60 protein-coding genes (1 of these 60 running past the window's edge) are annotated in these 55,961 nt (G+C 63.7%); 25 read left to right on the forward strand and 35 right to left on the reverse strand.

The features are described 5' to 3' along the window. Nucleotides 1-245: 245 nt before the first annotated feature. On the reverse strand, nt 246-620 hold the full coding sequence (locus tag XH88_RS34360; RefSeq protein ID WP_271672633.1) for a CsbD family protein: 375 nt from the start codon (nt 618-620) through the stop codon (nt 246-248). A gap of 77 nt (nt 621-697) precedes the next feature. Then, on the reverse strand, nt 698-1,435 hold the full coding sequence (locus tag XH88_RS34365) for an SDR family NAD(P)-dependent oxidoreductase (protein ID WP_271672634.1): 738 nt from the start codon (nt 1,433-1,435) through the stop codon (nt 698-700). 98 nt (nt 1,436-1,533) lie between these two features. On the opposite strand from XH88_RS34365, the gene XH88_RS34370 reads away from it, so the two are divergent. Continuing rightward, a complete protein-coding gene (locus tag XH88_RS34370; protein WP_271672635.1) occupies nt 1,534-2,313 on the forward strand; it encodes an SDR family NAD(P)-dependent oxidoreductase in 780 nt (259 codons plus the stop codon). A gap of 95 nt (nt 2,314-2,408) precedes the next feature. Further along, the gene (locus XH88_RS34375; protein WP_271672636.1) at nt 2,409-3,296 is read left to right on the forward strand and encodes a TauD/TfdA dioxygenase family protein; all 888 of its coding nucleotides are present in this window, start codon (nt 2,409-2,411) and stop codon (nt 3,294-3,296) included. A gap of 158 nt (nt 3,297-3,454) precedes the next feature. Here XH88_RS34375 and XH88_RS34380 read toward each other — a convergent pair whose 3' ends face one another. Continuing rightward, nucleotides 3,455-4,096, reverse strand: a complete 642-nt coding sequence (locus XH88_RS34380) for a YqgE/AlgH family protein (protein WP_271672637.1) — start codon at nt 4,094-4,096, stop codon at nt 3,455-3,457. A gap of 142 nt (nt 4,097-4,238) precedes the next feature. Here XH88_RS34380 and XH88_RS34385 point away from each other — a divergent pair, with 142 nt between their 5' ends. The 3 genes from XH88_RS34385 (at nt 4,239) to XH88_RS34395 (ending at nt 7,570) form a co-directional block, all read left to right on the forward strand. Further along, nucleotides 4,239-5,078, forward strand: a complete 840-nt coding sequence (locus XH88_RS34385; RefSeq protein ID WP_271672638.1) for a protein-disulfide reductase DsbD domain-containing protein — start codon at nt 4,239-4,241, stop codon at nt 5,076-5,078. Between the two features lie 105 nt (nt 5,079-5,183). After that, nucleotides 5,184-6,551 carry an oligosaccharide flippase family protein gene (locus XH88_RS34390; protein ID WP_442868505.1) on the forward strand — a complete coding sequence of 456 codons (1,368 nt, stop codon included), beginning with the start codon at nt 5,184-5,186 and terminating at the stop codon, nt 6,549-6,551. A 194-nt stretch (nt 6,552-6,745) separates the two neighbouring features. Beyond that, nucleotides 6,746-7,570 carry a sulfite exporter TauE/SafE family protein gene (locus tag XH88_RS34395; protein WP_271672639.1) on the forward strand — a complete coding sequence of 275 codons (825 nt, stop codon included), beginning with the start codon at nt 6,746-6,748 and terminating at the stop codon, nt 7,568-7,570. A 130-nt stretch (nt 7,571-7,700) separates the two neighbouring features. Here the strand turns inward: XH88_RS34395 and XH88_RS34400 are convergent, their stop codons facing one another. From XH88_RS34400 to cysG, 12 genes are all read right to left on the reverse strand, one after another. Next, complete coding sequence (locus tag XH88_RS34400; protein ID WP_271672640.1) at nt 7,701-8,489, reverse strand: 3-hydroxybutyrate dehydrogenase; 789 nt, start codon at nt 8,487-8,489, stop codon at nt 7,701-7,703. Nucleotide 8,490: 1 nt separating this feature from the next. Further along, nucleotides 8,491-9,666: a patatin-like phospholipase family protein gene (locus XH88_RS34405; protein ID WP_271672641.1), complete on the reverse strand. Its 1,176-nt coding sequence runs from the start codon at nt 9,664-9,666 to the stop codon at nt 8,491-8,493. Nucleotides 9,667-9,744: 78 nt separating this feature from the next. Further along, the gene (locus XH88_RS34410) at nt 9,745-10,248 is read right to left on the reverse strand and encodes a CAP domain-containing protein (protein ID WP_271672642.1); all 504 of its coding nucleotides are present in this window, start codon (nt 10,246-10,248) and stop codon (nt 9,745-9,747) included. 199 nt (nt 10,249-10,447) lie between these two features. Next, entirely contained in the window at nt 10,448-11,482 is a 1,035-nt protein-coding gene (locus XH88_RS34415) for a sulfate/molybdate ABC transporter ATP-binding protein (RefSeq protein WP_271672643.1), read from the reverse strand. Further along, nucleotides 11,472-12,377 (reverse strand): sulfate ABC transporter permease subunit CysW, encoded by a 906-nt coding sequence (gene cysW, locus XH88_RS34420; RefSeq protein WP_271672644.1) that lies wholly within the window; start codon nt 12,375-12,377, stop codon nt 11,472-11,474. The genes XH88_RS34415 and cysW overlap by 11 nt, the downstream gene beginning before the upstream one ends. Before the next feature lie 10 nt (nt 12,378-12,387). After that, entirely contained in the window at nt 12,388-13,224 is an 837-nt protein-coding gene (cysT, locus tag XH88_RS34425; protein WP_271672645.1) for a sulfate ABC transporter permease subunit CysT, read from the reverse strand. A 37-nt stretch (nt 13,225-13,261) separates the two neighbouring features. After that, complete coding sequence (locus tag XH88_RS34430; protein ID WP_442868506.1) at nt 13,262-14,260, reverse strand: sulfate ABC transporter substrate-binding protein; 999 nt, start codon at nt 14,258-14,260, stop codon at nt 13,262-13,264. A 127-nt stretch (nt 14,261-14,387) separates the two neighbouring features. After that, the gene (locus XH88_RS34435; RefSeq protein ID WP_271672647.1) at nt 14,388-15,113 is read right to left on the reverse strand and encodes a phosphoadenylyl-sulfate reductase; all 726 of its coding nucleotides are present in this window, start codon (nt 15,111-15,113) and stop codon (nt 14,388-14,390) included. Then, complete coding sequence (locus tag XH88_RS34440; RefSeq protein ID WP_271672648.1) at nt 15,110-15,625, reverse strand: DUF934 domain-containing protein; 516 nt, start codon at nt 15,623-15,625, stop codon at nt 15,110-15,112. Before XH88_RS34440 ends, XH88_RS34435 begins: the two co-directional genes overlap by 4 nt. Next, entirely contained in the window at nt 15,612-17,267 is a 1,656-nt protein-coding gene (locus XH88_RS34445) for a nitrite/sulfite reductase (RefSeq protein WP_271672649.1), read from the reverse strand. The genes XH88_RS34440 and XH88_RS34445 overlap by 14 nt, the downstream gene beginning before the upstream one ends. An 11-nt stretch (nt 17,268-17,278) precedes the next feature. Next, a complete protein-coding gene (locus XH88_RS34450) occupies nt 17,279-17,596 on the reverse strand; it encodes a DUF2849 domain-containing protein (protein WP_271672650.1) in 318 nt (105 codons plus the stop codon). After that, nucleotides 17,593-19,017, reverse strand: coding sequence for a siroheme synthase CysG (cysG, locus tag XH88_RS34455; protein WP_271672651.1), 1,425 nt, complete (start codon nt 19,015-19,017; stop codon nt 17,593-17,595). The genes XH88_RS34450 and cysG overlap by 4 nt, the downstream gene beginning before the upstream one ends. A gap of 244 nt (nt 19,018-19,261) precedes the next feature. Here cysG and cysD point away from each other — a divergent pair, with 244 nt between their 5' ends. From cysD to XH88_RS34470, 3 genes are all read left to right on the forward strand, one after another. After that, nucleotides 19,262-20,056 (forward strand): sulfate adenylyltransferase subunit CysD, encoded by a 795-nt coding sequence (gene cysD, locus XH88_RS34460; RefSeq protein ID WP_271672652.1) that lies wholly within the window; start codon nt 19,262-19,264, stop codon nt 20,054-20,056. 20 nt (nt 20,057-20,076) lie between these two features. Then, nucleotides 20,077-21,993, forward strand: a complete 1,917-nt coding sequence (gene cysC / locus XH88_RS34465; protein WP_271672653.1) for an adenylyl-sulfate kinase — start codon at nt 20,077-20,079, stop codon at nt 21,991-21,993. Nucleotides 21,994-22,286: 293 nt separating this feature from the next. After that, nucleotides 22,287-24,452: a malate synthase G gene (locus XH88_RS34470; protein WP_271672654.1), complete on the forward strand. Its 2,166-nt coding sequence runs from the start codon at nt 22,287-22,289 to the stop codon at nt 24,450-24,452. A 76-nt stretch (nt 24,453-24,528) separates the two neighbouring features. On the opposite strand, the gene XH88_RS34475 is transcribed toward XH88_RS34470, so the two are convergent. The 3 genes from XH88_RS34475 to XH88_RS34485 all read right to left on the reverse strand — a co-directional run bounded on the left by XH88_RS34475 (nt 24,529) and on the right by XH88_RS34485 (nt 26,360). After that, nucleotides 24,529-24,684 (reverse strand): Thivi_2564 family membrane protein, encoded by a 156-nt coding sequence (locus XH88_RS34475; RefSeq protein WP_063694217.1) that lies wholly within the window; start codon nt 24,682-24,684, stop codon nt 24,529-24,531. A 233-nt stretch (nt 24,685-24,917) separates the two neighbouring features. Next, nucleotides 24,918-25,571, reverse strand: coding sequence for a DUF2865 domain-containing protein (locus XH88_RS34480; RefSeq protein WP_271672655.1), 654 nt, complete (start codon nt 25,569-25,571; stop codon nt 24,918-24,920). Between the two features lie 18 nt (nt 25,572-25,589). Further along, nucleotides 25,590-26,360 carry a L,D-transpeptidase gene (locus XH88_RS34485; RefSeq protein ID WP_271672656.1) on the reverse strand — a complete coding sequence of 257 codons (771 nt, stop codon included), beginning with the start codon at nt 26,358-26,360 and terminating at the stop codon, nt 25,590-25,592. Nucleotides 26,361-26,569: 209 nt separating this feature from the next. Here XH88_RS34485 and XH88_RS34490 point away from each other — a divergent pair, with 209 nt between their 5' ends. The 6 genes from XH88_RS34490 (at nt 26,570) to XH88_RS34515 (ending at nt 31,141) form a co-directional block, all read left to right on the forward strand. Further along, nucleotides 26,570-27,682 carry an AI-2E family transporter gene (locus XH88_RS34490; protein WP_271672657.1) on the forward strand — a complete coding sequence of 371 codons (1,113 nt, stop codon included), beginning with the start codon at nt 26,570-26,572 and terminating at the stop codon, nt 27,680-27,682. A 78-nt stretch (nt 27,683-27,760) separates the two neighbouring features. Beyond that, nucleotides 27,761-28,132 (forward strand): DUF883 family protein, encoded by a 372-nt coding sequence (locus tag XH88_RS34495; RefSeq protein WP_271672658.1) that lies wholly within the window; start codon nt 27,761-27,763, stop codon nt 28,130-28,132. Nucleotides 28,133-28,209: 77 nt separating this feature from the next. Then, complete coding sequence (locus XH88_RS34500; RefSeq protein ID WP_271672659.1) at nt 28,210-28,662, forward strand: hypothetical protein; 453 nt, start codon at nt 28,210-28,212, stop codon at nt 28,660-28,662. A 201-nt stretch (nt 28,663-28,863) separates the two neighbouring features. Next, on the forward strand, nt 28,864-30,006 hold the full coding sequence (locus XH88_RS34505; RefSeq protein ID WP_271672660.1) for an OpgC domain-containing protein: 1,143 nt from the start codon (nt 28,864-28,866) through the stop codon (nt 30,004-30,006). Nucleotides 30,007-30,116: 110 nt separating this feature from the next. Continuing rightward, a complete protein-coding gene (locus XH88_RS34510; RefSeq protein ID WP_271672661.1) occupies nt 30,117-30,725 on the forward strand; it encodes a TetR/AcrR family transcriptional regulator in 609 nt (202 codons plus the stop codon). Between the two features lie 56 nt (nt 30,726-30,781). Then, nucleotides 30,782-31,141 (forward strand): RidA family protein, encoded by a 360-nt coding sequence (locus XH88_RS34515; protein ID WP_271672662.1) that lies wholly within the window; start codon nt 30,782-30,784, stop codon nt 31,139-31,141. Between the two features lie 16 nt (nt 31,142-31,157). On the opposite strand, the gene XH88_RS34520 is transcribed toward XH88_RS34515, so the two are convergent. The 15 genes from XH88_RS34520 to urtA all read right to left on the reverse strand — a co-directional run bounded on the left by XH88_RS34520 (nt 31,158) and on the right by urtA (nt 45,172). Beyond that, entirely contained in the window at nt 31,158-32,816 is a 1,659-nt protein-coding gene (locus tag XH88_RS34520) for a CHASE domain-containing protein (protein ID WP_271672663.1), read from the reverse strand. A gap of 294 nt (nt 32,817-33,110) precedes the next feature. Further along, entirely contained in the window at nt 33,111-33,734 is a 624-nt protein-coding gene (ureG, locus tag XH88_RS34525; RefSeq protein WP_271672664.1) for an urease accessory protein UreG, read from the reverse strand. Between the two features lie 82 nt (nt 33,735-33,816). Beyond that, the gene (locus XH88_RS34530) at nt 33,817-34,545 is read right to left on the reverse strand and encodes an urease accessory protein UreF (protein WP_271672840.1); all 729 of its coding nucleotides are present in this window, start codon (nt 34,543-34,545) and stop codon (nt 33,817-33,819) included. Beyond that, a complete protein-coding gene (locus XH88_RS34535) occupies nt 34,526-35,107 on the reverse strand; it encodes an urease accessory protein UreE (RefSeq protein WP_271672665.1) in 582 nt (193 codons plus the stop codon). Before XH88_RS34535 ends, XH88_RS34530 begins: the two co-directional genes overlap by 20 nt. A 6-nt stretch (nt 35,108-35,113) precedes the next feature. Next, on the reverse strand, nt 35,114-35,413 hold the full coding sequence (locus tag XH88_RS34540) for a putative quinol monooxygenase (protein WP_271672666.1): 300 nt from the start codon (nt 35,411-35,413) through the stop codon (nt 35,114-35,116). Between the two features lie 129 nt (nt 35,414-35,542). Next, nucleotides 35,543-37,258 (reverse strand): urease subunit alpha, encoded by a 1,716-nt coding sequence (gene ureC / locus XH88_RS34545; RefSeq protein ID WP_271672667.1) that lies wholly within the window; start codon nt 37,256-37,258, stop codon nt 35,543-35,545. A gap of 37 nt (nt 37,259-37,295) precedes the next feature. After that, nucleotides 37,296-37,835 carry an HD domain-containing protein gene (locus XH88_RS34550; protein ID WP_271672668.1) on the reverse strand — a complete coding sequence of 180 codons (540 nt, stop codon included), beginning with the start codon at nt 37,833-37,835 and terminating at the stop codon, nt 37,296-37,298. Nucleotides 37,836-37,892: 57 nt separating this feature from the next. Then, complete coding sequence (locus XH88_RS34555; protein ID WP_128964082.1) at nt 37,893-38,198, reverse strand: urease subunit beta; 306 nt, start codon at nt 38,196-38,198, stop codon at nt 37,893-37,895. Nucleotides 38,199-38,310: 112 nt separating this feature from the next. After that, on the reverse strand, nt 38,311-38,613 hold the full coding sequence (locus tag XH88_RS34560) for an urease subunit gamma (protein ID WP_007605424.1): 303 nt from the start codon (nt 38,611-38,613) through the stop codon (nt 38,311-38,313). A gap of 24 nt (nt 38,614-38,637) precedes the next feature. After that, on the reverse strand, nt 38,638-39,480 hold the full coding sequence (locus XH88_RS34565; protein WP_271672669.1) for an urease accessory protein UreD: 843 nt from the start codon (nt 39,478-39,480) through the stop codon (nt 38,638-38,640). 52 nt (nt 39,481-39,532) lie between these two features. Beyond that, complete coding sequence (gene urtE, locus XH88_RS34570) at nt 39,533-40,228, reverse strand: urea ABC transporter ATP-binding subunit UrtE (RefSeq protein WP_271672670.1); 696 nt, start codon at nt 40,226-40,228, stop codon at nt 39,533-39,535. A gap of 3 nt (nt 40,229-40,231) precedes the next feature. Beyond that, nucleotides 40,232-40,993 carry an urea ABC transporter ATP-binding protein UrtD gene (gene urtD / locus XH88_RS34575; protein ID WP_271672671.1) on the reverse strand — a complete coding sequence of 254 codons (762 nt, stop codon included), beginning with the start codon at nt 40,991-40,993 and terminating at the stop codon, nt 40,232-40,234. Then, nucleotides 40,990-42,162, reverse strand: a complete 1,173-nt coding sequence (gene urtC / locus XH88_RS34580) for an urea ABC transporter permease subunit UrtC (protein WP_271672672.1) — start codon at nt 42,160-42,162, stop codon at nt 40,990-40,992. Before urtC ends, urtD begins: the two co-directional genes overlap by 4 nt. After that, the gene (gene urtB, locus XH88_RS34585; protein WP_271672673.1) at nt 42,159-43,769 is read right to left on the reverse strand and encodes an urea ABC transporter permease subunit UrtB; all 1,611 of its coding nucleotides are present in this window, start codon (nt 43,767-43,769) and stop codon (nt 42,159-42,161) included. Before urtB ends, urtC begins: the two co-directional genes overlap by 4 nt. Nucleotides 43,770-43,849: 80 nt before the next feature. Continuing rightward, a complete protein-coding gene (gene urtA / locus XH88_RS34590) occupies nt 43,850-45,172 on the reverse strand; it encodes an urea ABC transporter substrate-binding protein (protein WP_271672674.1) in 1,323 nt (440 codons plus the stop codon). A 521-nt stretch (nt 45,173-45,693) separates the two neighbouring features. Between urtA and XH88_RS34595 the strand changes: the two genes are divergently transcribed. The 3 genes from XH88_RS34595 (at nt 45,694) to XH88_RS34605 (ending at nt 48,017) form a co-directional block, all read left to right on the forward strand. Further along, on the forward strand, nt 45,694-47,226 hold the full coding sequence (locus XH88_RS34595) for a DEAD/DEAH box helicase (RefSeq protein WP_271672675.1): 1,533 nt from the start codon (nt 45,694-45,696) through the stop codon (nt 47,224-47,226). A gap of 23 nt (nt 47,227-47,249) precedes the next feature. Continuing rightward, the gene (infA, locus tag XH88_RS34600) at nt 47,250-47,537 is read left to right on the forward strand and encodes a translation initiation factor IF-1 (RefSeq protein WP_024340539.1); all 288 of its coding nucleotides are present in this window, start codon (nt 47,250-47,252) and stop codon (nt 47,535-47,537) included. A 267-nt stretch (nt 47,538-47,804) separates the two neighbouring features. Then, on the forward strand, nt 47,805-48,017 hold the full coding sequence (locus XH88_RS34605) for a cold-shock protein (RefSeq protein ID WP_057759442.1): 213 nt from the start codon (nt 47,805-47,807) through the stop codon (nt 48,015-48,017). A gap of 164 nt (nt 48,018-48,181) precedes the next feature. On the opposite strand, the gene XH88_RS34610 is transcribed toward XH88_RS34605, so the two are convergent. Continuing rightward, entirely contained in the window at nt 48,182-48,679 is a 498-nt protein-coding gene (locus XH88_RS34610; RefSeq protein WP_271672676.1) for a pilus assembly protein N-terminal domain-containing protein, read from the reverse strand. Between the two features lie 148 nt (nt 48,680-48,827). Continuing rightward, the gene (locus XH88_RS34615) at nt 48,828-49,655 is read right to left on the reverse strand and encodes a sterol desaturase family protein (protein WP_271672677.1); all 828 of its coding nucleotides are present in this window, start codon (nt 49,653-49,655) and stop codon (nt 48,828-48,830) included. 256 nt (nt 49,656-49,911) lie between these two features. Between XH88_RS34615 and XH88_RS34620 the strand changes: the two genes are divergently transcribed. The 8 genes from XH88_RS34620 to XH88_RS34655 all read left to right on the forward strand — a co-directional run. Further along, nucleotides 49,912-50,076, forward strand: coding sequence for a Flp family type IVb pilin (locus tag XH88_RS34620; RefSeq protein ID WP_007599783.1), 165 nt, complete (start codon nt 49,912-49,914; stop codon nt 50,074-50,076). A 77-nt stretch (nt 50,077-50,153) separates the two neighbouring features. Continuing rightward, complete coding sequence (locus XH88_RS34625; protein WP_271672848.1) at nt 50,154-50,294, forward strand: hypothetical protein; 141 nt, start codon at nt 50,154-50,156, stop codon at nt 50,292-50,294. A 122-nt stretch (nt 50,295-50,416) separates the two neighbouring features. Then, the gene (locus XH88_RS34630) at nt 50,417-50,941 is read left to right on the forward strand and encodes an A24 family peptidase (RefSeq protein ID WP_271672678.1); all 525 of its coding nucleotides are present in this window, start codon (nt 50,417-50,419) and stop codon (nt 50,939-50,941) included. Between the two features lie 127 nt (nt 50,942-51,068). Beyond that, a complete protein-coding gene (cpaB, locus tag XH88_RS34635; RefSeq protein WP_271672679.1) occupies nt 51,069-51,866 on the forward strand; it encodes a Flp pilus assembly protein CpaB in 798 nt (265 codons plus the stop codon). An 11-nt stretch (nt 51,867-51,877) separates the two neighbouring features. Beyond that, a complete protein-coding gene (locus XH88_RS34640; RefSeq protein ID WP_271672841.1) occupies nt 51,878-53,353 on the forward strand; it encodes a type II and III secretion system protein family protein in 1,476 nt (491 codons plus the stop codon). Nucleotides 53,354-53,373: 20 nt separating this feature from the next. Next, entirely contained in the window at nt 53,374-54,108 is a 735-nt protein-coding gene (locus tag XH88_RS34645; protein WP_271672680.1) for a CpaD family pilus assembly protein, read from the forward strand. Further along, a complete protein-coding gene (locus XH88_RS34650) occupies nt 54,105-55,373 on the forward strand; it encodes an AAA family ATPase (protein WP_271672681.1) in 1,269 nt (422 codons plus the stop codon). The genes XH88_RS34645 and XH88_RS34650 overlap by 4 nt, the downstream gene beginning before the upstream one ends. Before the next feature lie 21 nt (nt 55,374-55,394). Then, on the forward strand, nt 55,395-55,961 hold the 5' portion of the coding sequence (locus XH88_RS34655; protein ID WP_271672682.1) for a CpaF family protein. Its footprint extends 897 nt past the window's final position; only the first 567 of its 1,464 coding nucleotides appear in the window; it begins with the start codon at nt 55,395-55,397; its stop codon lies off the right edge, out of view.

Below are 55,961 nucleotides of genomic sequence, written 5' to 3' on the forward strand. Positions count from 1 at the left end.
TCGCCGTTCTCATCGACGACTTCTCGCCTCAGGAATGCCAAAACTACTTCCGCCACGACGGATACGCTTCAGCTTAAGTGACGGATGCTCTAGTCTCATGTCCCGGACGTGCTGCAGCGTGTAACGCTGCTGCGCAGAGCCGGACCCAGCTCCTCCCACAACATTCAGGAAAGAATCGGCCCCGGCTCAGCAGCGCACCACGACCTGATGCGCTGCGTTCGGGGCACGGAACCGCCGGAGAACGACTACCTGTAATACCGCCAGCGCGGCGGCGGACGGCGTGCGGGGCGCGACATCAGAAGCGCAAGCGCAAAGCCGATGCCGCCGGCAACCAGCAGTGCGCCGAGCGGATTGTCCTGCACCTTTTGCGCGATCGCCTTGGAGCCATCGCGGAAGGACTCGCCGCTGTTCTCATAGGCGTCCTTGGCGTAGCTCGTCGCAGTGTCCGCTGCGTCGCGCACGGCATCCTTGGCCTGGCCGTAGAGATTCTGCACGGTGCCTGCGGCTTCCCGGGCCTTGCCCGACGCCTGTGTCTTGGAATCGCCTGCCATGTCTCCGACAGCGCCTTCCGCACGTCCGGCGAATTCCTTGGCCGATCCGACAATCCGATCCGTATCCATGATGCTCCTCCTCGGGGTCTGCCCAAGTAACCGATCAGGATGAGCGCAGTTCCATGCGATGGCGAAAGTGTCGCCCGCTACAGGATGAGTCCGCCGTCGACGACCAGCGTCTGGCCGATGATGTAGGACGACAGTGGCGAGGCGAGAAACAGCGCTGCACCCGCCATGTCGGCCGGCGTGCCCAATCGCCGCAGTGGAATGCGCGACAATGCACCTTCGAGCCGCTTGGGATTGTCGGTCGTCACCTTCGTCATCTTGGTGTCGACGAGGCCCGGCGCGATGCCGTTGACGCGAATGCCGTCTTCCGCCCAGGCCTCGCCCAGCGTCCGCGTCAATCCGACCGCGCCGGTCTTCGAGGCATTGTAGGCGGGATTGCCCATGGTGGAATGATAGGCCGCGGTCGAGGACACCATGATCAGCGCGCCCCTGGAATCCCGCAACATGGCGTGAAACCGCGTTGCGCACGCCATCAGGCTCATGAGGTTGATCTCGACGACCTTGCGAAAGCCGGCCATCTCGAACTCGCCGCGGCGATAGATCACTGCGCCTTGTGCGAGCACCAGGATATCGAGCTTATCGAACGATGGCTTGAACGCCTCGATCGCGCCGGGGTTGCCGACATCGAGCTGCGCGTAGGCAAGCCCGGTGAGATCAGAGCCCTGCTCCGCCTGATATTCCGCCGCATGAGCACGCGTGCCGCACACCGCGACGCTGGCGCCTCTGGCACGAAAGGCTTGCGCAATGCCGTTACCGATACCGCTGGAACCGCCGACGACAAGAACCTGCTTGCCTGTGAAATCGAGTTCGTTCGCCATTGCGGCCTCCCCTTTTGTTTTGCTTGCTTGACCTGTCTGCGGATCGACGCCAGCCTTGTCCATCTCACAACAAGAAACAAGAGACACGAGGAAACAGCATGTCCGAGTTCAAAGAGCTCAGCCGCTCCGTCAAGGGCCTGACCGTTCTCGTCACCGGTGCGGCCAGTGGCATGGGGCGCGCCACCGCGCGCGTGTTCGGGATCGAGGGCGCCAACGTCGCCGTGACTGACTATGACGAACAAGGTGCGCAGGCAGTCGCCAAGGACGTCACAGGCAGCGGCGGCTCAGCCAAGGCGTGGAAGCTCGACGTTGCGGACGGCGGTGAGATCAAGCGCGTGGTCGGCGACGTCGCCGCGCATTTCGGCGGGCTCGATATCGTCGTCAACAATGCCGGCATCTCCGTGCGCATCGCGATCGACGACGAGGGTTACGAAGATGCCTGGGCCAAAGGCATCGCGGTGATGCTGACGGCGCATCCGCGCATCATCCGCGCCGCGCTGCCGTACTTGCGCAAGTCGAAGTCCCCGCGCATCGTCAACATCGCCTCGACCGAGGCGCTCGGCGCCACCGCATTGCACAGCCCGTACTCTGCAGCAAAGGGCGGTGTCGCGAGCCTGACGCGCTCGCTCGCGGTCGAGCTCGGCCGCGAGGGCATCACCGTCAACTGCATCTGCCCGGGCCCGATCCGCACCGCCATCACCGACCGCATCTCGGAAGAGCACAAGACCATCTACGCGAAGCGCCGCACCGCACTCGGTCGCTACGGCGATCCCGAGGAGGTCGCGCATATGACGCTGAGCCTGTGCCTACCGGCCGCCTCCTTCCTCACCGGTGCCGTGATTCCGGTCGATGGCGGCCTGATGGCACGCAACGCGTAAGAGCCATGCGCGGGCAGCGTTGACATCACCCCGCGCGGGAGTAGCTTTTTCGCCAGCAGAGCGGGACCAACCGCTCGCGGTTCGGGAGAGACGCCATGACGATTGCCATCCGGCAGCTTCAGAAGCATTTTGTCGGCGAGGTTTCCGGCCTCGACCTGCGAAAGCCTCTCACGCCGGATGAGGCCCGTGAGGTCGAGTCCGCCATGGACAAATACGCGGTGCTGGTCTTCCACGACCAGGACATCACCGACGAACAGCAGATGGCCTTTGCGCTGAATTTCGGCCAGCGCGAGGATGCGCGCGGCGGCACGGTGACGAAGGAAAAGGACTACCGGCTCCAGTCCGGCCTCAACGACGTCTCCAACCTCGGCAAGGACGGCAAGCCGCTGGCGAAAGACAGCCGCACGCATCTGTTCAACCTCGGCAACTGCCTTTGGCATTCCGACAGCTCGTTCCGTCCCATCCCGGCGAAATTCTCGCTGCTGTCGGCGCGCGTCGTGAACCCGAAGGGCGGCAACACCGAGTTCGCCGACATGCGCGCGGCCTATGACGCGCTCGACGACGAGACCAAGGCGGAGATCGATGGTCTCGTCTGCGAGCATTCGCTGATGTATTCGCGGGGATCGCTCGGCTTCACCGAATATACCGACGAAGAAAAGGCGATGTTCAAGCCGGTGCTGCAGCGGCTGGTGCGCACGCATCCCGTGCATCACCGCAAGTCGCTGTATCTCTCGTCGCATGCCGGCAAGGTCGTCGGCATGAGCATGCCGGAGGGACGGCTGTTGCTGCGCGACCTGAACGAGCACGCGACGCAGCCAGAGTTCGTCTATGTCCACAAATGGAAGCTGCATGATCTCGTGATGTGGGACAACCGCCAGACCATGCACCGCGTCCGTCGCTACGACCAGTCGCAGCCGCGCGACATGCGCCGCGCGACGGTCGCGGGAACTGAGCCGACGATGCAGCAGCAGGCGGCGGAGTAGGCCCCTGCTCCAGCAACCGCTGTCATCGCCCACGAAGGCGGGCGATCCAGTACTCCGAGACGGCAGTGATTGAACCGATTTGGCCGCGGCGTACTGGATGCCCCGCTCAAGCCGGGGCATGACAGCGGTGCGCGGGGCGAATACAGCGGAGACTAGCGCTACGCGTGCCCGGCCTCGTTCGACAGCATGCCGGGATCGATGCCGATCTTGCGCAGGGCACGGCTGTATTTCTCGTCGACATCGTCGCCGAAGATCAGATCCGCATCCGCATCGCAATGCAGCCAGCCATTGCTCTGGATCTCGGTCTCGAGCTGGCCCGGCGCCCAGCCGGCGTAGCCGAGCGCGAGGATGGCGTGCTTGGGACCCGAGCCATTGGCGATTGCGCGCAGGATGTCGACGGTCGCGGTGAGGCAGACGCCGTCGTCGATCCGCAGGGTGGCATGCTCGATATAGAAATCGCTGGAATGCAACACGAAGCCGCGACCGGTGTCGACCGGACCGCCGGCCAGCACCTTCATGCTTTCGGCATTTTCCGGCAGCTTGATGTGCTCGCCCTTCTTGATGATGCCGAGCTGCTCCAACAGCTCCGGGAAATCGATGCTGCCTGCCGGATGGTTGACGATAATGCCCATCGCGCCCTCGGCGGAATGCGCACAGAGGTAGATCACCGAGCGCTCGAAGCGCGAGTCGCCCATCACGGGCATTGCGATCAGGAGCCGGCCGTCGAGATAACCGGAACTGGGAAGCGCGGGGCCCGTGCTGCGGGTGCTTTCGCCCGTCCGTTTGCCTGTGGGAGCCATCGGTAAAGCACTCCGGTTTCAATTCCTATCCTGATGTCGGGCCGGGCCGCTGTCAAATCAAGGCTTGCAGCGACTTGATTCGAGTGCATCCATCACAAGCAATTCAATGGTTTGCCCTGGGGTGACCCTGTAAAGACGTGCCATGCTGACAAGAGTTCCCTTGCATGCGGCGATTGGCGTCGCGACAACCCTGCTTGCGTCATGGCTGGCGACGGTAGCCCATGCCGACGACGCCTCGCCCTGGCAGCGCGACGGGCATTCCGCGGTGCGGCTGCTCGCGGGATCGCGCAGCGGCGCAGTGCTGCTCGGCGGTATCGCGTTCCAGATCCAACCTGGCTGGAAAACCTACTGGCGCATGCCGGGCGATTCCGGTGTTCCGCCGCGCTTCGACTTCTCGAAGTCCGACAATGTCGAAGCGGTGACAGTCATGTGGCCGGCGCCGCAGAAGTTCGACGATGGCGCAGGCGGCCATTCGATCGGCTATCACGACCAGATCGTGCTCCCCTTGCGCATCGTCGCCAAGGCCGCGGACAAGCCGGTGACGTTGCGCGCCGAGATCAACTACGCCGTGTGCGAGAAGCTCTGCGTTCCCGTCGCGGCTAATGTCGAGCTCGGCTTCAACAATGTCGCCTCGACCGAAGATGCCAATTTGCGCGCAGCACTCGACACCGTGCCGAAGCCGGCCAATATCGGCGATCCCAATCCGCTGACCATCCGCGACGTCAAGCGCGACGGACCCAAGAACGTGCTGGTCGACGTCGTCGCGCCTGAAGACAGCAAGGTCAATCTGTTCGTGGAAGGGCCGACGCCGGACTGGTCGCTGCCGATCCCTGACGAGGTCGAGCACGGCCCGCCCGGCGTGAAGCGGTTTTCGTTCGAGCTCGACGGATTGCCCCCGGGCGCCAAGCCTGACGGCGCAGCGCTGAAGTTCACGCTGGTCGGGCCGGAGAAATCGTACGAGTTCAATACCAATTTGGAGTGAGCCGACACCGCGATCGGCGCAACGGGAACCCACCCAACCGAATCTTAACGAATGGTTGCTAGTCCCAAGCCGGCCGCAACATGCGGGACGCCTGGGGATCTCGTCTTGGCCGTGATGGATGCAGAACCTGCAACGACCGAACCGGCTGGGCTGTTCGCGCGTCTGCGCGCCAGGCTGACCGGCGGCTCGAGCGAAGCGTCGCTGACGCGGCGGCTGGCCGGCACCATCTTCCTCATCCGCGTCATCAGCGCGGGCCTCGCCTATGTCTCGCAGGTGCTGCTCGCGCGCTGGATGGGCACGTCCGACTACGGCATTTATGTCTACGTCTGGACCTGGGTGCTGCTGCTCGGCAGCATGATGGACTTCGGCATCTCGGCTTCTGCGCAGAAGATCATCCCGGAATATCGCGCCAGCGGTAACCACGCACTGCTGCGCGGCTTTCTCTCCGGCAGCCGCTGGCTCACCTTTGCGGTCTCCGCGCTGGTGTCGCTGGCGCTCGCAGGCGTTGTCAGACTGCTGTCGCCCTGGATCGATCCGGCCGAGGAGCTGCCGCTCTATATCGGCTGCATGACGCTGCCAGCCTTCGTCGTCGCCAACACCCAGGACGGCATCGCGCGCTCGCATGACTGGATGCAGCTCGGCCTGATGCCGCAATTCATCATCCGCCAGGCGCTGATCATCGGCATCACGGCTATCGCCTTCCTGCTCGGCTTTCATCTCGGCGCGGTCGCGGCGATGGTCGCGAGCCTCGGTGCAGTATGGATCGCGATGACCGGACAGATGGTGGTGCTGAACCGCAAGCTCGCCGATCACATCGAGCCCGGGCCCAAGGCCTATGACATCAGCGGCTGGCTCGCGGTCTCGCTGCCGATCCTGCTGGTCGAAAGTTTTTACCTGCTGTTGTCCTACACCGACGTGCTGGTGCTGCAGCAGTTCCGCCCGTCCGACGAGGTCGGCGTGTATTTCGCGGTGGTGAAGACGCTGGCACTGGTGTCGTTCATTCACTACGCGATGTCGGCGACGACGGCGCATCGCTTTGCCGAATACAATGCCAGCGGCGACAAGGCGCGGCTGTCGGCCTATGTCGCGCACGCGATCGTCTGGACATTCTGGCCGTCTCTCGCCGCGACCGCCGTGCTGCTCGCACTCGGCAAGCCGCTGCTTTGGCTGTTCGGACCGCAATTCGTTGTCGGCTACGACATCATGTTCATCGCCGCGACCGGCCTCGTGGTGCGGGCGGCGATCGGGCCGGTGGAGCGGCTGCTCAACATGCTCGGCCAGCAGAAGATCTGCGCACTGGCCTATGCACTGGCGTTCGTGATGAACGTGGTGCTTTGCGTGGTGCTGGTACCTCGCTTCGGGGGCCACGGCGCCGCAGCCGCGACCTCGATCTCGCTCACCTTCGAGACGGTGCTGCTGTTCTGGATCGTGCGGCAGCGGCTGGGCCTGCACGTGCTGGCGTTTGGTAAATAGAAACGACACACCCGGACCCGCCCGCCGCCTGGGGAACGACTGTTTCGCAACGAGCCCGTGAACAAGGCGAAACACCTCCCCACCCCCAATGGACAGTGAAATTTTTCTTATTCCGTCCAAGAGGTTGCATCCCGGGGAAAGTTTATTCTACGTCGTATTGCTCAATCAACGAGATCAACTTAGATTCTGCGGACATGATCGATCCACTGTACGTCGCGTCGGGATTTGCCGTCGGCCTGCTCGTCGGGATGACCGGCGTGGGAGGCGGCTCGTTGATGACGCCGCTGCTGATCCTGCTGTTCGGCGTCCATCCCGCCACCGCGGTCGGAACCGATCTGCTCTATGCCGCCGCCACCAAGACCGGCGGCAGTATTGTGCATGGCTGGTCGCGCAGCGTGCACTGGCCGGCGGTGCTGCGGCTCGCCTGCGGCAGCATTCCGGCGAGCGCGCTGACGCTGCTCGTGTTGTGGAAGCTCGACCTGAAGAGTGATACCGAACGCAACCTCGTCAACGTCGTGCTGTGCTTCGCGCTGCTGCTGACCGCCACATCGCTGATCTTCCGCAAATCGATCATGGAGCGCTATCGCCGCCGCCTCGAGCAAGTCGACGAGCGCACCACGGCGATGGCAACCGTCATCACCGGCATCGTGCTCGGCGTGCTGGTCTCGATCTCGTCTGTCGGCGCCGGTGCGGTCGGCGTGACCGTGCTGCTGTTGCTCTACCCGCGCCTGCCGGTGGCGACGATCGTCGGCTCGGATATCGCCCATGCGGTTCCGCTGACCCTGGTCGCCGGGATCGGCCACTGGGCACTGGGTGACGTCGACTGGAGCCTGATGGGCGTGCTTTTGATGGGCTCGCTGCCCGGCATCATCATCGGCAGCTACAGCGCGACACGCGTGCCCGAAATGGTGCTGCGCCTGACGCTCGCCAGCGTCCTCATGCTGGTCGCCGGCAAGATCATGTTCGCGGAATTGAACCTGCAATCCGCGATCGTGACGGCGCTGGCCTGGAGTCATTGAGGCGGAAGCAGCCGCCTCGTTCGCGGTTTCGCAGGGTGGGCAAAGCGAAGCGTGCCCACCCTCTGTTTCGATCGAGAAGAGGGGTGGGCACGGCGCCTTCGCGCCTCTGCCCACCCTACGGGTTTGGCCCTTACTCCGCGGTCCAGCCGCCGTCGATCGACAGGTTCGTGCCCGTGATCTGCGCGGCATCGTCGCTGCACAGGAACAGCGCCAGCGCGGCGACCTGCTCGGAGGTCACGAACTCCTTGGTCGGCTGCGCATCGAGCAGCACGTCGTTGATGACCTGCTCGCGCGTGAGGTTGCGGGCCTTCATCGTATCGGGGATCTGCTTCTCCACCAGCGGCGTCCAGACATAGCCGGGGCTGATGCAGTTGCAGGTAATCTTGCTCGTCGCGACCTCGAGCGCCACAGTCTTGGTCAGGCCGGCGATGCCGTGCTTGGCCGACACATAGGCCGACTTGAAGGGCGAGGCGACCAGCGAGTGCGCCGAGGCGGTATTGATGATTCGGCCCCAGCCCTTCTTCTTCATGCCGGGAACGGCAGCCCGGATGGCATGGAAAGCCGATGACAGGTTGATCGCGATGATCTGGTCCCACTTCTCGAGCGGGAACTCCTCGATCGGCGAGACGAACTGGATGCCGGCATTGTTGACGAGGATGTCGACCGAGCCGAACGTCTTCTCGCCGAGTGCGATCATCCCGGCGATCTCGGCCGGCTTGGTCATGTCGGCGGGCGAGTAAATCGCCTTGACGCCGAAATCGGACTCGATCTTGGCGCGCTCCTTCTCGATATCCTCCGGCGATCCAAAGCCATTGATGACGACATTGGCGCCGGCGGCGGCGAAGGCGCGCGCATAGGCAAGGCCAATGCCGCTGGTCGAACCTGTCACGACGGCGTTCTTGCCTGAGAGAGTACCCATATCATTCGCTCCTTTTTGCCGGGGGCGCGGTGACGTCCCCCGTGAGATCGTAGGTGACCATGGTCTCGCCGGACTGTGGCCGCTCGAGCCAATCCTTATGGCGCATCGACAGATGCACGTCGCGCACGCCGCTCTCCCAATGCTCGACCATGGCGACATGCGAGAAGTCGTAGTCCTTGGACGAGGATTCGTAGTTCTTGCTGCGATAGATCAGGTGCACCACCGTGACCGTGCTCTCGCGCGCCGCCTTGTTGAGGATCTCGACCGACGGATCATTCTTCAGGTAGTCCGGCAGCTTGTCGATCAGCTCACGCAGCGCCTTGCGCGTGTTGTGGACCTGCTTGTTCTTGTCGGTGTTCATCCGCGTACGGCTGGAATAGCGGATGTCCTTCTCGCGCTCGGCGGCCTCGAGCAGCGAGGTCGGCAGATCGCCGCGGGCGCTGAACAAATCCACCTGGAAGATCAGGAGATCGCGGTAGAGCTCCGCATCCAGCACGAAGTCGAGCGGAGTGTTGGAGGCGATGCCGCCGTCCCAATAATGCTCGCCGTCGATGACCACGGACGGAAATCCCGGCGGCAGCGCACCGGAGGCCATGATGTGCTCCGGGCCGATCTTCTTGCCGAGCTTCTTGAACTCGTAATTGTCGAAATATTTGAAATTGCCCGAGGTGACGCCGACCGCGCCGACGGACAAGCGAGTTTTGAGATCGTTGATTCTGTCGAAGTCGACGAGCCGCTCCAACGTCTTCTTCAGCGGCGCAGTGTCGTAATAGCTCTCGGCCTGCGGGCTGCCCGGCGGCCACAGCGGCGCGGGCGGCACGCGCGGAACGAAGAAGCCGGGCACGCCGAAGGTCGCGATCAGCGCGGCACTGGTGGAATTGAACAGCTCGCGGCTGTGATCGCTCTTGCCGATCGGCTTCCACGGCACCGGCGCGGAAACCATCTCCCAGAATTCCTTGAGCCGCTTGACGCGGGTCTGGCCCTCGTTGCCGGCGATGATGGCGGCGTTGACGGCGCCGATCGAGATGCCGGCGACCCATTCGGGCTCGAAATCGAAATGACACAGCGCCTGATAGGCGCCGGCCTGATAGGAGCCGAGCGCACCGCCGCCCTGGAGAACCAGGACGCGCTGCGCCTTCGCGGGGACTGTTGCGATTTCCGGGCCGTGATCTGTCATAAGGGACTAATAGCAAAAGGCGAGCCACCGTGCCGACAGTCTGCCGCGGCGTCAATGCATCCCGGGATCAAGTCTGGCTTATCGGGGCTCGGCGGACGCCAGGATCATGGTCCAGAACACCTTGTATTTGGTGCCTGGAGCATAGCTCGCCGCTATGCCCAATTTTGTGACACCGCTCTTGAGCATGTTGGCGCGATGTGGGGGCGAGTCGCGCCAGCCGGAAAACGCTTCCGCCAGCGTATGATAGCCCGCCGAAATGTTCTCGACCGCCACGGTCGCGGGATAGCCGCCGGCATTGAGCCGCTTGCCCAAGGGGGCGCGGACGTCATGGTCCATCTTGTTGGCTGCGGCCATGGCATCGGACTCGGATTCGGCGAGCCGCATCAGATCGGGGTCGATCTCGACGCTGCCGAGGCCGTTGTTCTGGCGGTATTGCGAGATCATGATCGCGGCGGCCGGCGCATCGAGCTTGGCGCCCGGGACCGACATGTCCGCGTACATCGACGGCTGCTGGACCGGCGCTTCGTTGCCGGCGCAGCCGGCGAGAAGCAAAGTAATGAGAATTGCGGCCGCAGCGCGCATGTTCAGAGGCCCCCAAATGAGGGGCCGTTGTTGCATACGAACAATGGCTGAAAGGTGAATTTTGACGAAAATCGTAGCTGTCATTCCGGGGCAGCGCGCAGCGCTGAACTATGGTGCGTTATTGCGCACCTGAGAATCTCGCGCGACAACCTCGGGATTTGCGGTTTCGCGCTGGCACGCGCCCCGGAACGACGGGGGCTTACCCCGCAAATATGCGGTAGCGGCGGGGCTCGAGACCGACGGTGTCGCCGGCACGCAGTTCCCGGTCGCGGGGGGCGTCGATCTCGATGGTTTCGCCGCCTGAGAGCGCGACCTCGGCCCGCTGCACCGGGCCGAAATTGCGGACGTGCTGGACGGCGCCCTCGAATGCGCCGGAGCCGGCCGGACCGACCAGCATGTCATGTCGCCGCACGAACAGTTTTGACGCGCCAGACGCCAAGCCCTCTGCCTTGAGCGGAAGCGGCCGCTCGCCGAGCCTGACAACACCGTCCGCGACCTGGACCGGCAGCTCGATGGACTCGCCGATGAAGCCGTGAACGAAGGCCGTCGCCGGGGTCTCGTAGACGTCATCGGGCGAGCCGATCTGCTCGATCCGGCCCTTGTCCATCACGACGACGCGGTTGGCGACTTCGAGCGCCTCTTCCTGGTCGTGGGTAACGAAGATCGAGGTGACGTTGATCTCATGATGCAGCGAACGCAGCCATTTGCGCAGCTCCTTGCGCACCTTCGCATCGAGCGCGCCGAACGGCTCGTCAAGCAGGAGGATGCGCGGCTCGATCGCAAGCGCACGCGCAAGCGCGATGCGCTGGCGCTGACCGCCGGAAAGCTGATTCGGATAGCGGTCGGCGAGCCAGTCGAGTTGCACGAGATCGAGCAGTTCCTTGACCCGCGCGCGGATCGTCGTCTCGTCCTTGCGGATCGCGCGCGGCTGCACACGCAGGCCGAAGGCGACGTTCTCGAACACGCTCATGTGGCGGAACAGCGCGTAGTGCTGGAACACGAAGCCGACGTGACGCTCGCGCGCGCCGTGCGTGAGCGCGTCCTCGCCATTGATCAAAACCTCGCCCGCATCGGGCCAATCGAGCCCCGCGACGATCCTCAGTAGTGTCGTTTTTCCTGAACCGGACGGGCCAAGCAGTGCAAGCAACTCGCCGCTATCAACCTTGAGGTCGACGCCGTCGAGGGCCTTGAAGCTACCGAATGTCTTGACGAGTTTCCTGACTTCAATGGTCACGATCTTCTCCTCCGTCCAACCGTCGCTCCAGGATTGTCTTGGCGACCAGCGTGATCAGCGCCAGCATCGCGAGCAGCGAGGCGATCGCGAACGCGGCCACGAACTGGTACTCGTCGTAGAGAATCTCGACCAGCAGCGGCATGGTATTGGTCTCGCCGCGGATGTGGCCGGAAACGACCGAGACCGCGCCGAACTCGCCCATCGCGCGCGCATTGCAGAGCAGAACGCCGTAGAGCAAACCCCATTTGATGTTGGGCAGCGTCACGCGGAAGAAAGTCCGCAGGCCGGAGGCGCCGAGCGAAATCGCGGCTTCTTCCTCTTGCGTGCCCTGCTCCTGCATCAGCGGTATCAGTGCGCGCGCCACGAAGGGGAAGGTCACGAAGGTGGTGGCGAGCGCGATGCCGGGCACCGCGAACAGGATCTGGATGTCGTGATCCCTGAGCCAGCCGCCGAAATAACCCTGTGCACCGAACAGCAGCACGAAGACGAGGCCTGAGATCACTGGGCTCACCGAGAACGGCAGGTCGATCAGCGTGATCAGGAAGGTCTTGCCGGAAAACTCGAACTTTGCGACGGCCCAGGCGGCCACCAGACCAAACACCAGATTGAGCGTGACCGAAATCGCGGCGACAAGCAGAGTCAGCTTGATCGCAGCCAGCGCCTCCGGCTCCGCCAGTGCCGTGACATAGGCCATGAAACCCTTCGAAAAGGCCTGTGCGAACACCAGGACCAGCGGCAGCACGACGAAAATCGTGAGAAACGACACTGCGAGCGTGATGATGGCGATGCGGACAGCGGCAGGCTCGGTGCGGATGTTCTCCAGCGCAGCTGCTCGTGCGCGAGCCTTCGCACCGGACGTGGCGAGCATGGCTGAATCGCTGATCTGCATCGCCATCGTTCCGTCCTTACCGTTCCGCGTCCCGATGCTGCGCCCAGCGCTGCAGCCGGTTGACGGCGAAGATGACGATGAATGAGACGACGAGCATGACCGCTGCAATCGCGGTCGCGTCGGCATAGCGGAATTCGGACAGCCGGATCACGATCAGGAGCGGGGCGATTTCCGAAACGTTCGGCAGATTGCCGGCGATGAAGATCACCGAGCCGTATTCACCGACCGCACGGGCAAAGGCGAGCGCGAGGCCTGTCAGCAGCGCCGGTGCGAGCGAGGGCAAAATCACGCGAATCATGGTTTGCCAGCGGCTCGCACCCAGGCTGCCTGCGGCTTCCTCGATCTCGGGATCGAGATCCTGCAGCACCGGCTGCACCGTGCGCACCACGAAAGGAATGCCGATGAAGATCATGGCCACGAAGATGCCGAGCGGCGTGAACGCCACCTTGATGCCGAGCGCGGCGAGCGGCGCGCCGAGCCAGCCCTTCTCAGCGAACAGCGCGGTCAGCGCGACGCCGGCCACCGCCGTCGGCAATGCGAACGGCACGTCCACGATCGCATCGAAGATCCGCCGGCCCGGAAAACGATAGCGCACCAGTGCCCAGACGATGATGCTGCCCATCACGAGATTGACACATGCCGCCCCAAACGCGAGCCCGAACGAGATGCGGAGCGCGTTCAGGGTGCGCCGACTGGACAGAATGGCCCAGAACTGCTCGAGGCTGAGCTCCAGCGATTTCAGGAATAGCCCGGCGAGCGGGATCAGGATGATGACGGACAGCCAGGTCAGCGTCAGCCCCATCGTGAGACCGAAGCCCGGCAACGTCCGGCGTCGTGCTGCAATTGCGCTCACCTGGCCCCCTGCTGAACTCCCTTGGGACGGCGCCGGATCAGTTCTTGTAGATCTGATCGAAGATACCGCCCTCGGCAAAATGTTCCTTCTGTGCCTTGGTCCAGCCGCCGAAGACGTCGTCGATCGTGAAGAGTTCGACCTTGGCAAAGGAATTTTCGTACTTTTTGGCGATCTCGGCATCGCGCGGTCGGTAGAAATTGCGCGCGGCGATCTCCTGACCTTCCTTCGTATACCAATATTGCAGATAGGCGTCGGCAGCGTTGCGCGTGCCCTTCTTGCCGGCCACCTTGTCGACGAGCGCCACCGGCGGCTCGGCCAGGATCGACTGCGGCGGCGCCACGATTTCGAGCTTCTGCGCTCCAAACTCCTTCAGGGCGAGGAACGCCTCGTTCTCCCAGGCCAGCAGCACATCGCCGACACCGCGCTCGACGAAGGTCACGGTTGCGCCGCGGGCGCCGGTATCGAGAACCGGCACCTGCTGGTAGAGTTTTCCGATGAAATCCCTGGCCTTGTCGGCCGAGCCGTATTTCTTCTGCGCAAAGCCCCAGGCGGCAAGATAATTCCAGCGCGCGCCGCCCGAGGTCTTTGGGTTCGGCGTGATCACGGCAACGCCGGGCTTGAGCAGATCGTCCCAATCCTTGATGCCCTTGGGATTGCCCTTGCGCACCAGGAACACGATGGTCGAGGTGTAGGGCGATGAATTCTGCGGCAGACGCTTCTGCCAGTCGGCCGCTATCAGACCCTTGGCCGCGATCGCGTCGATATCGTAGGCAAGCGCGAGCGTCACCACGTCGGCCTGCAATCCGTCGATCACCGCGCGCGCCTGCGATCCGCTGCCGCCATGCGACTGCTTGATCTCGACGCTCTTGCCGGTCTCCTTCTGATAGGCGTTCGCGAACGCCTTGTTGAATTCGACATAGAGCTCGCGCGTCGGGTCGTATGACACGTTCAACAGGTTGATATCAGCGGCAAGAGCCGCGCTTGCCAAGAAAATCGTAGCCAGCAATCCTGCAGCGAGTGGAACGATACGGCGCATCAAGTCCATCTCCATTCACTTCGACGACGCCAATGTCGACGAAGGCATGCAGGCGAAACTCGTGGCGAAACGCTCTCAAGTCAATGGAACCGGATTTTCTTGTACGTGAGCTCGCAGCGCGACTGTACTACGAAGTCTTTATCGTGTGGATACCGCATTCTGTCTTGGCGCGGCCACGCCAGCGACCTGCGCGCTCATCCTCACCTTCGGCCGTTCTGCTCGTGCAAGGCATACACCCGACCGAGCGAAAGCCGGACGCCACAAGTGGATGGCGCGGCAAATTGGCGCGGACGAAAATCGCCTCGAGTTCCTCGCGCGAGACATTCGCAAACGGATTGAACTTCAGCCGCGCACCATCGTCCTCGACCACGGGAATGTCGGCGCGCGCATTGCCCTGAAAACGCTTGCGGCCGTTGAGCCAGGCCGAGAACGGTTTTAGCGCACGCGCCAGCGGCTCGACCTTGCGGATACGGCAGCAGGCATCGGGATCGGAGAACCAGAGGTCGCGATCGAGATCTTCGCGCGTCAACGTTTCCTCCGCCGGCTTGATCGAGCGGACGTCCTTCAAGCCCAGCGTCGCTACAAGCGTATCGCGATAGGCCAGCGTCTCCTCGAACAGCCAGCCGGTGTCGAGGAAGATCACGGGTATCGCCGGATCGACATCGGCCATCACCTTGAGCAGCGTCGCCGATTCCGTGCCGAAGGACGACACCAGCGCCAGCTTGTCGCGACCGACCGCCTTCAGCGCGGCAGCGATGACCTCCGCGGGCGAAGCATCGCGCAAGCTCCGATCGAGCTCTGCCGCCGAAGGCAGCGGGGAAGCGGACGAGACCTGGGGCGCGATCGCGTTCACGTGCCGACGCCTTCCGAATGACGCAGCTGCATGCGCCGGTGCAGCGCCGTGATGCGACCATCGCCGGTCGGCTGGTAGAAGACCGAATAGCGCTTCGCGGTCTGCATGAAGGCTTCCGCGTCGGCCTGCTTCTTGACCTCGAAGGAATCGAAGCCGGCGCGCAGCATGAACACGAACTGGTCGCGCAGGACCTGGCCGGTCGCACGCAACTCGCCGCGATAATTGTAACGCTCGCGCAGCAGCCGCGCCTGGCTGTAGGCGCGTCCGTCGCGGAAAGTCGGGAACACCAGCGCCACGGCGGCGATCTTGCCGAGATACGGCACCAGCTCGTCGATGTCGCGGTTGTTCGGCCAGATCACGCCGACCTTGCCGGCACGCTTGAGCAGCGCATCCGCCTCGCCGATGAAGCGCTCGGCGGGCACCAGGATGCCGCCGCTCTCGGGCAGCGGCGTGTCGACGGCGAGCTTGACGAAGCTGTCGTCGACGATTTTTCCGCCGTTAACGAGTGGCATAGACGCGCTCCTTGAAGGGTTCGACGCCGAGGCGCTTCACGGTGTCCATGAACAGCTCGTCGGGCCGCTCGCGCAGCGCGAGATAGGCTTCCACGACGTCCTCGATGACGTCCGCGACTTCGTCGAACTTGACGCCTGGCCCGATCAGGGTGCCGAGCGCGGCATTCTCGTCGGCGCGGCCGCCGATGGTGATCTGATAGACCTCCTCGCCGTTCTTCTCGACGCCGAGAATGCCGATATGGCCGACATGGTGGTGGCCGCAGGCATTGATGCAGCCGGAGATGTTGATGTGGAGCCGGCCGATCAGATTGGCCAGCTCGTGGTTGGCGAATCGTCGCGACAGCTCCTGCGCGATCGGGATCGAGCGTGCATTCGCCAGCGAGCAATAGTCGAGACCCGGGCAGGCGATGATGTCGGTGATCAGATTGACGTTCGGCGTCGCGAGCCCGAGCTTGTCGAGCGCCTTCCACAGCGCCGGCAGGTCGCGCTTGGCGACGTGCGGCAGCGCCAGGTTCTGCTCGTGGCCGACGCGGATCTCGCCGAAGGAGTACTTGTCGGCGAGATCGGCCAGCGCATCCATCTGCTCGGCCGTCGCATCGCCCGGAGGCTTGCCGATCGGCTTCAACGAGATGGTGACGATCGAATAGCCCTGCACCTTGTGCGGGGCCACCGAGCTCTTGCGCCACGCCTCGAACTCGGGGTCGGCTGCGGCCTGGCGCAGCTCGTCCGGCATGTGCGGCAGCTTCTCGTAGGCCGGATAGGTGAAGCGCGAGCGGATGTCCTCGATCACCTCGTCGTCGATCTGGAGCGAGGAGTTGCGGATGTGCTGCCACTCCTCCTCGACCTCGCGCGAGAATTTCTCGATGCCGAGCTCGTGCACCAGGATCTTGATGCGCGCCTTGTAGATGTTGTCGCGGCGGCCGTACTGGTTGTAGACGCGAAGGATCGCCTCGATATAGCTGAGGATGTCACGGCCATGCACGAAGTGCTTGATGGTCTTGGCGATGAACGGGGTGCGGCCGAGCCCGCCGCCGACCAGCACCTCGAAGCCGGTCTCGTTCTTCTCGTTCCTGACCAGCCGCAGCCCAATGTCGTGGATCTTGATCGCGGCGCGATCGTGGTCCGACGCGGTGATCGCGATCTTGAACTTGCGCGGCAAGAACGAGAATTCCGGATGCAACGTGGTGTGCTGGCGGATCAATTCCGACCAGATGCGGGGATCTTCGATCTCGCCGGGCGCAACGCCGGCCCACTGGTCCGAGGTGACGTTGCGCATGTTGTTGCCGGAGGTCTGCATCGCGTGGATACCGACCTTGGCGAGATCAGCCAGCGCATCCGGCAGCTCGGCGAGCTTGATCCAGTTGAACTGGATGTTCTGCCGCGTGGTGAAGTGGCCGTAGCCGCGATCGTATTTGCGCGCGACATGGGCCAGCGCCCGCAACTGGCTCGTCGCCAGCGTGCCGTAGGGGATTGCAACGCGGAACATGTAGGCGTGCAATTGCAGATAGACGCCGTTCTGGAGCCGCAGAAGCTTGAACTCGTCCTCGGTGAGTTCGCCCGAAAGGCGGCGCTTCACCTGGTCGCGGAACTCCGAGACGCGCTCGTTGACGAGCGTGCGATCGATTTCGTCGTAAGCATACATAAGCGGCTGCCTCAAACCTGGGCCGGCTGTCCGATGGTCACGCCGGTGCGGCGGATGTGTTCGCGCAGATTGCCGGGCTCGACCTTGCCGTCGTCGCCGACCTGCACCGGGGCGATATAGGGACCCACGGCACCGACGTCATCGGCGACCGATTCCGCGAGCAACGCCTTGGCTTCGTCGGAGTTGCGCACGATGGCGGCTTCCGAGAGATCGGCGGACCAGCTCTTGGCGGCGGTGCGATACACAACGATGCCGTCCCAGGTGCGGTTGGCGGTCACGACCGAAGGGCCGGCGATTTTGATCTTCTTCTGTTCAAGCGGGGAGGTCATTCGGCTGCATCCAATAGGTCAGAGATGATTTGCTTTGGAGTTTGACGGCGAAGCGAACCGGCATGGCGGACCACGTCGCCGATGATGAGAATGGCGGGACCACCATCGATCCGCCGCACCAGCTCGGGCAGCTCGCGCAGCGTACCGATCGCGCTCTGCGCATCGGGCCGCGTGACGCGGGCGAACACGCCGACCGGCGTTTCCGGAGAGCGACCGGCCGCGAACAGGCCGGCGCGCACAGCCGGTGCCGCCGTCATGCCCATGTAGACGACGACGGTCATCCTGGTGTCGGTCAGGGTCGACCAATCCACCGCTTCCGCATCGCGTGCCTTGTGCGCGGTGAGAAAGGTGATCCGTGTTGCTTCGTGACGGTAGGTGAGCGGCACCTCGAAATCGGCAGCGCCGCCGAGTCCTGCCGTGATGCCGGGGATGATCGAGTAGGCGATCCCGGCGGCGCGCAATGCTTCGACCTCTTCGCCGCCGCGGCCGAACACGAAGGGATCGCCGCCCTTCAGCCGCACCACGCGCTGGCCGGCTTGCGCGGCCTCGATCATCCGTTTGTTGATGGCATCCTGGCCGATGCCCGGCTTGCCCACGCGGCGGCCGACCGCAACGCGCGTCGTATCGCGGCGGATGCGGTCGAGAATCTCGGGAGAGACCAACTCATCGTGAAAGACGATGTCGGCGTCCTGCAACGCGCGCAACGCCTTGATGGTGAGAAGATCGGGATCGCCGGGACCGGCGCCGACCAGCGCGACAGAGCCTTGCGGCTTGTCGGCACGTGCGAAATCACAGGGATCGGAGATCGCCTTGAGCGCGGCGTCCGCCTCGTCCTTGCGGCCGGCGAGCACGGCAGCGCCGATCGGGCCGTCGATGACGCGCTCCCAGAAGCGGCGGCGCAACGGAAATTCGGCGATACGCTCGTTGACGGATTTGCGGAAGCCACCGATGAAGTCGGCGAGTTCGCCAATGCGCGCCGGCAGCAGCGCCTCGATCTTCTCGCGCACGCGCCGCGCCACCACCGGCGATGTGCCGCCGGTGCCGACCGCAACCACCACATCGCCGCGGTCGACGATTGCGGGGAAGATGAAGCTCGAATGCTCGAGATCGTCCATGACGTTGACGGGAAGACCGAGTGCCTTCGCCCGGGCCGACATCGCAACGCCAACGTCGCCCGCTCCCGCACAGACGATGGCAATGACGCCGGAGAGGTCAGCCGTCAGCGGATCGCTGGCCGCGATCTCGATACGCGCGGCGTCCTCGGCGCTGAGGCCCAGTTCATGATTGGTATCGACCGCATGTACGCGAATGCGCGCGCCGGCAGCCGCGAGCACGCGCAATTTGGCGCGCAGAAGCTCACCCGCGCCGATGAGGACCACCGGACCGGCCTTGAGATCGAGAAACACCGGCAAGAACCGCATGCGATACTCGTTTCCCCCAATTCGGGGTTGACTGGAATTATTTTCTATATATGTCTCGTTTCGAGCGCGCAAAGAGAAAATTTTTTCTTCTCTTCTGCGCTGCAACTATAGAATTTTCGCCTCCAAACGCAAAGTGGCAGAGATGCATCTTCTCAAGGACGATTCCGCAGTTGTCGCAGTGAGCAGCCCGGCCCCCATCGGACGCTCGGGCTCGCAAGAATTTCCTGCTGACGTTGCGCCCAGCATGGACCATCTCGACCAGCTCGAGGCGCAGAGCATCTACATCTTTCGCGAGGCCTTTGCCCGCCTGAAGAAGATCGCCCTCTTGTGGTCGCTCGGCAAGGACTCGAACGTCATGATCTGGCTGGCGCGGAAAGCGTTCTTCGGCCGCATGCCGTTCCCGGCCCTCCATGTCGACACCGGCAAGAAATTTGCCGAGATGTATCGCTTCCGCGATCATTACGGGAAGGAGTGGGACCTCGACCTGCGCGTCGAGCCGTGCCCGCCCATCGATGCTGTCGATCCGACGCTGCCGCCGGCCGCCCGCTCCGCTGCACGCAAGACCGAAGGCCTCAAGACGGCGCTCGCCAAATACGGCTTCGACGGCCTGATCGCCGGCATCCGCCGCGACGAGGAAGCCACCCGCGCCAAGGAGCGCGTGTTCTCGCCGCGTGGTCTCGAAGGCAATTGGGACGTCCGCGACCAGCCGCCGGAGTTCTGGGATCATTTCAACGCCTCGCCGCCGCAAGGCGCGCATTTGCGCATCCATCCGATCCTGCATTGGACCGAGGCCGATATCTGGGCCTACACCAAGCGCGAGAATATCCCGATCATTCCGCTGTATCTCGCCAAGAACGGCAAGCGGTACCGCTCGCTGGGTGATCAGGACATCACCAATCCCGTGAACTCGAAGGCATCGACCATCGACGAGATCCTGATCGAGCTGGAGCAGACCAAGGTGCCGGAGCGCGCCGGCCGTGCGCTCGACCACGAGACCGAAGACGCTTTCGAGCGGCTCCGCGTCGCCGGCTATCTCTGATCCCAAGGACGCACGCGGTCATGAACATGCTCGTCACCCCCACCTCGCCCGCCACGCCGAACGGCACCACGCGTCCGCAGGTTCGCATCGTCATCGTCGGCCATGTCGACCATGGCAAGTCGACGCTGGTCGGCCGCCTCCTGCACGAGACCGGCAGCCTGCCCGAGGGCAAGCTCGAAATGCTGAAGGCCGTCAGCGCGCGGCGCGGCATGCCGTTCGAATGGTCGTTCCTGCTCGACGCGCTGCAGACCGAGCGCGACCAGGGCATCACCATCGACACCACGCAGATCCGCTTCCGCACCAATTCGCGCGATATCGTGCTGATCGACGCGCCCGGCCACGCCGAATTCCTGCGCAACATGATCACCGGCGCCGCGCAGGCCGACGGCGCGGTGCTGATCATCGATGCGCTCGAAGGCGTGCGCGACCAGACAAGGCGGCACGGCTATCTGCTGCATCTGCTCGGCGTGAAGCAGGTCGCGGTCGTCGTCAACAAGATGGACCGCGTCGATTTCTCGGCTGACCGCTTCAAGGAGATCAGCGACGAGATCTCGGCGCATCTCAATGGCCTCGGAGTGACGCCGACGGCCGTGATCCCGATTTCCGCGCGCGACGGCGACGGCGTTGCGGAGCGCACCGACCGCATCGGCTGGTACAAGGGCCCGACCGTGGTCGAGGCGCTCGATCGGCTCGAGCCAGCGCGGCCGCTGGAAGCGCTGGCGCTGCGCCTGCCGGTGCAGGCGATCTACAAGTTCGACGACCGCCGCATCGTCGCCGGCCGCATCGAGTCCGGCAGCCTGGTTGCCGGCGACGAGATCGTGATCATGCCGGCTGGCAAGATCGCCAGGATCAAGACGGTCGAGAGCTGGCCGGTGACGCCCGTCGCAGGGCGGCAGGGTGCCGGCCGTTCGGTCGGCATCACGCTCGACCGCGAATTGTTCATCGAGCGCGGCGACATCATCGCCCATGCCAGCGCTGCTCCGCGCGAGACACGCCGCCTGCGCGCGCGCATCTTCTGGCTGCACGACAAGCCGCTCGCCAAGGGCGACCAGTTGCTGGTCCGCTGCGGGCCGAAGGAAAGCCGCGCCACCGTCGTCGCAATCGAAAAAGCGGTCGATCCAGGCGAGCTCTCGAGCAGCGAGAACAAGGCGATCGGCCGCAACCATGTCGGCGAGATCGACATCTCGCTATCGAACCCGATTGCCACCGATCCCTACACCGAGAATCCGCGCACCGGCCGCCTCGTGATCGAGGTCTCCGGGCGCATCGCCGGCGGCGGCCTGGTGTTGTCGGTCGATGCCGGCCAGCGCGCCGTACCCGTCGACATCGTGCCGGTGGAATCGGCGCTGCGCGCCGACGAGCGCTCCGCGCGCTATCGCCACAACGGCGCCGTGGTCTGGCTCACCGGCCTGCCGGCCTCCGGCAAGTCGACGCTGGCGAAGGCGCTGGAGCGGCGTCTGTTCACCAATGGCGGCTCGCCGATCCTGCTCGATGGCGACACGCTGCGCGCCGGGCTCAACAGCGATCTCGGCTTCTCCGCCGCCGATCGTAGCGAGAACATCCGCCGCCTCGCCGAGGTGGCGACCCATCTCGCCCGCAACGGCCATATCGCGATCGTCGCGGCAGTCTCCCCCGCGCGCGAGGACCGCGCCGTCGCACGCCGCATCGCCGACACCGCATTCCGCGAGATCCACGTCGCGACGCCGGCCGAGGTCTGCGAGGAGCGCGATCCCAAGGGCCATTACAAGAAGGCCCGCGCCGGCGCGCTGGCGTCGTTCACCGGCATCGGCAATGACTACGAGAGGCCTGAGGCGGCAGAGCTCGTGATCGACACGTCGACGCGGACGGTTGCGGAAGCAGCCGACGAGATCGAGCAGATGCTGAAGTCGTCAGGCGTGCTGTTCGACGAAGTCGTGGACCTCGCCGCGAATATTTGAGGCTACCCTGGCCCCCGCTGTCGCCGCCCGGCTTGACCGGGCGACCCAGTATTCCAGAGACAGCGTTGGGATACGGAAAAGCCGCGGCGTACTGGATTCCCCGCTTTCGCGGGGAATGACAGCGGTGTGCTGGGCCACTCCCTCTGCTTGACATTTTGACAACCTCCTGGGGGTCTTCTCACCGCCCCGATTTTGGGGCTAATAGGTCCCGAAAGCCGCCCCGCGTGGGCGCATTTTGCTGCCGGCGGGTCAAAAGCAGCCAAAAACAGCCATTTCCAACAAGAAAGCCCATCATGAAACGCGTCGACGCCCACGGATTGAAGATCGCCCCTGTCCTTTTCGATTTCATCGCCAAGGAAGCCGCCCCCAAAACGGGGATCGCGCCGGATGCGTTCTGGGCCGGGGTTGCCGCCATCATCAAGGAGCTGGAGCCGAAGAACCGGGCGCTGCTCGCCTTCCGTGATCAGCTGCAGGCCAAGATCGACGACTGGCACCGCGCCAATAAGGGCAAGGTCTTCGATCTCGACGCCTATACCGCCTTCCTGAAGGAGATCGGCTATCTCGTCCCCGAGCCGGCGACGCAGAAGGTCGAAACCGCCAATGTCGACGAGGAAATCGGCAAGATCTGCGGCCCGCAGCTGGTCGTGCCGCTCACCAACGCTCGCTATGCGCTGAACGCGGCGAATGCGCGCTGGGGTTCGCTCTATGACGCCTTCTACGGCACCGACGCCATTCCCCATGATCCCACGGAGAGCGGCAAGGGTTACAACAAGGCGCGCGGCGACAAGGTGATCGCCAAGGCCAAGGCGTTCCTCGATACCGCCGCACCGCTCGCGACCGGCAGCCATACCGATGTCACCGCCTACAGCGTCGTTGCGGGCCAGCTCGCGGTGAAGCTGAAGAGCGGCAATGCCACGGCGCTGAAGAACGCCGCGCAATTCGCCGGCTTCCAGGGCGACGCGGCTGCACCGAGCGCGGTGCTGCTCGTCAACAACGGCCTGCATGTCGAGGTGAAGATCGATCGTAGCAGCACGATCGGCAAGGACGATCCGGCCGGCGTCGCCGACATGATCATGGAAGCCGCGGTCTCGACCATCCTCGACATGGAAGACTCGGTCGCCGCCGTCGATGCCGAAGACAAGGTGCTGGTCTACCGCAACACCCTCGGCCTGATGAACGGCACCCTGTCGGCCGACTTCGAGAAGGGCGGTAAGACGCTGACGCGTTCGCTCAACGCCGACCGCAGCTACAAGACGCCTGACGGCAAGGGCGAGGTGAAGCTGCACGGCCGCAGCCTGCTCCTCATGCGCAACTGCGGTCACCACATGTTCACCGACGCGGTGCTGGATGAGAAGGGCGAAGAGGTGCCCGAGGGCCTGTTAGATGCCGCCGTCTCCGGCCTGCTCGCCATTCACGACCTCAAGGGCAATTCCAAGGTCAAGAACAGCCGCACCGGCTCTGCCTATATCGTCAAGCCAAAGATGCACGGCCCGGACGAAGTGTCGTTCACCTGCGAGATCTTCGACCGCGTCGAGAAGATGCTGGGGTTGCCGGAGAACACGCTCAAGGTCGGCATCATGGACGAGGAGCGGCGCACCACCGTCAACCTCAAGGCCTGCATCCAGCGCGCCTCCAAGCGCATCATGTTCATCAACACCGGCTTCCTCGATCGCACCGGCGACGAGATCCACACCTCGATGGAAGCGGGTCCCATGATCCGCAAGAACGAGATGAAGGCACAGGCCTGGATCAAGGCCTATGAGGACTGGAACGTCGACATGGGCCTGATCGACGGTCTGCCCGGCCATGCCCAGATCGGCAAGGGCATGTGGGCCGCGCCGGACAAGATGGCGGACATGCTGGCGCAGAAGCTTGCCCATCCGCAGGCCGGCGCCACCACCGCCTGGGTGCCCTCGCCGACCGCCGCGACGCTGCACGCGCTGCACTACCACCAGGTCAACGTCATCGCGCGCCAGCAGGAGCTGACCAAGGGCGGTCCGCGCGCCAAGCTCTCGGACATTCTCACCATTCCGGTGTCGAAGTCGAACTGGGCCCCTGATGACGTCAAGCAGGAGATCGACAACAACTGCCAGGGCATCCTGGGTTACGTCGTGCGCTGGATCGACCAGGGCGTCGGCTGCTCCAAGGTGCCTGACATCCACGATGTCGGCCTGATGGAAGATCGCGCGACCTTGCGCATCTCCAGCCAGCATCTCGCCAACTGGCTGCACCAGGGCGTGATCACCGAGGCGCAGGTGATGGAATCGCTCAAGCGCATGGCCGTCGTCGTGGACAAGCAGAACGCGGGCGATGCCATCTACAAGCCGATGGCGCCCGCTTTCGACGGCGTCGCCTTCAAGGCGGCCTGCGACCTCATCTTCAAGGGTCGCGAGCAGCCGAACGGCTATACCGAGTACATCCTCACCGCGCGTCGCCGCGAGGCCAAGGCTCTCGGTTAAGAAGGCAACTTGCTCTGAACATCAAAAGCCCCGGCGCAAGCCGGGGCTTCTTTTGTTGGAGAGTCGGAAGGGCCCGCTAGAACACCGCGAGATATTTCAGCAGCGAAACGATGCCGATGATGATGACGATGACACGCGCGATCTGCTTGGCACGACCGTCCATCGGCAGCATGTTGATGAGATAGAGCACGAGGATAATGACGAGAAAGGTGACGAGTACGCCGACCAGCATCAGGGCCCCCTTCAGGCAAATTGCTTACGGGGTCCTAACGCCTGTCCTGCGCAGCGGTTCCGTCCATGCAACCTCTTGTAACTCATAATGGAATTGTCGACTTCGGGAATGCAGCAGCCGCGGCAATGCGAAGAGCGCGTCCGACCTGCCCGAGGATCGGAGCAACCAGCTCGGCCACGAGGTTGGCGATTTCCTCGGCAAGATCGGCCGCGGCGTTGGCGTCCTGTGCCTCCCTACTCCTTCGCCACCACCGGCATGTGGCGGAATCTGGCGCGCATGGACTCTGGCAATGGCGAGAAGTTCATCGCGACGCCGTGGCGATCGTTGGCGTTGCGATTGGCGACGACGAGGCCGTCGCTTCCTGCAACGATGTCGCCCTTGCGCAAGGTCGGATCGTCGTCGATCTTGATCTGCGCGAGCCCGACCGGATCCTTCCCGTTGCAGGTACAGCCTGCGACGATCTCGTTGCGGTAGCGGAAGGCGTTGGGCAGGTCGGAATAGGATTTTCCCTTGTCCGTGATGGCTTCGTCGATATTGCTGCCATAGACCAGCGACGTCTCCGACGCCGGACAAAAACTCTTGCAGGATTGCGCCTTGCTCTCGGCGTCATTGCCCTGCGCCGGGAAGTAGCGACCGTCGCAGCCGCGCACGCAATAGGCCGTGCCGCCACCATACGACGCGCGTTGGCGCGGCGCATCGTAACGCGGCGTGTCGTCGTTCGGGAACGGCACCCTGATCTCCGGCGGCGGCCGCATGTGGAAGCCACCGAACAGCGCCGAGAAGAAATCTTCCGCTCGCGCTGACGGAGTCAGCGCGAGGCCAATGGAAGCGATCGCGAGGAACGCCGCCGTTCCGCAAGCCCGCCTGTTGATCGAACGTCTCATCATGTGACCTCACTCAACTCGTCAGTCCACCGACGACGCCGGGACATTCAACGCCTGACGTCCCGACGGCAGCGTCGTTGCCGCCGGTCGCTTGCGCACACCATCGCCGCCGCGCGCCATCAGGGGCGCGTTCTTCGGCAGCACCACGACCTTGGTGCCGACGCTGACGCGGTTGAACAGGTCGGTCACGTCCTCATTGGTGAGGCGAATGCAGCCGGAGGAGACGAACTTGCCGATGGTGGAGGGGTCGTTGGTGCCGTGGATGCGGTATTCGCTGGAGCCGAGATACATCGCACGCGCACCCAAGGGATTTCCGGGCCCTCCGGCCACGAAGCGCGGCAGATAGGGCTGGCGCGCGATCATCTCTGCCGGCGGATGCCAGTCCGGCCATTCCGCCTTGCGGCTGATGCTCTGCACGCCCGACCAGGTAAATCCCTCGCGGCCGACGCCGACGCCATAGCGTATGGCGCGTCCGTTACCGAGCACGTAGTAGAGATAAGTGTTGGCGGTATCGATGACGATGGTGCCGGCCGGCTCGTTGCGGTCGAAGCTCACGATCTGCCGGCGGAGACGATCCGGCAGCGCCGCATCCTCGTCGGCGCCCTGCGGCGCTTCGCTGGTATAGCCGTGCGCGTAGGACGGGTCCTGCTGATACGTCTGCGGCTGCATTGGCGCAAAGCTCAGCGTTTGCGCCTGAGCCGTGAACGGCATGGCCAGCAAAGCTGTCGCGAATGCACAAGCGGTCGCGACGCGCGGCGAGAAGCTGCGACGGATTACGGAGAACGTTGTCATGTGCTGCCCCGTTTGGATGTGTGCATCTGGGTGATGCTGCTGTCGTCACAACGCCGCAGTGACGACTCGAGTTCCGGCGACGGCTGCGACCGCTGTGTCACAGTCAAGCGACCGTCACTTCACGAAGCCGAGATGGAACCGCGGCGCCCGCTCGCGCGTTTCCCTGTCATCAACGGGCGCACGGAGATTTCCGCGCGGGGAGAGATATTGTGCGCGTCCTTCCCAGTGAACGACTGATTTCCGGCCCGGACGAGGGTACCCCGCTTCCTGACAGCCATGTCGAATTACCGCCGGTGATCCGGCGCACCGAGTTCGTGGCCTTTGCCCTTGCCGGCCTGCTCCTGATCGCCGTCGTCGCGGTGCTCTATGTCGCCAAGCCGTTCTTCCTGCCGGTCGTGATGGCCATCGTCGCCGGCACCATGCTGTCGCCGGCCGCAACCTTTCTGGAAAAGCGTCGAGTGCCGCGGGCCGTCGGGGCCGTTCTCATCGTCGTCGCGGTGACCGCGATCGTTGCGTTCATCTTCGCACTCATTGCTTCGCCGGTGATGGATTGGAGCTCGCGCCTGCCGCAGCTTGCCGTGCAGCTCAAGGACAAGATGCACGTCTTCGACCGTCCGCTGGCGCTATGGCGGGAGCTTCAAAGCATGATCGGCGGCTCGGACGGACTGCCAAACTTTCAGCTCCCCAAGATCGAATGGGTGCAGCCGACGCTGGAATTCCTGTCGCCGACATTTGCCGAGTTCCTGCTGTTCTTCGCGACTTTGATCCTGTTCATCGCGAGTTGGCGCGATCTGCGGCGCGCGCTGATCATGACCTTCGCCGACCGCGATGCCCGGCTGCGTACGCTGCGAATCCTGAATGAGATCGAGGTCCATCTCGGCAACTATCTCTTGACGGTGACCGTCATCAATATCGGCGTGGGCATTTCGGCCGGTATCGTTTGTGCAATCACGGGCATGCCCAATCCCGCCGGCCTCGGCGCCCTCGCCGCAACGCTGAACTTCATCCCGATCATCGGGCCGGTCGCGATGTTCTTCATATTGGCCCTCGTCGGCGTCTTGACCTTCCCGACCATCGGCGGTGGCTTGGCCGCGGCGATCGCCTTCGGCGGCATCACCTTTCTGGAAGGTCACTTCGTCACGCCCACCATCATTGGCCGCCGGCTGGCGCTGAATGCGCTCGCCGTTTTCATCGCGCTGGCCTTCTGGACCTGGCTGTGGGGGCCGATGGGCGCATTCCTGTCGTCTCCGCTGCTGATCGTCGGATTGATCCTGAAGGAGCATTTGTTGCCGGAGAATTCGCCGCAGCTTCCCCAGGAATGACTGGTTTCCACGACGGAACTTCCGTCCCGACGAAACGTTCTCCGCCCATCTCACCCGCCAAACAGCCCGGAGCCCCTGATGTCTACGACCGATACCGAAGCCAGGATGAGAGGCTGGACTGACAAGGCCACCGCAGAACGTCTCGAGAAGGATGTAGCAGCCGTGAAAAGCGATATCGCCGCCCTCACCGACCAGATCACTGACGCGCTCAATACGTTCGCCAACGCCACGAGCAAACAGGCCCGGCGTGGTTACAAGCAGGCGCGCGACAACATGGATTCGACGCTCGACGACTTTTCGGAGCGCAGCAGCGCGATGATGGATGCGGCACATGATGCCTACGGCTCGATCGAGGAGACGCTGGAAGACGCGATCACGCAGCGGCCGCTTGCGACCGTTGGTATCGCGCTCGGCATCGGCTTCCTGATCGGGGTCGCCTGGCGCCGCTAGAGTTCGCGAAGGGTTTTGGGGGCACGACGGCACCGGCCGGCGACGAATTGGCTTGTGGGGATCTGAGGAGCAAGATCGTGTTTCAGCGCATCATCGACGGTATCAGTGCATCGACAGGCGCGACTGTGCGGCTGACCTCGCTGGCGGCGGGCGCAGCGTTCGCGCTCTTCATCACCACGTGCTTTCTCTGTGCGGCCGTCTTCATCTCGGTTCTGCAAAAATATGGCCCGGTGCAAGCCTGTCTCGCAGGAGCCGGCGTTTTCTTTCTGCTGACCCTGACCGCGGCAGTGAGCTATTGGGCCTACAAGCGAGAGTTACGTCGGCAAGCGCATATCGCCGCCGAGCGCGCTGCGAAGGCAGTCCCCAGCATGCTCGCCGATCCCATGCTGCTTGCCACCGGTTTGCAGATCGCCCGCGCTGTTGGCCTCAAGCGGCTGCTGCCGATCCTGGCGATCGGCGGCGTCGCGCTCGGACTCATGGCAAGCCGCGTCGGTGCGACCGATGAGGCTTCGGCCGAGCCAGCCGAATAAAAGCGAAACTTCAGAATAAAAGCGAAACTTCACCTGGAAAGTTGCGCCGCCGGCCAGATCAGCTGGCGTTCGACGGCCGGCCTGTGTGCAATATTTCGTCGGGCGTGGTAAATCCGTGCTGCCTCACGCAATCGCTACTCGGAGAGGCAGGCGGTTGCCGCTAAAAGCATCGCCCCCTGATTCCAGAAGTCATTTTTCACGATGAAACCGTCCGTCAAGGCGAACCTTGCCGCATTTCAACACGACGCCAGGCTCTATTTGACGCTCGGCATCGCCAACTGGTCGGTCTTCGTCGACCATATCCCGAACAATGTCGTCAATCTGCTGACGCTGCGCAATTTCGGCTTCAGCGGCGCGGCCGACCTGTTCGTGTTCGTGGTGGGCTATGGGGTTGCCATGATCTACGGCAGGATGGCCCTCGAACGCGGCTATGTTGTCGCCGCGACCCGCATCTTCCGCCGCGTCTGGCGGCTCTATGCCGCCTATGTCGTCCTGTTCGTGATCTATATCGACGCCATCGCCTATGTCGCCTCGCAATCGATGGCGCCTGAAATCATCGGCGAATACAACATCTCGGGAATTCTCGAGCACCCACTGCGCATCCTGGTCCAGGGATTGGTGCTCCAGGAGGAGCCGCTCAATCTCGACCTCCTGCAGCTGATGATTCCGCTGATGGCGTTCTTCCCGTTCGCCTTGTGGGGCCTGTTGCGACACCCGAACCTGACGCTGGCCGGGTCGGTCGCGCTGTATCTCGCGGCGCGCTGGTTCGGCTGGAATTTTCACGCCTATCCCGACCAGGAATGGACGTTCAGTCCGTTCTGCTGGCAGATGCTGATGGTGCTGGGCGGCTGGTTCGCGGTCACCGGTGCCTCCGGCCGCGGCTTGCACAACCTGTCCTGGCTGCGCGCACTCGCGGTTGCCTATCTGCTGTCGGCGATGGCCATCACCTTGATGCGCCATTCGCCGGTGCTGTCCACCTATCTGCCCGACGTCGTGCTCAACGGCATCACGCCGACCGACAAGGAAAATCTCGCGCCCTATCGCGTGCTCCATTTCCTCGCGCTCGCCTTCATCGCAACCCATCTCATCCCAGCCGACCATCCGGGACTGCAATTGAAGCCGCTCCGGATGGTCATCAAATGCGGCGAGGAGTGGCTCGCCGTGTTCTGCGTCGCCGTATTCCTGTCCTTCGCCGGTCATCTCATCCTGATCACCGGCGCTAATCTGGTCGTGATGCAGATCGGCGTGAGCCTCGTCGGTTTCGCGGCGATGACGGCGGTGGCCTATTATATCTCCTGGTCGAAGCGGCAGGACGAGCCGGCGGCGCTGCGTCAGCGGGCCTAGCCGGGACCATCGCGCGATTTCGCTAGGCCGGAGCCCGCAGCTACGCTAATGCGGGACGCGGCGGCCCCGCGGGAATGGCGGCCCCTGCACAAGGAGAGACCGGCTTGGTCATGGCGAAAGGCACGAGCGATACGGCCGAGGGCGCCGCCCGGCGCGGCCGGCCCCGTTCGATCGAGACCAGCAACGCCATTCTCGAAAGCGCCTACACGCTGATGGCCACGACCGGCCTTGCCGTCACCACGATCGATGCGATCGCGCGCCATTCTAACGTCTCCAAAATGACCATCTACAAATGGTGGCCGTCGCGAGAGGCGCTGCTGATCGACGCCTTTCTCCATCACGCGGCCCAAATGCTGCCGCTGCCCCCCGTGAGCGCGGGCACGCCCGCAGCGCGCGCGCGCCGCCATGCCGCGGCCTATGCCGAAGCCCTGCAGGGCGAGTTCGGCAAGGTGCAGCTTGCCGTCGTCTCCGAATGCATCTCGAAGACCGGCTCGGCGGAGCTGTTCTATGCCCGCTACCTGCAATTCCGCCGCGACGCGCTGGTGGAGATGATCGCCGCCGGTCAGAAGGATGGCAGCATCCTCGCCGAAGGACCGGCGGAAGATCTGTACGACGCCATCTATGGCAGCCTGTTCTACCGCTACGTCTTCGGCATCGCGCCGATTACGCCGGCCTACGCGCGCAATCTGGTCGACCTGGTGCTACGCCCGAAGGGCTAGACCGGCGCTGGATGCGACAAAATCTCCCCCTCTTTCGACAGGAGTACCACCTCGTCATGATCAAACGCATCTTGCCGTACGAAGGCTTGCTCCATGAAGTGGTCGAGCATGCAGGTGTGCTCTATGTCGGTGGAATCGTCCCCGAGGATACGAGCCTCGATATGTCCGGCCAGGCCAACGATGTGCTTGGCCAGATGTCGCGTCTGCTGGAGACCCTCGGATCCGACATGTCCAACGTCTTGCAGGTGACCATCTTCATGACCGACCTGAGCGAGAAGGCCGCGTTGAATGCGGCCTGGAAGGCGCATTTCGCCGAAGCTCACTTGCCAGCGCGTGCCGCCGTCGGCGTGGCCGATCTCGGTCCGGGCGTCAAACTCGAAATGACCGCAATGGCGGCGCGGCCCACCGAGAACTGAAGCTGCGGCACGAGATCTATTTCGCAGGCCGCACCGGCGCCGATATCTTGTCGGTACGGTCGCGCTCGGTCATGTCGACGACCGTCTCCATCGGCGCCGTCAGCTCGTAGACATAGGACACGTCGGTGAAGTAACGCTTGGCGGTGCCGCCAAGTGCTTCCGGCGCGACCCGGTCGAGCAGGATGAGGCCGAAATCTGAATCCGGCCGGCGCGTCGCCTCGCTGGTGTTGAACTCCTCCCAGCGGAACTGGAAGACCTCGTCATTTGCTTCGCCCGTGACCGTCCAGTTCGCGGTGATGTGCGGGTGCTTGCCGACCAGCGACAGGCCTTCGTCCGAATGCGAGGCGAGCTCGAAGAACAGCAGCGACAGGCTCTGGGCGGCGCGCGCGCTGACGGCAATGTCCGGGCCGCTGACGGCGATGCGATCGGCGTGCGGAATGGCGCGCGCCTCGAATAGGCCCTTCAGCTTGACGCCCTGCCATTGGCTCTCGCTGAGCAGCGAAACCACGTTGGACATGGCGTGGATGCGGCCGATCAGGAGCTCACGCGCGACGTCGATATCCGAGCCGTGGCGCAGCGTGCGCGTCACGATCGACTGGATCACCGCGAGGATGTTCTTGACGCGGTGGTTGAGCTCGTCAATGACCGCCGTCAGCCGCCGCTCGAAACCGATCCGTACCTGGATCTCGCGGCTGAGCCTCAAGTTGTTGTAGGCGACGTAGCCGAACAGGCCGCATACCATCGCAGTGATCGCGAAGCCGATCGCCGCCACTATGATCGCGGTCTGCTCGGCGCGTCGTGCCGAATTGCTCTTGGCATAGTAGCCGAGCTGCCAGTCCCGGCCGCCGAAGCTGATAGTGCGGGTTGCCGACGGCGCCGGCCCGTCCGACGACGTCATGCGGGTGGAGACGACGCCCTGATCGTTGGCAACGAGCTCGCTGCCTTCCTTGCGCGGGTCCTTCAGCGCGACCGAGAACAACGACAAATCGTCATTGGTCAGCATCAGCGAGGCCAGCTCGTAGGAGAACGTGACGAAGCCGGCCGGCTCGGTCGCGCCCTCGGGAATGACGGGGGCCGCCACGATGAGGCCGATTGGCCCGTTGCCGCGCAGGAGCGGCACGGGGTCGGAGGCGATCGAGCGTTTCTCGACCCTGGCGCGCGTCAGCATCGCATTGCGAACGGGATCATCATCGTAGCTGCGGCCGGGCAACGCCTTGGTCTCGTCGCTGCGTGGCTCGAGGTCCATCAGCACGTCGATCGGCTGGGTCAGGCTTGCCGGGTTGATCGGCTTGTCGCCGTAGTCGCGTATTTGCGGCTTCGGAAAGCCCGCGGCCGCGAGCGCGGTCTGTGCCGCGGCGAGTTCGCTCGGCTGCAGCCGTGCGACCCAGCCGGCCACCACGAAATCGGTCTTGAAGGCGTAGATCGCCGAGCGCAGCGGCTCCAGCATGTTGGGCTTCAGCACCGAAGGCGCGCGGAACAGGCCTGAGGCGACACGCGCCAGCAACTCGCGCTCGGTTGACCTGTCCTGGACCAGGCTCGCATGAACATCGATCGCGCGCGCCAGCGCGATCCGGTCCAACGCCAGCTCCTGGTCGTGAACGCGATAGGCGGCGAGCCCGGAGAGCAAGGCTCCGAGCAGAGCGATGAAGCCGATGATGAAACCCAGCCGGACCACGGGACTACTCAGCCGAAAGCGGGAGGTCGGCAATAAACACGGAACATATCAACGCCGCTCGAACGGCCATGTGCCGAAACAGGGTGGAGCCCAGGGACAGGGATAATGACGGAGGAGGCATCTATACGCAACTTGGGTCGCCCAAAAAGCTTAATCCGCCCCCGATCGTCCAGCCACGGCTTTGCTCCGGGCACCGAAGGTAGACAATCGCCGTGCCCGAAGTTTGTTCCGTCGGGCCCGTTTTGCCTCAGAGGTTAACGACGGGAAATACCTGCGCCATGTCGCCGCGGCCCGTCAGCCCGCCCGTTTCAATCCGCCCTTGGTCTCGATGAAGCTGACGATGCGGTCGAGCCCTTCGCTCTTCTTCAGGTTGGTCATGACGAAGGGTCGCTCACCACGCATGCGCCTGGCATCGGTGTTCATCTTCTCGAGGGAGGCTCCGACATGGGGCGCGAGATCAATCTTGTTGATGACCAGGAGATCTGAACGGGTGATCCCGGGACCGCCCTTGGACGGGATCTTGTCGCCGGCGGCCACGTCGATGACATAAATCGTGAGGTCGGCGAGCTCCGGGGAAAACGTGGCAGCGAGATTGTCACCGCCGGATTCGATCAGCACGAGGTCGAGCTCGGGGAATTTCGCACGCATGTCCGCAACCGCGGCCAGATTCATCGAAGCATCCTCGCGGATCGCGGTGTGCGGACAGCCGCCGGTTTCGACACCGGCGATACGGTCCGGGGTCAGCGATCCCGATCGCACAAGGAACTCGGCATCCCATTTGGTGTAGATGTCGTTGGTGATCGCGGCGATGTCGTAACGCTCGCGCATGGTCTTGCAGAGCAGGTCCATCAAGGCGGTCTTGCCCGATCCGACCGGGCCGCCGACGCCGACACGCAAGGGGCCGTGAGAAGTTGCCATCGAAATTCTTCCTATCGTCGTCCTGGCGAAAGCCAGGACCCATTACCACCGAATTCCATTGTTGCGGCAGGGTGCCGCTCGCTCATGACCTGAACAGTCGCGTATATTGCGTCTCATGCCGCAGGCTGGCGAGATCGGCGCGGAAGGTCGCGCTGCCGAGATCGTCCAGCGTCGCATTCAGCGCCCGATTGGCGGCCGCGGCGACAGCAGCTTCCAGTTTCACCAGCACGCGCTGGCTGTCGGTCTGGCCGAGCGGAATCAGTCGGCTCGCTGCCGAGATCCAGTTCGAGACCAGCGCGTGCAGGAAGGCGTGCAGTGTCGGCGCCAGCGGCACGCTGTGCAGCGCGGCGACGATGCCGACGGCAACGGGATAGACCAATGGCGTGCGGCATGCCGCGACAATGGCATCCAGGCCCTCGGCATCCCATGCCGCGCGCGCGATGTCGATGAACGCGCGGCCCTGCGAGGTCGTCTCCAATTGCCGCTCGCGCGACGGCACGAAGGCGGCGGCGAGCTCCGCGACATCGTTCAAGGAAGCATGCTCGCCGGCCCTTGCGGCCCCGTAAGCGTGGACCAGGAACGTCGCGTCGCAAAAGCCCGAGCCGTCACCGAGCATGGCATCGAGCCAGTCGGCAAGCGACGCGACATCAGTGATATCTCCGGCTTCGACCGCCCATTCGATGCCGCTGGAATAGGAGAAGCCGCCGACGGGAAACGCCGGCGACAGCCATGTCATCAGCCGGTACAGCGCCGCCGCCTCGCGTTCAGCGAGGTCGTCCGCGCCGACAGGCTCATTTGTGGTCATGAGCATGCGTGTGGCCGTGATGATGATGATCGGGATGATCGCAATGCTCGTCGTGATGGTGATCATGATCATGGTGATGATGGCCATGATCGTGGTGACCATGATGCGCATGATCGTCGTGCGCCTGCGTATGGCCAGCATCAGCGTAAGCGCCACCCTCGGGATCGAACGGCGCCTCGATCTCGACCACGCGCGCGCCAAGCCCCTTCACCATCGCCTCGATGACGTGGTCGCGGCGAATGCGCAAGGCTTTGGCCATGAGCTGCGTCGGCAGATGGCGGTTGCCGAGGTGCCAGGCCACGCGGATCAGATGATGCGGGTCGCGGCCGCGGATCTCCAGCAGCGGCTCGGGCGCCGCGACCACCTCGACCAGCCTTCCGTCTTCCAGCACGAGCGCGTCTCCACCGCGCAACGCGACCGCGTTCTCGAGGTCTAGCAGGAACTCGAGGCCCCGCGTTCCCGTCATCGCCATGCGGCGGCGGTGCCGATCATCGAAGTCGAGCACGACGGTGTCCGCCGGCGTTTCCGTGAAACGGTGCTGTCCCCTGACCTGCGTCGCCCGGATCATGTGCTGTTACCTCGTCTCGACCTTTTCGGGCGTGATGATCTCGATCTTCGGCGGAGCGGTAAAGCACTTCACCGCGACGCGGCCGAACGTCTTCATGTGCTCCTGGGCGCGATGCGGCACCAGCGCCTCGGCATTCTCCCACTGCTCGACGAATACCATCTTGGTGGGATCGGTGACGCTCTCGTGCAGATCATAAGCGATATTGCCGGGCTCCTTCCGCGTCTCCTTGATGCAGGCGACGGCGGCGGCAATGAATTCGGCGCGGGTTTCGGGCTTGATAGTCAAGGTGGCAACGACGTAAATCACGAGAAATCCTCCCGGCTCTTCTTCTGAAGGGTTCGATATCGGGCGGGACATTAGACCAGCCGGCATCGAACGCAAAACCGGAAAAGCCGTCCCCGGATACCCGCCGGGGACATGCGTCAAGGCGCTATTTCAGTACATGAAATATCGCTGTGCCATCGGCAGGACCTCGGCGGGCGGACAAGTCAGCAACTCGCCGTCGGCGCGCACCTCATAGGTTTCCGGATCGACCTCGATATCGGGCGTGGCATCGTTATGGATCATGCTCTTCTTCGAGATCTTGCTGCGGGTGTTCTGGACCGCATAGAGCTTCTTCTCGATGCCGAGCTTTCGCGCGAGACCGCCGGTGACCGCGGCCTTCGAGGTGAACACCACGGAAGATGCCGTTCGCGCCCGACCAAAGGCGCCGAACATCGGCTGGTAATGCACCGGCTGCGGCGTCGGGATCGAGGCGTTGGGATCGCCCATCGGCGCTGCGACGATGGTTCCGCCCTTGACGACACAGTCCGGCTTGACGCCGAAGAAGGCCGGCGACCACAGCACGAGATCGGCGAGCTTGCCCTTCTCCACCGAGCCGATCAGCTTCGACACGCCATGCGCGATCGCCGGATTGATCGTGTACTTGGCGATGTAACGCTTCACGCGGAAATTGTCGTTGTCCTTGCCCTTGTCCTGCGGCAGCGCCCCGCGCTGCTTCTTCATCTTGTCGGCGGTCTGCCAGGTGCGGATGATGACCTCGCCGAGGCGGCCCATGGCCTGTGAGTCCGAGGACATCATAGAGAGCGCGCCAAGATCGTGCAGAATGTCCTCGGCCGCGATGGTTTCCTTGCGGATGCGGCTCTCGGCGAATGCCAGGTCTTCCGCAATTGAGGGATCGAGGTGGTGGCACACCATCAGCATGTCCAGGTGCTCGTCGATGGTGTTGCGGGTGAAGGGCCGAGTCGGATTGGTCGAGGACGGCAGCACGTTTTTCAGGCCGGCGACCTTGATGATATCAGGGGCATGGCCGCCGCCGGCGCCCTCGGTGTGGAAGGCGTGGATGGTGCGGCCCTTGAACGCCTTGATCGTGTCCTCGACGAAGCCGGATTCGTTCAGCGTATCGGAATGCAGCATGACCTGAACGTCGTAATCGTCGGCGACCGCCAGGCAGTTGTCGATCGCCGCCGGCGTGGTGCCCCAGTCCTCATGCAGCTTCAACGCACAGGCACCGGCCTTGATCATCTCGACCAGCGCGGCGGGGCGCGAGGCGTTGCCCTTGCCGGAAATGCCGAGATTGACCGGGAAGGCATCGAACGACTGGATCATCCGCGCGATGTGCCAGGGGCCGGGCGTGCAGGTGGTGGCGAACGTCCCGTGCGAAGGACCGGTGCCGCCGCCAAGCATCGAGGTGACGCCAGACATCAATGCGTGCTCGATCTGTTGCGGGCAGATGAAATGGATGTGGCTATCGAAGCCGCCGGCAGTGAGGATCTTGCCCTCCCCCGCGATCACGTCGGTGCCCGGGCCGATAACGATGGTGACGCCCGGCTGGATGTCGGGATTGCCGGCCTTGCCGATCGCCGAGATCATGCCGTCCTTGATGGCGACGTCGGCTTTCACGATGCCCCAGTGGTCGACGATCAGCGCGTTGGTGATGACGGTGTCGGCCGCGCCCTGCTTGTTGGTGACCTGCGACTGACCCATGCCGTCGCGGATCACCTTGCCGCCGCCGAACTTCACCTCCTCGCCATAGGTGGTGAAATCCTTCTCGACCTCGATGATGAGATCGGTATCGGCCAGCCGCACCTTGTCGCCGGTGGTGGGGCCGAACATGTCGGCATACACGGAACGTTTCATCTTCACGGACATCGCAGGCCCCGTTTGGGTTTGAATATCGGATCGGCACTCACAGCGAGGTTCTCGCTCTCAATATCATGTCGTCGAACGTCGTATCGAGCCATTGATTGCCGCCGCGGCAGCCGGCGACGACCTGCTCGGCCCAATCGACGTAGTCGAGGAGATCGTCGCGCTCTTCAGCGGTCGGATCGGGATGGATCCGCGCCCCGATGTTGCTGACCTTGTCGGCAATCTTGATCAGCTTGGCGCCGGCGGATTTGTTCGGCGCATCGATCACCTGCCTGCGCCGTCGCTCGGCTTTCGATAGGTTCATGTCGTCGGTACATTCGAGGACAAGAGTTGCGACGCGTTCGGAGAACTTCTGCGCCAACTCCTCAGGTTCGGTTTCGGTATCCTCGATCGAATCATGCAGCCAGCCAGCCGCAACGAGTTCGGCGTCGGCGCCATCCGTCGCAATCGCAAGCAGGTTGGCGACCTCTGCGAGATGATTGATGTAAGGCTCCTTGCCGCGCCCCTTGCGCGCCTTGCCATTGTGGCGGCGCGCGGCGAGTTCTGCGGCTTCGGAAACCACGCGGACGGGTGACAGCATGGCAAAATCCTCCGTTTTCGCCTCAACGGTACCGCGCCCTGCTCGTTCCTGTGCCGCTCACAGCTTCCCCATCACCTCGCCGCGGAAGCCGTAGATGGTCTTCTTCCCGGCCATGGCGACCAGCTGGACTTCCCGGGTCTGACCGGGCTCAAAGCGGACTGCAGTACCGGCGGCGATGTCGAGGCGCATGCCGCGGGCTTTCTTGCGATCGAATTTCAGCGCCGGGTTGGTTTCGAAGAAATGATAGTGCGAGCCGACCTGGATCGGCCGGTCGCCGGTATTGGCGACCGTCAGCGTCACGGTCTTGCGGCCGGCATTGAGCTCGATCTCGCCATCCTGGATGAAGAGTTCGCCGGGGATCATGTCTGTCTTCCTCCGTCATTCCGGGACTCGCGAAGCGAGAGTCCGGAATCTCGATCAACAATCTCTGGATTCCGGGTTCGCCCTTCGGGCGCCCCCGGCATGACGTCGCGTGTTACCTGATCGGTTCGTGCACAGTGACGAGCTTGGTGCCGTCAGGAAATGTCGCTTCGACCTGGATGTCGTGAATCATCTCGGGAATACCAGGCATCACCTGGTCGCGGGTGAGCACCTGCGCGCCGGATTGCATCAACTCGGCGACGGTGCGGCCGTCACGCGCGCCCTCGAGGATGAAGTCGGAGATGATTGCGATTGCCTCGGGATGGTTGAGCTTGACGCCGCGGTCAAGCCTGCGGCGCGCCACGATCGCCGCCATCGAGATCAGAAGCTTGTCCTTTTCGCGGGGAGACAGGTTCATGCGAAGTCTCTTCGGTTCAACACTTCAATTCAGCCAGAGCCGCGGCAAAGCCGCACCGGTGCGTGCCAACACGGCCATCATGTCGGCACGCAAGCGCGCCGCATCTTGGGCACAGAACCGCGCCATTGCAAAGCCATTCCAGGCGGATATCCCGACCTCGCCGGCAAACGATTCCGATGCCTCGCGGATGCGCTCGACCAGCGCCTCGTCGCCGGGCACGATCAGGGCCGTGCCGATCGCAGCACCTGCCTTGGCGACAGCGGATCGGGCCAGCTTCACGCCGATATTGCCCTCGAGCCTGATGGTCTCGGCGAAGACCAGCCTGCCGCCACGCGAGAGCCGCCAGCGGTCGACGAACTCGCCCTGCTCCATCCGCTCGCCCATGGCAGTGCGACCGAACACGACGATTTCGCAAAGCAGGAGCGAGGCAGTCTGGTCGAGCTCGATGTCAAAGCGGCGATGGACACGCGCCCGGTCGAACAGGATCGTCTCCTGCGGCAGCCAGCCGAGATGCGCGCCGGCGCCGACCTTCAAGGAAATGTTGAGCTGCGCCGCGGGGCCCGGCGCACGATAGACCTTTTCCGCGGCGGCCGTTGTCAACGTCAGGCGCGAGCTATCTGTGGCCGATATCTCGATCTCGAAGTGATCGCCGCCGGCAACGCCGCCGGCCGTGTTGACGAACACGCCGGACAGGCCGTCGTCTTCCGGCGAGGGAAAGCGCACGCGAAGCGAGCCGGATTCATGCAGACCGCCGCGCCGCGTCATGCCGTCGCGGACGCGCACGTCGAAGCGCACCGCGCCGCGGGCACGATTGGCATCGAACACCGACGATGTTGCCAAAGAGGTCACCAACGTGTCGCTGCGCATCCGTCTCCCCCAGCCGGCCGCGGCAGGATTTCATAAGCTACAATGTCCGGGCTTACAGCGCCATCTGGCGGCTGATCTCGCTTGGATCGAGATTGGAGCGCTCGCAGGTGAACTTCACCGCGCCGCGATCCATCACCGCGAAACTGTCGCCGAGTTCGCAGGCAAAGTCGAGATATTGTTCGACCAGCACGATGGCGATATTGCCGAGATTGCGCAAATAAGAGATGGCCCGGCCGATGTCCTTGATGATCGAGGGCTGGATGCCCTCGGTCGGCTCGTCGAGCAGCAGCAATTTTGGCCGCATCACCAGCGCGCGTCCGATCGCAAGTTGCTGCTGCTGCCCCCCGGAGAGATCACCGCCACGCCGGCCGAGCATGGATTGCAGCACTGGGAAGAGCGAGAACACGTCGTCCGGGATGTTCTTGTCCTGGCGCTTGAGCGGGCCGAAGCCGGTCTTGAGGTTTTCCTCGACCGTCAGGAGCGGAAAGATCTCGCGGCCCTGCGGCACGAAGCCGATGCCCTTGCGCGCCCGCTCATAGGGCTTGAGGCCGGTGATATCGCTGCCGTCGAACACGATCGCGCCCGAGGAAATCGGATATTGCCCGACCATGGCGCGGAGCAGCGACGTCTTTCCGACGCCATTGCGCCCGAGCACGCACGTCACCTTGCCCGGCTCGGCCGCGATCGAGACGCCGCGCAGCGCCTGCGCCGCGCCGTAGAACAGGTTGATGTCCTTGACCTCGAGCATCGTTCAGCGTCCCAGATAGACTTCGATGACCCGCTCGTTGGACGAGACCTGGTCAATGGTTCCTTCCGCGAGCACAGCGCCTTCATGCAGGCACGTCACCTTGACACCGAGCTCTCGCACGAACGTCATGTCGTGCTCGACCACCATCACAGTGTGGGTCTGGTTGATTTCTTTCAAGAGCTCGGCGGTGAGATGCGTCTCGACGTCGGTCATTCCGGCGACGGGCTCGTCGACCAGCAGCAGCTTCGGATCTTGCGCCAGCAGCATGCCGATCTCCAGCCACTGCTTCTGGCCGTGGCTGAGGCTGCCGGCAAGGCGGTTGCGGGCATCGGTCAGGCGGATCGTCTCCAGTACCTTGTCGATGCGCTCCGACTCGGCCTTGCTGCCGCGCCAGAACAGCGTGCCGCGCACCGAGTGATCGACATTGAGCGCGAGCAGGAGGTTGTCCTGCACGGTCTGGCTTTCGAACACAGTGGGTTTCTGGAACTTGCGGCCGATCCCGAGTTCGGCAATCCGCGTCTCGTCCAGCCGCGTCAGGTCCGTGACGCCGTCGAACAACACCGTGCCCTCGTCCGGTTTGGTTTTGCCGGTGATGATGTCCATCATCGTGGTCTTGCCGGCGCCGTTCGGGCCGATGATGGCGCGCATCTCGCCGGGTTCGAGCGTCAGCGACAGGTTGTTGATGGCGTGGAAGCCGTCGAACGAGACGTGCACGCCGTCGAGATAGAGCATCGCGGAGGTCGCGCGGGTATCCATGACGTTCATGACCGCTCCTCCGCCATCTTGGGTTCGTTGACGCCGTCTTCGGCCGCCGCACTCGCCGCCGCAGGGCGTCTCTCTCTCGACGCTTCCCGCCATGCATTGAAGGTGCCGACGATGCCCTTGGGCAGCAGCAGCGTCACCAGGATAAACAGCGCACCCAGCATGAAGAGCCAGTACGGCGCCAGCACGCCCGATGTGAAGAACGTCTTGGCGTAGTTGACGACGATGGCGCCGAGCGCCGCGCCGACCAGCGTGCCGCGGCCGCCGACCGCGACCCAGATCACCGCCTCGATCGAATTGCCAGGGGCGAATTCGGATGGATTGATGATGCCGACCTGCGGCACATAGAGCGCGCCGGCGACACCGGCCATGCAGGCCGACAGCGTGAATACGAACAGCTTGTAGGATTCAACGCGATAGCCGAGGAAGCGGCTGCGCGATTCCGCATCTCGGATCGCGATCAGCACCTTGCCGAGCTTGGAGGACACCACGGAGCGGCAGATCAGGAAGCTCGCGATCAGCGCCAGGCAACTCAGCGCGAACAGTGCGGCGCGGGTGCCTTCGGCCTGGACGTTGAAGCCCAGGATGTCCTTGAAATCGGTCAGGCCATTATTGCCGCCGAAGCCGAAATCGTTGCGGAAGAAGGCAAGCAGCAGCGCATAGGTCATCGCCTGGGTGATGATCGACAGATAGACGCCGGTGACACGGGAGCGGAAGGCGAGCCAGCCGAAGCAGAACGCGAGCAGACCCGGCACGATCAGCACCATCAGCGCTGCGAACCAGAACATGTCAAAGCCGTACCAGTACCACGGCAGTTTCTGCCAGTTCAGGAACACCATGAAGTCGGGCAGAACAGGATTGCCGTAGACGCCGCGGGTACCGATCTGCCGCATCAGGTACATGCCCATCGCGTAGCCACCGAGCGCGAAGAAGGCACCGTGGCCGAGCGAGAGGATGCCGCAATAGCCCCAGATCAGGTCGATCGAGAGCGCCAGGATGGCGTAGCAGACGTATTTGCCCCAGAGCGCGACCAAGTAGGTCGGCACCTGCAGCGCCGAGCCCTCCGGCAGCAGCAGGTTGGAGAGCGGGATCAGGATGCCGCAAGCGGCGACGATCGTCAGGAAGATCGCCGCGCCGCGGTCCAGCGATCGCGTCAGCATGTGAGGGGTCATGCTTCCACCGCACGGCCCTTGAGCGCGAACAGGCCGCGCGGGCGCTTTTGAATGAACAGGATGATCAGGACCAGGATGGCGATCTTGCCGAGCACCGCGCCGGCGACCGGCTCCAGGAATTTGTTGGCGATGCCGAGCGTGAAGGCGCCGACCAGCGTGCCCCAGAGATTGCCGACCCCGCCAAATACCACGACCATGAAGCTGTCGATGATGTAGCTCTGGCCGAGATTGGGGCTGACATTGTCGATCTGCGACAACGCCACGCCGGCGATGCCGGCAATGCCCGAGCCAAGTCCGAAGGTCAGCGCGTCGACGCGCGAGGTGGCGATGCCCATCGAGGCTGCCATGCGCCGGTTCTGCGTCACCGCGCGCATCTCAAGGCCGAGCGAGGTGTAGCGCAGCATTGCGAGCAGGACCGCGAAGACAGCGAGCGTGAAGCAGAGGATCCAGAGCCGGTTATAAGTGATGGTGATCTGGCCGAGTTCGAACGCGCCGCTCATCCAGGAGGGATTGCCAACCTCGCGGTTGGTTGGGCCGAACATGGTGCGAACCGCCTGCTGCAGCACCAACGACAGGCCCCAGGTTGCGAGCAGCGTCTCCAGCGGCCGGCCATAGAGAAAGCGGATGATGCTGCGCTCGATCAGCACGCCGATGGCGCCGGCGACGAGGAAGGCGAGCGGTACCGCGATCAGCAGCGAATAGTCGAACAGGGCAGGATAGCGGGTGCGGATTACCTCCTGCACCACGAAGGTGGTGTAGGCGCCGATCATCACCATCTCGCCGTGGGCCATGTTGATGACGCCCATCACGCCGAAGGTGATGGCGAGCCCGATCGCCGCGAGCAGCAGCACCGAGCCGAGCGACAGGCCGTACCAGGCGTTCTGCACCGTGGACCAGACCGCGAGCGAGTTCTGGATCGAGCCGATCGCGCTCGTCGCGGCCTTCGCGACGGAGGCCGGCTGGTCGGTACCGATGTCGGACAGCAGCGCCAGCGCGTCCTGGTCGCCGCGCGCCCTGATGGTGGCGACCGCCTCGAGCTTCTGCACTTCGGTGGCGTCGGACTTGAACAGCAGGATGGCCGCACGCGCTTCACCGAGCGCGGTCTTGACCGATCTGTTGGTTTCCTTGGCGAGCGCGCTTTCGACCGGCTCGAGCGCGGTCTCCTCATGCGATTTGAAGACGGACTGCGCAGCCTGCAGCCGCGCACCGAGATCGGGCGACTGCAGCGTCAGGCTGCCGAGCGCCGCGTCGACGCTGCGGCGCAGGCGGTTGTTGAGGCGGACGGCGCTGGCGCTGTCGGGCACGCTGGCGACGGCCTCGCCGGTTGCAGCGTCGATCGATTTGCCGTCGGTACCGGTGACGTAAACCTTCTTGCTGTCCGGATCGGCCATGAGGCGACCGTCCTGGAGCGCGCTGATGATCGGAAAGGCGAGCTTGTTGCCGCTGCTTGCGACGGCGCCGATCGCCTCATCCGTATCGGAAAAATCGTCGTTGGCGAATTTGGCGACCGCATCCTCGAACGGACCGGCAAACGCCGGCAGAGCGAACGCGATCAGGAACAGCGAGAGAACGAAGCTCGAGAGACGAGCAGATAGTTTGGTTGGCACTGGATCACCCCGGCAGAAGTGGGGAGAAGGCGGCGGAATCGCCGTCTTCCCCCATCGTGCAGTCGAATGTCAGATCCGGATCAGGAGCCGGAGCCGAGGCACTTGTTGGTCTTGGTGTTGAAGTTGCCGCACTTCTTGCCGACCCAGTCGCCGATCAGGTCCTTGGAGCCGTCGAGTTCCTTCGACCAGGCATCGCCGGGGACAAGGCTCGGGGTCTTCCAGACAACGTCGAACTGGCCGTTGCCCTTGATCTCGCCGATGAAGACCGGCTTGGTGATGTGGTGGTTCGGGAGCATCTTGGCGACGCCACCGGTCAGATTCGGCGTCTCGATGCCGGGAAGCGCATCGATCACCTTGTCCGGATCGGTCGACTTCACCTTCTCGACCGCCTTCACCCACATGTTGAAGCCGATCACGTGCGCTTCCATCGGGTCGTTGGTCGTACGCTTCGGATTCTTGGTGTAGGCCTGCCAGTCCTTGATGAACTTCTCGTTCGCCGGGGTCTTGATCGACTCGAAGTAGTTCCAGGCGGCGAGATGGCCGACCAGCGGCTTGGTGTCGATGCCGGCGAGTTCTTCCTCGCCCACCGAGAACGCGACCACCGGGATGTCCTTCGCCTTGATGCCCTGGTTGCCGAGCTCCTTGTAGAAGGGAACGTTGGCGTCGCCGTTGATGGTCGAGACCACCGCCGTCTTCTTGCCGGCCGAACCGAACTTCTTGATATCGGCCACGATCGTCTGCCAGTCGGAGTGACCGAACGGCGTGTAGTTGATCATGATGTCTTCCTGGGCGACACCCTTCGACTTCAGATAGGCTTCCAGGATCTTGTTGGTGGTGCGCGGATAGACGTAGTCGGTGCCCGCGAGCACCCAGCGCTTCACCTTCTCTTCCTTCATCAGATAGTCGACGGCGGGGATCGCCTGCTGGTTCGGCGCGGCGCCGGTGTAGAACACGTTGCGCTCGGACTCCTCACCCTCGTACTGGACGGGGTAGAACAGGATGTTGTTGAGCTCCTTGAACACCGGGAGCACGGACTTGCGCGACACCGAGGTCCAGCAGCCGAACACGACCGAAACCTTGTCCTTGGTGATCAGTTCGCGCGCCTTTTCGGCGAACAGCGGCCAGTTCGAAGCGGGGTCGACAACGACGGCCTCGAGCTTCTTGCCGAGCAAGCCGCCCTTCTTGTTTTGCTCGTCGATCAGGAAGAGGATGGTGTCCTTCAGCGTGGTTTCGCTGATGGCCATGGTGCCCGAGAGCGAGTGCAGGACGCCGACCTTGATGGTGTCGTCCGCGGCCTTTGCGCCGGAAATGGACGCCAGACCGAGCATCAGTCCGGCGGACGCAGCGAGCACGCCGCGGCGGCTAAATGACGCCGCTATATCGTGAATGGATTTGGTAGGCATGGATGTATCATCTCCCTGACGCAGACGTGAAAAGACGCTGCGAAACGGCCCCACGGCCGCCTGCGATTAATGGAATCGCAAGAACCATGCCATGGGCGAAGCGCCTACCAAGTAGCTGGTTAATCTAGACAATTTCGCCGCATTCGAAGTATGACAACGACTTTGCCGCTCAAAACTTGAGCAAGAAAAATGTATGCTTATGCGGCAATCAGCCTATTTAATAATCAAATCTCCATCGTTGGCTAAAAATCCGGCATAACTATTTTTGCACCAGCATCGGTGCTCGGCGAAGGACCGCCTTGAAAGCGCCCCGTCGATGTTCCATATGAGCGTAGAGATCGCTTGAGAATCGAGCGGTCGTAGCGAGCCGCGTGTTCTTAAGCCCGTACGGGCCTCTGGCTTGCCCCTTATCTCCCAAGCCATCCGACACCCCAAACACGCAGGTGTCTTCTCGACACCCTTTTGCGCGCGCCACGCTGACTGCGTCGGCCGACCGCATTCGACATGGAAAGATCCATCTTTTGACTTCGTTTCAGGACTTCGGCCTCGCCGAACCCATCGCACGTGCTCTTGCTGAAGAGAATTACGTCACCCCTACCCCCATTCAGGCCCAGACGATCCCCACGGCGCTGACCGGCCGCGACGTCGTCGGCATCGCCCAGACCGGCACCGGCAAGACCGCATCCTTCGCGCTGCCGATCCTGCATCGTCTGCTCGAAAACCGCATCAAGCCCCAGCCCAAGACCGCCCGCGTCCTGGTGCTGTCGCCCACCCGCGAGCTTTCGGGGCAGATCCTCGACAGCTTCAACGCCTATGGCCGCCACATCCGCCTGTCCTCGACGCTCGCCATCGGCGGCGTCCCGATGGGCCGCCAGGTCCGCGCCCTGATGCAGGGCGTCGAGGTCCTGGTCGCTACCCCTGGCCGCCTGCTCGATCTCGTGCAGAGCAACGGATTGAAGCTCTCGAGCGTGGAGTTCCTCGTGCTCGACGAGGCCGACCGCATGCTCGACATGGGCTTCATCAACGACATCCGCAAAATCGTCGCCAAGCTGCCAATCAAGCGGCAGACGCTGTTCTTCTCGGCCACCATGCCGAAGGACATCGCCGAGCTCGCCGATTCAATGCTGCGCGATCCGGCCCGCGTCGCGGTGACGCCGGTGTCCTCGACCGCCGAGCGGATCAACCAGCGCATCATCCAGGTCGACTTCACGGCCAAGCCCGCCTTCCTGACCAAGCTCCTGAAGGACGAGCCGATCAACCGCGCGCTGGTCTTCACCCGCACCAAGCACGGTGCCGACAAGGTGGTGAAGACCTTGGAGCGGGCCGGCATCGCCGCCAGCGCCATCCACGGCAACAAGTCGCAGAACCATCGCGAACGGACGCTGGCGCAGTTCCGCTCCGGCGAGATCCGCACCCTGGTCGCTACCGACATCGCGGCCCGCGGCATCGATGTCGACGGCATCACCCACGTCATCAATTTCGACCTGCCCAACGTGCCCGAGACCTATGTGCACCGCATCGGTCGCACTGCGCGCGCCGGCGCCGACGGCACCGCGATCTCGCTGGTCGCCGGCGGTGAGGAGCTCAGCTATCTCCGCGACATCGAACGGCTGATCCGGGTGGCGCTGCCACGCGAGGATCTGCGCACCGATGCCGGTCGCCGCGATGCGGGCGCGCCGGCGCCACAGCAACGGCAGGGCCGGCCGGGCGGCCGCCCGGGCCAGCGTCCGCAAGGCGCACGCCACGGCGATGGACGGCGCGGCGATGAACGGCATGGCGACGGACGTCACCACAGCTCCGGCAAGCCCGGCGACGGACGGCCCGGCGAGGGGCGCCAGGGCGACGGCCGGCATATGGAGGGACGGGCCGGCAACGGCTCCAAGGGGTCTCGCCGCCGCCGCTCCGGTGGAAAGATGCATTCTTCGCCAAACGACCGCCCGGAACAGCGTTCCGCGCATAGCGCCGGAGCCCCCGATGGGATACAAGGCGTGGCATTTTTGCGCCGGGAGAGTCGGCCGAACGGCCACCCGAACCGCAAACCCCATTCGCACTAGCCGTCCACGACCTGGAGAAATTCATGGCTAAGGAAGAGCTGATCCAGTTCGAAGGACTGGTCACCGAAATCCTCCCCGACGCGCGCTACCGCGTGCAGCTCGATGCCGGGCACGAGATCGTCGCCTATACTGCCGGCAAGATGAAGAAGAACCGCATCAAGACGCTGGCAGGTGACCGCGTTACCGTGGAAATGTCGCCCTACGACCTCGAAAAGGGCCGGCTGATTTTCCGTCACAAGGACGAACGTCCCAGCACGGCGGGTGGACCGCCGCGTCCGGGACAGCGCGGTGGCCAGTTCCGTCGCCGTTAATGGCTTCCCGCGCGGCAGCGCGGCACAAAAATGCTGATCTTTATGCTGATCCGCCGTGGGCATCACGGCGGATCAAAAAATCGTGCGCGTCAGGATTGTTTTGGCGCCTTAATTCCAATAAAATCAGCTAATCGATTTTCGGCCGGACGACATTAGCATCCACCGGTACAGCCGGTTCAGACACGCTGACGACCCTTCCAAAAATTCGATCTAACCGGCCTGCGCAAGTGGGCTCTTACATTGTGTATCTGAGAAGGGACTACTCCCGTGAGCATGGGAACCGTGAAGTGGTTTAACGCGACCAAGGGCTATGGCTTCATCCAGCCCGACGATGGTGGCAAGGACGTGTTCGTTCACATCAGCGCCGTCGAGCGCGCCGGCCTCGGCTCGCTGCGCGAAGGCCAGAAGGTCTCGTACGAGATCGTCGCCGATCGCCGGTCCGGCAAGTCGGCCGCCGACAACCTCCGCGACGCCGGCTGATATCCACCGCGCGCCTTAGAGGGCCCGCACACGGATCAGCGCGAGCGCACTGACAACGGAAAAGGCCGTGCGCGATGCACGGCCTTTTTCATGCCCAAAGAGCGGATGCGCACAGCCGTGGTCCCGCCGTCGGTTTCTTCGGCGTTTCTGACGATGCTGCCTTGCTAGTTCGTCTTGGGGGCCGTGCTGGCGTTGCCGCTGGCGTTGCTGCTCAGCGAACCGGCCTGGCTCATCGTGGTATTGAAGTAATTGTCGCTGTCACCGAGCGTGACGCGGCGCTGGCAGATCGGCATGCAGCTATAGGACTCCCGCTCGATACCGCGATAGACGGTGACGAGACGGTCGCTCGGGCCTTCGACCTGGATCTGCCGATCGACCAGGATCTCTCCGCCGCGATCGAGCGCGATGAAGTTGGTGGCGCCATAGCCTTTGCCGGTCACGACGATCATCCCGCCCGGCTGAAGCGTGACGTCGGCGATCAGAGGATTGCCGACCACGATCGTAGCCACCTTGCCGGGCAGCCTCACGAGCTTGGCCTGGTCGACATTGACGGCGATGGTATCGACAGATGGCTCGGCCAAGCCGATGGCCGGCGAAGCCAGCACAGCAGCCGTAGCCAGGAGACAGATGCGCGCATGACGGCGCAGGAACTCTTTACGCATACTCTTACCCCGGGACGTCACAAACCGGCATATCAGTCGAGAAGCGGAGCCGGCGCCCGACCCGGTTAACCTGCCTGTAATTCGTGAACGTTCCGCAAATTCGCCGACTATTGTTTGAATGGACTGCCGCTTTGTCGGCCCGACGGACCTAGTGTCGGAACGGATAGGCAAGCTGACCGGGGAATTCCTTCGGCATGGTCGCTTCATCCTTGCCGTAGCCCTGCGGCAGTTCATCCTTCGGCATGCGGAAGGTCCCGAACAGCACGTCCCAGAGCGGGAAGGTGCCGGCAAAATTGGTATCGCCGCCTTCTTCAAGCGGCGTGTGATGCCAGCGATGGAACACCGGCGTCGCCAGCACATATCGGAACGGCCCGAAGGTCCAGTTCAGGTTTGCGTGCACGAAGGCCGAATGGAAGGTCGTGAACGGACCAACCCAGATCATCACGTTCGGCGAAATGCCGGCCATCAGCAGCACGACGTCCACGCCGATCGTGCCGAGCATCAGATTGACTGGATGGAAGCGGGCCGCCGAAATCCAGCTGATCTCCTCCGAGGAGTGATGGACCGCATGGTATTTCCAGAACCCGCCGCCATGAAACAGCCGGTGCAGCCAGTACAGCATGAAATCCGACGCCACCAGGAACAGCACACCCTGCAGCCAGAGCGGCAGTTGCGACAGCGGGCCATGGCCATTGTCGTAGAAGGCGATCAGCTCGTCGGCGTCATGGATGTTGAAGACAACCCCGGCCGTGACGATCAACAGGCCGATCCGCATGGTGCGGGCGAACACTGGAACGAAGAACCAGTAGCAGATGTCGGTCACGATCTCGCGCTTGCGCCACCACGACGGACCGGGATTGCAGGCCCAGAAATGCTCGAGCAACGTGAACACCAGCGCGAGCATGAGCGTGACGGGAATCACCTTCTCGATGGTCTCCCCCAGCATCAGGGCGACTTGCATGGGCAGGCTCGACATCATCGCGTCTCTTCCAGGCTTCTGATCTGACTTACGCCTACTCCCCGAGATTTAAGGGAGGGTGAAGTTGACGGCGTGTTCGGAACAGGAGCGAATTGCAGGGCCGCCTTAAGGCGAAATTCACTTTGGCGAAAAGCATCGCGCCGGAGGCGGGTTTGACCGGTCGAATTAACCCCGCCGAAAGAGCTCGGCTCACATGGTCGGTCCGTCAAGACAGCGCCGAACGTGGCGACCTCACCCAGATGGAGTATAGTTCATGAAGAACCTGATTGCGCGTTTCGCCAAGGATGAATCCGGCGCCACCGCTATCGAATACGGCCTGATCGCCGCCGGCATCGCGCTGGCGATCATCACCGTCGTCAACAACCTCGGCACCACGCTGAACGCCAAGTTCACCTCGATCAGCTCCTCGCTGAAGTAAGCCGACCGACGAACGACGACAAATGCCCCGGACCTCCGGGGCCTTTGTATTTCTGGAGTTTGCGAGTTCCAGTGGCCTTGCGTCAGCGCAGAACCGATGCCGCGGTTGCGGCGAACGCGGCGGATACCGCACGCATCGACGCGTCGGCCTATTGGGTCTGCCTGGCGCTGCTGCTCGCCATGGGCACGCTCGCAATGCGTATCGCCAGCATGTGGTGAGACGCCCGCGCCGGGCTGCCGCTTCCAGACTCGCCGCAGCCGTTGTCGGTTTGTTTAGCACTGCGCGCTACCATGCGCCGACGCCCGATCCGGCAATTGACCCAGGCCTCAAGACGCAGCCCATGATCCTTGACCTTGCGCGCCTTCTGCTCTTCCCGGCCCTGATGGCGTTCGCAGCCGCCAGCGATCTCTTCACCATGACGATCTCGAACCGCGTGTCGCTGGCGCTGGTCGCAGGTTTCTTCCTGCTCGCTCTTGCCGGTGGCATGGCACCTTACGAGATGCTGAGCCACGTCGGCGCCGGCGCGCTGCTCCTCGTCGTGGCCTTTACCTGCTTTGCGATGGGCTGGATGGGCGGCGGAGACGCCAAGGTCGCAGCTTCGGTGGCGCTCTGGTTCGGCTTCGCCCAGTTGATGGATTTCCTGCTCTACGCCTCGCTGTTCGGCGGAGCGCTGACGCTGCTTCTGCTCCAGTTCCGGCAATGGCCGCTGCCTTACGGGCTTGCCGGCCAGGCCTGGCTGGCGCGGCTGCACGCCAAGGAGAGCGGCATTCCCTACGGCATCGCGCTCGCGCTGGGCGCATTGATGGTCTACCCCGAGACCGAATGGGTGAAAGCGATAGACCTCGCTCACCTCGCACTACACTGAACGCCCCTGGATAAACCCGGCGTTAAGGCGATTTAGATACGCCTCATTAACCATGCTTTGACGAATAGCTGGTCAACTGCCGATTACGGCGGCGGCAGCGTCGCGGCGTTCTGTGGAAAGTGAGCGTATGAATAGGGCACGCATAGTCGTCCTGGCGGTCGCCATCTGCGCCGGCGGTATCGCCGCGTATCTGGCGAGCAGCACGGACTCTGCGCCGCCTCCAGCGGCTCCGGTCGCGCAGCTTCCCACTACCGACGTTCTGGTCGCCAAGAATGACATCGGCCTCGGTCAAACCGTGAAGCCGGAAGATGTCCAGTGGCAGACCTGGCCGACCGCGACCGCCAGTTCCTCCTTCATCCGTCGCAATGAGCGCCCCGACGGCGCCACCCAGGTCGTCGGCTCGATTGCGCGTGCCCCATTCATCCAAGGCGAGCCGATCCGCGACCAGAAGCTGGTCAAGGCCGACGGCTCCGGCTTCATGGCCGCGATCCTGCCGAGCGGCATGCGCGCCATCTCGACCGAAATCTCTCCGGAGACCGGTGCCGGCGGCTTCATCCTGCCGAACGATCGCGTCGACGTTCTTCTCACGCGCCGCCTCAAGAACCCGGACCAGACTCCCGGCGCCCAGGACATTGTCAAGTCCGAGATCATCCTGGTCAATGTCCGCGTCCTCGCGATCGACCAGGCTCCGAAGGAGAAGGACGGCCAGAACGCGGTGGTCGGCAAGACCGTGACCTTGGAGCTCAATGCTGCACAAACCCAGCTGCTGTCCTCGTCCCGCCAGGCCGGAACGCTGTCGCTGGCGTTGCGCAGCATCGCGGACACCAAGACGACGGAGATCACGCTCGATGATTCCGCGCAGAAGCGCGAGGGCATTTCGATCATTCGCTACGGCGTCCCAACCCAGGCGACGAAGGCACAATGAGGACAGTCGACATGAAATGCGGGGCAGATCTGGCGACGGTGCGAACTTCGATGATTCGCGCCCTGTCGTTCTCGGCCGCTCTCGCCCTGACGCTCAATCCCGCGCTGACACCCGTGATCGCCGCAGACTACCGTTCTGCGGCGCCGGTTGCGGCCGACGGTCAGATGAACGCGCGCTTCCTCTCGCTCGGCGTCGGCAAGTCGATCGTGATCGACCTGCCGCGCGACATCAAAGACGTGCTGGTCGCCGATCCCAAGATCGCCAATGCGGTGGTGCGCTCGGCGCAACGCGCTTACATCATCGGCGCAACGGTCGGCCAGACCAATATCGTATTCTTCGATTCCGCCGGCCAGCAGATCGCGGCCTATGATATCGCGGTCAAGCGCGATCTCAACGGCGTGCGCGCTGCGCTGAAGCAGATCCTGCCGAATTCCGACATCCAGATCGACGGTCTCGGCGAGGGAGTCGTCCTGAGCGGCACGGCGGCAAACCCGCTGGAAGCTCAGCAGGCCAACGACCTTGCCGCGCGCCTCGTCGGCGGCGCCGACAAGGTGGTGAACTCGATCGTGGTCCGCGGCCGCGACCAGGTGATGCTGAAAGTGACGGTGGCCGAGGTCCAGCGCAATATCGTCAAGCAGCTCGGCATCGACCTGTCCGCGAATCTGAACTACGGCACCTCGGTGGTGAGCTTCACCAACACCAACCCGTTCACGGCGCTCGGTCACAATCTCGTCGATGGCAACAATCTGACCACGAAGTTCGGCGCGACACCCTCGGTTCAGGCCACCCTGCGTGCGATGGAAACCGCGGGCGTGATCCGCACGCTGGCCGAGCCGAACCTGACCGCGATCTCGGGCGAATCGGCGACCTTCATCGCCGGCGGCGAATTCCCGGTGCCGGCGGGCTATGCGTGCGATCCCACCACGCATGTCTGTACCACCCAGATCAGCTTCAAGAAGTTCGGCATTTCGCTCAACTTCACTCCCGTGGTTCTGACCGAAGGCAAGATCAGCCTGCGGGTGATGACCGAGGTCTCGGAGCTGTCGAACGAAAATGCGATCACGCTCTCTCAGGCCGTGACATCGACATCCGTGAACTCTGTGACGGTGCCTTCGATCCGGACCCGCCGCGCCGAGACCTCGCTGGAGATTCCCTCCGGCGGCGCAATGGCGATGGCCGGCCTGATCCAGCAGCAGACCAAGCAGGCGGTGAGCGGATTGCCGGGCCTGATGCAGCTCCCGATCCTCGGTACGTTGTTCCGCAGCCGGGACTTCGTCAACAACGCGACCGAACTGGTCGTGATCGTGACGCCCTACGTCGTCCGCGCTACGGCGCCAAAGGACCTGTCGCGCCCGGATGACGGCTTCGCGGCACCTGCGGACCCGCAGGCCGAGCTGATTGGCAACATCAACCGCATCTACGGGGTACCCGGCAAGACCGAGCCGGCTCGCAATTACCGCGGCACCTACGGCTTCATCACCGACTGAGGCGGAACGGGGACTTCACGATGATCACAAGACCACCCCAGCTTCGCAAGCGTGCCATCGCCTTCGGTGGCGCGCTGGTCGGTATCGCTCTCGCGCTCGGCGGCTGCCAGCATGACGAAGTAGCCACGGCCTCCATTCCCGACGACTACAAGCAGCGTCATCCGATCGCGATCGAGGAGCAGAACCGCTCGATCGTCGTCTTCGTCGGTCACGCCCGCGGCGGCTTGACGGCGGCCCAGCGCGCCGACGTAATGGGCCTGGCCTCGACCTGGCTGCACGAGGGGACCGGCGCCATCCACATCGATGTGCCCACGGGAACGTCCAACGCCCGTCCGGTGGCGGAATCGATGCACGAGATTCAGGCGATGCTGGCGGCCGCGGGCGTGCCGCCACGCGGCATCGTCGCTCGCCCCTACAACCCAGAGGACAAGCGCTTCCTGCCGCCGATCCGGCTGACCTATTCGAAGATCGCCGCGGTGGCCGGTCCGTGCGGTCTGTGGCCGGAGGACGTCGGCCCTTCGATGAAGAACAAGAGCTGGTTCGAAAACAAAGACTACTACAATTTCGGCTGCGCCTATCAGCGCAACCTCGCGGCAATGGTCGACAATCCCACGGACCTCGAGCAGCCGCGGCCTGAAACACCCGCCTATACGATTCGGCGTACCGCCGCCTTCGAGAAGTATCGCAAGGGAAATCCGACAGCGGTCACTTATCCCGAGGCCGAAAGAGCCAAACTCAGCGACACCGGCAAATGATCAGCTACGCGCGCCAGACACAAGAAGAGCAGCCGGAGGCCCCTCCTCCGCCGGTCGAGGAGCATATTGCGCCCGCGCCGCGCGTTTCGGTGCAGGCCTTCTGCGAAACCGTGGAAACCGCAGCTGCCGTGCAATCGGCCGGCGAGGATCGGCGTCTCGGCAAGGCGCATCTGAAGATCCAGATGGGCGGCATGACGGCTGCGATCGAAGCCTATCGCTCGGCGCCCACGCCGAACGTGATCGTGCTCGAGAGCGATGCCCGCAGCGACCTGCTGACCGGACTCGACCAGCTCGCCACCGTCTGTGACGCCGGCACCCGCGTCGTCGTGATCGGCCGCATCAACGACGTCATGCTTTACCGCGAGCTGGTGCGTCGCGGCGTCAGCGATTACGTGCTCGCACCGGTCGGTGCGATCGATGTCGTGCGCTCGATCTGCAATCTGTTCTCCGCTCCCGAAGCCAAGGCGGTCGGCCGCATCATCGCCGTGGTCGGAGCCAAGGGTGGCGTCGGCGCCTCCACCATCTCCCACAACGTCGCCTGGGCGATTGCGCGGGACCTCGCGATGGACGCCGTGGTGGCCGACCTCGACCTGGCCTTCGGTACGGCCGGACTCGACTACAATCAGGACCCGCCGCAGGGCATCGCAGACGCCGTGTTCTCGCCCGATCGCGTCGACACCGCTTTCATCGACCGCCTGCTGTCGAAATGCACCGACCATCTGAGCCTGCTGGCCGCACCGGCGACGCTCGACCGGGTCTACGATTTCGGCACCGACGCCTTCGATGCGGTATTCGACACGCTGCGCGCGACCATGCCCTGCATCGTGCTGGACATCCCGCATCAATGGTCGGGCTGGACCAAGCGCGCTCTGATCGGGGCCGACGACATCCTGATCGTGGCGGCGCCCGACCTTGCCAATCTGCGCAACACCAAGAACCTGTTCGACCTGCTGAAGGCCGCGCGTCCCAACGACCGCCCTCCACTGTACTGCCTGAACCAGGTCGGTATTCCCAAGCGGCCGGAGATCGCCGCGACCGAGTTCGCCAAGGCGATCGAGAGCCAGCCCGTGGTCTCGATCCCGTTCGAGCCGCAGACCTTCGGCGCCGCCGCCAACAACGGCCAGATGATCGCGGAGATCTCCGCCAACCACAAGTCGATCGAGATGTTCCTCCAGATCGCCCAGCGCCTGACCGGCCGCAGCGAGACGAAGAAACAAAAGTCGTCCTTGCTTTCACCGCTGATTGAGAAGTTGCGGGGAAAATAAGCCGCCGCATGGAGTTGTTAAGTGTTCGGTAAGCGTAGCGGAACAGACACCGACTTTCGGGCTCCCAAGCCCGGCGCCGTGTCGCCAGAGCCTGCCCTGGCTCCGGCGCCGACGGTGTCACGTGCGCCGCCCCCGCCGGTGGTCACCTCCCCCCCGCTCGCCCCCTCCCGGCCCCCGCCGGTCATGGAAACCCGCCGCTCGGACAATTATTACGAGGTCAAGGCGACGATCTTCGGCGCGCTGATCGAGGCCATCGACCTCGCCCAGCTCGCCAAGCTCGATTCCGAGTCCGCGCGCGAGGAAATCCGCGACATCGTCAACGAGATCATCGCGATCAAGAACATCGTGATGTCGATCGCCGAGCAGGAAGAGTTGCTCGACGACATCTGCAATGACGTGCTCGGCTATGGCCCGCTCGAGCCGCTCCTGGCGCGCGACGACATCGCCGACATCATGGTGAACGGGGCCGGCACGGTCTTCATCGAAGTCAGCGGCAAGATTCAGCGTACCGGAATCCGTTTCCGCGACAATCAGCAGCTCCTCAACATCTGCCAGCGCATCGTCAGCCAGGTCGGCCGGCGCGTCGAC

It is taken from the genome of Bradyrhizobium sp. CCBAU 51627 (assembly GCF_028128765.1).
GTDB lineage: Bacteria > Pseudomonadota > Alphaproteobacteria > Rhizobiales > Xanthobacteraceae > Bradyrhizobium.

Excerpts from the sequence above, each read along its gene's own strand:
- XH88_RS34640 (WP_271672841.1), top strand. The coding sequence starts at position 51,878 with ATGAAATGCGGGGCAGATCTGGCGACGGTGCGAACTTCGATGATTCGC.
- cysG (WP_271672651.1), bottom strand. The coding sequence starts at position 19,017 with ATGCGGTTCTTGCCGGTGTTTCTCGATCTCAAGGCCGGTCCGGTGGTC.
- XH88_RS34535 (WP_271672665.1), bottom strand. The coding sequence starts at position 35,107 with ATGATCCGGGCGACGCAGGTCAGGGGACAGCACCGTTTCACGGAAACG.
- XH88_RS34505 (WP_271672660.1), top strand. The coding sequence starts at position 28,864 with ATGAAACCGTCCGTCAAGGCGAACCTTGCCGCATTTCAACACGACGCC.
- XH88_RS34445 (WP_271672649.1), bottom strand. The coding sequence starts at position 17,267 with ATGTATGCTTACGACGAAATCGATCGCACGCTCGTCAACGAGCGCGTC.
- XH88_RS34440 (WP_271672648.1), bottom strand. The coding sequence starts at position 15,625 with ATGCCACTCGTTAACGGCGGAAAAATCGTCGACGACAGCTTCGTCAAG.
- XH88_RS34405 (WP_271672641.1), bottom strand. The coding sequence starts at position 9,666 with ATGACAGATCACGGCCCGGAAATCGCAACAGTCCCCGCGAAGGCGCAG.
- XH88_RS34475 (WP_063694217.1), bottom strand. The coding sequence starts at position 24,684 with ATGCTGGTCGGCGTACTCGTCACCTTTCTCGTCATTATCCTCGTGCTC.
- XH88_RS34550 (WP_271672668.1), bottom strand. The coding sequence starts at position 37,835 with ATGCTGTCACCCGTCCGCGTGGTTTCCGAAGCCGCAGAACTCGCCGCG.
- XH88_RS34485 (WP_271672656.1), bottom strand. The coding sequence starts at position 26,360 with ATGACAACGTTCTCCGTAATCCGTCGCAGCTTCTCGCCGCGCGTCGCG.
- cpaB (WP_271672679.1), top strand. The coding sequence starts at position 51,069 with ATGAATAGGGCACGCATAGTCGTCCTGGCGGTCGCCATCTGCGCCGGC.
- XH88_RS34480 (WP_271672655.1), bottom strand. The coding sequence starts at position 25,571 with ATGATGAGACGTTCGATCAACAGGCGGGCTTGCGGAACGGCGGCGTTC.
- XH88_RS34430 (WP_442868506.1), bottom strand. The coding sequence starts at position 14,260 with ATGCGCCGTATCGTTCCACTCGCTGCAGGATTGCTGGCTACGATTTTC.
- XH88_RS34565 (WP_271672669.1), bottom strand. The coding sequence starts at position 39,480 with ATGCGCAGCGACACGTTGGTGACCTCTTTGGCAACATCGTCGGTGTTC.
- XH88_RS34630 (WP_271672678.1), top strand. The coding sequence starts at position 50,417 with ATGATCCTTGACCTTGCGCGCCTTCTGCTCTTCCCGGCCCTGATGGCG.
- XH88_RS34620 (WP_007599783.1), top strand. The coding sequence starts at position 49,912 with ATGAAGAACCTGATTGCGCGTTTCGCCAAGGATGAATCCGGCGCCACC.
- XH88_RS34385 (WP_271672638.1), top strand. The coding sequence starts at position 4,239 with ATGCTGACAAGAGTTCCCTTGCATGCGGCGATTGGCGTCGCGACAACC.
- XH88_RS34470 (WP_271672654.1), top strand. The coding sequence starts at position 22,287 with ATGAAACGCGTCGACGCCCACGGATTGAAGATCGCCCCTGTCCTTTTC.
- infA (WP_024340539.1), top strand. The coding sequence starts at position 47,250 with ATGGCTAAGGAAGAGCTGATCCAGTTCGAAGGACTGGTCACCGAAATC.
- XH88_RS34395 (WP_271672639.1), top strand. The coding sequence starts at position 6,746 with ATGATCGATCCACTGTACGTCGCGTCGGGATTTGCCGTCGGCCTGCTC.
- XH88_RS34530 (WP_271672840.1), bottom strand. The coding sequence starts at position 34,545 with ATGCTCATGACCACAAATGAGCCTGTCGGCGCGGACGACCTCGCTGAA.
- XH88_RS34375 (WP_271672636.1), top strand. The coding sequence starts at position 2,409 with ATGACGATTGCCATCCGGCAGCTTCAGAAGCATTTTGTCGGCGAGGTT.
- cysD (WP_271672652.1), top strand. The coding sequence starts at position 19,262 with ATGGACCATCTCGACCAGCTCGAGGCGCAGAGCATCTACATCTTTCGC.
- cysW (WP_271672644.1), bottom strand. The coding sequence starts at position 12,377 with ATGGCGATGCAGATCAGCGATTCAGCCATGCTCGCCACGTCCGGTGCG.
- XH88_RS34615 (WP_271672677.1), bottom strand. The coding sequence starts at position 49,655 with ATGTCGAGCCTGCCCATGCAAGTCGCCCTGATGCTGGGGGAGACCATC.
- XH88_RS34555 (WP_128964082.1), bottom strand. The coding sequence starts at position 38,198 with ATGATCCCCGGCGAACTCTTCATCCAGGATGGCGAGATCGAGCTCAAT.
- XH88_RS34380 (WP_271672637.1), bottom strand. The coding sequence starts at position 4,096 with ATGGCTCCCACAGGCAAACGGACGGGCGAAAGCACCCGCAGCACGGGC.
- XH88_RS34495 (WP_271672658.1), top strand. The coding sequence starts at position 27,761 with ATGTCTACGACCGATACCGAAGCCAGGATGAGAGGCTGGACTGACAAG.
- XH88_RS34365 (WP_271672634.1), bottom strand. The coding sequence starts at position 1,435 with ATGGCGAACGAACTCGATTTCACAGGCAAGCAGGTTCTTGTCGTCGGC.
- XH88_RS34370 (WP_271672635.1), top strand. The coding sequence starts at position 1,534 with ATGTCCGAGTTCAAAGAGCTCAGCCGCTCCGTCAAGGGCCTGACCGTT.
- urtD (WP_271672671.1), bottom strand. The coding sequence starts at position 40,993 with ATGAACGTCATGGATACCCGCGCGACCTCCGCGATGCTCTATCTCGAC.
- urtE (WP_271672670.1), bottom strand. The coding sequence starts at position 40,228 with ATGCTCGAGGTCAAGGACATCAACCTGTTCTACGGCGCGGCGCAGGCG.
- XH88_RS34560 (WP_007605424.1), bottom strand. The coding sequence starts at position 38,613 with ATGAACCTGTCTCCCCGCGAAAAGGACAAGCTTCTGATCTCGATGGCG.
- XH88_RS34400 (WP_271672640.1), bottom strand. The coding sequence starts at position 8,489 with ATGGGTACTCTCTCAGGCAAGAACGCCGTCGTGACAGGTTCGACCAGC.
- ureC (WP_271672667.1), bottom strand. The coding sequence starts at position 37,258 with ATGTCCGTGAAGATGAAACGTTCCGTGTATGCCGACATGTTCGGCCCC.
- urtC (WP_271672672.1), bottom strand. The coding sequence starts at position 42,162 with ATGACCCCTCACATGCTGACGCGATCGCTGGACCGCGGCGCGGCGATC.
- ureG (WP_271672664.1), bottom strand. The coding sequence starts at position 33,734 with ATGGCAACTTCTCACGGCCCCTTGCGTGTCGGCGTCGGCGGCCCGGTC.
- XH88_RS34610 (WP_271672676.1), bottom strand. The coding sequence starts at position 48,679 with ATGCGTAAAGAGTTCCTGCGCCGTCATGCGCGCATCTGTCTCCTGGCT.
- XH88_RS34510 (WP_271672661.1), top strand. The coding sequence starts at position 30,117 with ATGGCGAAAGGCACGAGCGATACGGCCGAGGGCGCCGCCCGGCGCGGC.
- XH88_RS34515 (WP_271672662.1), top strand. The coding sequence starts at position 30,782 with ATGATCAAACGCATCTTGCCGTACGAAGGCTTGCTCCATGAAGTGGTC.
- cysC (WP_271672653.1), top strand. The coding sequence starts at position 20,077 with ATGAACATGCTCGTCACCCCCACCTCGCCCGCCACGCCGAACGGCACC.
- XH88_RS34450 (WP_271672650.1), bottom strand. The coding sequence starts at position 17,596 with ATGACCTCCCCGCTTGAACAGAAGAAGATCAAAATCGCCGGCCCTTCG.
- XH88_RS34410 (WP_271672642.1), bottom strand. The coding sequence starts at position 10,248 with ATGCGCGCTGCGGCCGCAATTCTCATTACTTTGCTTCTCGCCGGCTGC.
- XH88_RS34645 (WP_271672680.1), top strand. The coding sequence starts at position 53,374 with ATGATCACAAGACCACCCCAGCTTCGCAAGCGTGCCATCGCCTTCGGT.
- XH88_RS34650 (WP_271672681.1), top strand. The coding sequence starts at position 54,105 with ATGATCAGCTACGCGCGCCAGACACAAGAAGAGCAGCCGGAGGCCCCT.
- urtA (WP_271672674.1), bottom strand. The coding sequence starts at position 45,172 with ATGCCTACCAAATCCATTCACGATATAGCGGCGTCATTTAGCCGCCGC.
- XH88_RS34360 (WP_271672633.1), bottom strand. The coding sequence starts at position 620 with ATGGATACGGATCGGATTGTCGGATCGGCCAAGGAATTCGCCGGACGT.